Source organism: Microbacterium phyllosphaerae (assembly GCF_017876435.1).
GTDB classification, from domain to species: Bacteria; Actinomycetota; Actinomycetes; order Actinomycetales; family Microbacteriaceae; genus Microbacterium; species Microbacterium phyllosphaerae.
Genome location: NZ_JAGIOA010000001.1, coordinates 1,766,924 through 1,822,244, shown reverse-complemented (window position 1 = coordinate 1,822,244; position 55,321 = coordinate 1,766,924). Strand labels below are relative to the sequence as shown.

General features: G+C 68.1%; 59 protein-coding genes and 1 tRNA gene (2 of these 60 cut by a window edge). 30 read left to right on the top strand and 30 right to left on the bottom strand.

All coding sequences use genetic code 11. The features are described from left to right. The 3 genes in view from JOF42_RS08460 to JOF42_RS08450 are tightly spaced (at most 38 nt apart) and all read right to left on the bottom strand, a layout consistent with a single transcriptional unit that may run on beyond the window. A protein-coding gene (locus JOF42_RS08460; RefSeq protein WP_210097461.1) for an ABC transporter permease crosses the window boundary here: on the bottom strand, positions 1–840 show its 5' portion. Its footprint begins 141 nt before the window's first position; the window shows 840 of its 981 coding nt (coding positions 1–840); its start codon is at positions 838–840; the stop codon falls past the left edge of the window. Then, positions 833–1,828, bottom strand: coding sequence for an ABC transporter permease (locus JOF42_RS08455; protein WP_210097460.1), 996 nt, complete (start codon positions 1,826–1,828; stop codon positions 833–835). The genes JOF42_RS08460 and JOF42_RS08455 overlap by 8 nt, the downstream gene beginning before the upstream one ends. Positions 1,829–1,866: 38 nt before the next feature. Further along, a complete protein-coding gene (locus tag JOF42_RS08450; protein WP_210097459.1) occupies positions 1,867–3,558 on the bottom strand; it encodes an ABC transporter substrate-binding protein in 1,692 nt (563 codons plus the stop codon). A gap of 245 nt (positions 3,559–3,803) precedes the next feature. On the opposite strand from JOF42_RS08450, the gene JOF42_RS08445 reads away from it, so the two are divergent. From JOF42_RS08445 to JOF42_RS08415, 7 genes are read left to right on the top strand one after another with little or no spacing between them, the layout of a single operon-like run. Further along, positions 3,804–4,520, top strand: a complete 717-nt coding sequence (locus tag JOF42_RS08445; protein WP_210097458.1) for an NUDIX hydrolase — start codon at positions 3,804–3,806, stop codon at positions 4,518–4,520. Further along, positions 4,517–5,854: a quinolinate synthase NadA gene (gene nadA, locus JOF42_RS08440; protein WP_210097457.1), complete on the top strand. Its 1,338-nt coding sequence runs from the start codon at positions 4,517–4,519 to the stop codon at positions 5,852–5,854. Before JOF42_RS08445 ends, nadA begins: the two co-directional genes overlap by 4 nt. Further along, positions 5,851–7,353: an L-aspartate oxidase gene (gene nadB / locus JOF42_RS08435; protein WP_210097456.1), complete on the top strand. Its 1,503-nt coding sequence runs from the start codon at positions 5,851–5,853 to the stop codon at positions 7,351–7,353. The genes nadA and nadB overlap by 4 nt, the downstream gene beginning before the upstream one ends. Beyond that, on the top strand, positions 7,353–8,204 hold the full coding sequence (gene nadC, locus JOF42_RS08430) for a carboxylating nicotinate-nucleotide diphosphorylase (RefSeq protein ID WP_210097455.1): 852 nt from the start codon (positions 7,353–7,355) through the stop codon (positions 8,202–8,204). Before nadB ends, nadC begins: the two co-directional genes overlap by 1 nt. Positions 8,205–8,209: 5 nt before the next feature. Further along, positions 8,210–9,349 (top strand): cysteine desulfurase family protein, encoded by a 1,140-nt coding sequence (locus JOF42_RS08425; RefSeq protein ID WP_210097454.1) that lies wholly within the window; start codon positions 8,210–8,212, stop codon positions 9,347–9,349. Positions 9,350–9,385: 36 nt separating this feature from the next. Then, positions 9,386–10,333, top strand: a complete 948-nt coding sequence (locus JOF42_RS08420; protein WP_210097453.1) for a glycosyltransferase family 2 protein — start codon at positions 9,386–9,388, stop codon at positions 10,331–10,333. Positions 10,334–10,353: 20 nt separating this feature from the next. Next, a complete protein-coding gene (locus tag JOF42_RS08415) occupies positions 10,354–11,127 on the top strand; it encodes an SDR family NAD(P)-dependent oxidoreductase (RefSeq protein WP_210097452.1) in 774 nt (257 codons plus the stop codon). Between the two features lie 7 nt (positions 11,128–11,134). On the opposite strand, the gene JOF42_RS08410 is transcribed toward JOF42_RS08415, so the two are convergent. Next, a complete protein-coding gene (locus tag JOF42_RS08410) occupies positions 11,135–13,180 on the bottom strand; it encodes an ABC transporter ATP-binding protein (protein ID WP_372443551.1) in 2,046 nt (681 codons plus the stop codon). A gap of 171 nt (positions 13,181–13,351) precedes the next feature. Between JOF42_RS08410 and JOF42_RS08405 the strand changes: the two genes are divergently transcribed. Then, positions 13,352–14,830, top strand: coding sequence for an MDR family MFS transporter (locus JOF42_RS08405; protein WP_210097451.1), 1,479 nt, complete (start codon positions 13,352–13,354; stop codon positions 14,828–14,830). Positions 14,831–14,855: 25 nt separating this feature from the next. Here the strand turns inward: JOF42_RS08405 and JOF42_RS08400 are convergent, their stop codons facing one another. Then, on the bottom strand, positions 14,856–14,999 hold the full coding sequence (locus tag JOF42_RS08400) for a hypothetical protein (RefSeq protein WP_210099270.1): 144 nt from the start codon (positions 14,997–14,999) through the stop codon (positions 14,856–14,858). A 93-nt stretch (positions 15,000–15,092) separates the two neighbouring features. Between JOF42_RS08400 and JOF42_RS08395 the strand changes: the two genes are divergently transcribed. Beyond that, on the top strand, positions 15,093–15,674 hold the full coding sequence (locus JOF42_RS08395; protein WP_210097450.1) for a 1-acyl-sn-glycerol-3-phosphate acyltransferase: 582 nt from the start codon (positions 15,093–15,095) through the stop codon (positions 15,672–15,674). A gap of 12 nt (positions 15,675–15,686) precedes the next feature. Here the strand turns inward: JOF42_RS08395 and JOF42_RS08390 are convergent, their stop codons facing one another. Continuing rightward, positions 15,687–15,848 (bottom strand): hypothetical protein, encoded by a 162-nt coding sequence (locus JOF42_RS08390; RefSeq protein WP_210097449.1) that lies wholly within the window; start codon positions 15,846–15,848, stop codon positions 15,687–15,689. 129 nt (positions 15,849–15,977) lie between these two features. Here JOF42_RS08390 and JOF42_RS08385 point away from each other — a divergent pair, with 129 nt between their 5' ends. Beyond that, positions 15,978–16,508, top strand: coding sequence for a DUF6328 family protein (locus JOF42_RS08385; protein ID WP_210097448.1), 531 nt, complete (start codon positions 15,978–15,980; stop codon positions 16,506–16,508). Between the two features lie 20 nt (positions 16,509–16,528). Here JOF42_RS08385 and JOF42_RS08380 read toward each other — a convergent pair whose 3' ends face one another. Next, a complete protein-coding gene (locus JOF42_RS08380; protein WP_210097447.1) occupies positions 16,529–17,071 on the bottom strand; it encodes a Dps family protein in 543 nt (180 codons plus the stop codon). 162 nt (positions 17,072–17,233) lie between these two features. Between JOF42_RS08380 and JOF42_RS08375 the strand changes: the two genes are divergently transcribed. The 3 genes from JOF42_RS08375 (at position 17,234) to JOF42_RS08365 (ending at position 18,560) form a co-directional block, all read left to right on the top strand. After that, a complete protein-coding gene (locus JOF42_RS08375) occupies positions 17,234–17,707 on the top strand; it encodes a GNAT family N-acetyltransferase (protein ID WP_210099133.1) in 474 nt (157 codons plus the stop codon). 76 nt (positions 17,708–17,783) lie between these two features. Beyond that, on the top strand, positions 17,784–18,083 hold the full coding sequence (locus tag JOF42_RS08370; protein ID WP_210097446.1) for a Fe-S cluster assembly protein HesB: 300 nt from the start codon (positions 17,784–17,786) through the stop codon (positions 18,081–18,083). A gap of 132 nt (positions 18,084–18,215) precedes the next feature. After that, positions 18,216–18,560: a LysR family transcriptional regulator gene (locus JOF42_RS08365; RefSeq protein ID WP_210097445.1), complete on the top strand. Its 345-nt coding sequence runs from the start codon at positions 18,216–18,218 to the stop codon at positions 18,558–18,560. Positions 18,561–18,563: 3 nt separating this feature from the next. On the opposite strand, the gene JOF42_RS08360 is transcribed toward JOF42_RS08365, so the two are convergent. From JOF42_RS08360 to JOF42_RS08340, 5 genes are read right to left on the bottom strand one after another with little or no spacing between them, the layout of a single operon-like run. Then, positions 18,564–20,228, bottom strand: coding sequence for an ABC-F family ATP-binding cassette domain-containing protein (locus JOF42_RS08360; RefSeq protein WP_210097444.1), 1,665 nt, complete (start codon positions 20,226–20,228; stop codon positions 18,564–18,566). A 41-nt stretch (positions 20,229–20,269) separates the two neighbouring features. Beyond that, positions 20,270–20,806: an isochorismatase family protein gene (locus JOF42_RS08355; RefSeq protein ID WP_210097443.1), complete on the bottom strand. Its 537-nt coding sequence runs from the start codon at positions 20,804–20,806 to the stop codon at positions 20,270–20,272. Between the two features lie 5 nt (positions 20,807–20,811). After that, positions 20,812–21,372, bottom strand: coding sequence for an alpha/beta fold hydrolase (locus JOF42_RS08350; RefSeq protein ID WP_210097442.1), 561 nt, complete (start codon positions 21,370–21,372; stop codon positions 20,812–20,814). A gap of 58 nt (positions 21,373–21,430) precedes the next feature. Then, the gene (locus JOF42_RS08345; protein ID WP_210097441.1) at positions 21,431–21,577 is read right to left on the bottom strand and encodes a hypothetical protein; all 147 of its coding nucleotides are present in this window, start codon (positions 21,575–21,577) and stop codon (positions 21,431–21,433) included. A gap of 39 nt (positions 21,578–21,616) precedes the next feature. Beyond that, a complete protein-coding gene (locus JOF42_RS08340; RefSeq protein WP_210097440.1) occupies positions 21,617–23,383 on the bottom strand; it encodes a GNAT family N-acetyltransferase in 1,767 nt (588 codons plus the stop codon). An 84-nt stretch (positions 23,384–23,467) separates the two neighbouring features. Here JOF42_RS08340 and JOF42_RS08335 point away from each other — a divergent pair, with 84 nt between their 5' ends. Both JOF42_RS08335 and JOF42_RS08330 read left to right on the top strand, forming a co-directional pair. Then, the gene (locus JOF42_RS08335; protein WP_210097439.1) at positions 23,468–24,247 is read left to right on the top strand and encodes an alpha/beta fold hydrolase; all 780 of its coding nucleotides are present in this window, start codon (positions 23,468–23,470) and stop codon (positions 24,245–24,247) included. A 156-nt stretch (positions 24,248–24,403) separates the two neighbouring features. Beyond that, positions 24,404–24,694 (top strand): hypothetical protein, encoded by a 291-nt coding sequence (locus JOF42_RS08330; protein WP_307803567.1) that lies wholly within the window; start codon positions 24,404–24,406, stop codon positions 24,692–24,694. Between the two features lie 64 nt (positions 24,695–24,758). Here JOF42_RS08330 and ychF read toward each other — a convergent pair whose 3' ends face one another. After that, on the bottom strand, positions 24,759–25,832 hold the full coding sequence (ychF, locus tag JOF42_RS08325) for a redox-regulated ATPase YchF (RefSeq protein ID WP_210097438.1): 1,074 nt from the start codon (positions 25,830–25,832) through the stop codon (positions 24,759–24,761). 51 nt (positions 25,833–25,883) lie between these two features. Continuing rightward, positions 25,884–26,633, bottom strand: a complete 750-nt coding sequence (locus JOF42_RS08320) for a class I SAM-dependent methyltransferase (RefSeq protein ID WP_210097437.1) — start codon at positions 26,631–26,633, stop codon at positions 25,884–25,886. Positions 26,634–26,692: 59 nt separating this feature from the next. Between JOF42_RS08320 and JOF42_RS08315 the strand changes: the two genes are divergently transcribed. Then, entirely contained in the window at positions 26,693–27,286 is a 594-nt protein-coding gene (locus tag JOF42_RS08315; RefSeq protein WP_210097436.1) for an exonuclease domain-containing protein, read from the top strand. Positions 27,287–27,330: 44 nt separating this feature from the next. Further along, complete coding sequence (locus JOF42_RS08310; protein ID WP_210099131.1) at positions 27,331–28,629, top strand: DNA recombination protein RmuC; 1,299 nt, start codon at positions 27,331–27,333, stop codon at positions 28,627–28,629. 2 nt (positions 28,630–28,631) lie between these two features. On the opposite strand, the gene JOF42_RS08305 is transcribed toward JOF42_RS08310, so the two are convergent. Together JOF42_RS08305 and glpX are read right to left on the bottom strand one after the other, a co-directional pair. Beyond that, on the bottom strand, positions 28,632–28,931 hold the full coding sequence (locus JOF42_RS08305; protein WP_210097435.1) for a hypothetical protein: 300 nt from the start codon (positions 28,929–28,931) through the stop codon (positions 28,632–28,634). Positions 28,932–29,089: 158 nt separating this feature from the next. Beyond that, positions 29,090–30,076 carry a class II fructose-bisphosphatase gene (glpX, locus tag JOF42_RS08300; RefSeq protein ID WP_210097434.1) on the bottom strand — a complete coding sequence of 329 codons (987 nt, stop codon included), beginning with the start codon at positions 30,074–30,076 and terminating at the stop codon, positions 29,090–29,092. 183 nt (positions 30,077–30,259) lie between these two features. Here glpX and fbaA point away from each other — a divergent pair, with 183 nt between their 5' ends. Next, positions 30,260–31,288 (top strand): class II fructose-bisphosphate aldolase, encoded by a 1,029-nt coding sequence (gene fbaA, locus JOF42_RS08295; protein WP_210097433.1) that lies wholly within the window; start codon positions 30,260–30,262, stop codon positions 31,286–31,288. A 64-nt stretch (positions 31,289–31,352) separates the two neighbouring features. Here fbaA and JOF42_RS08290 read toward each other — a convergent pair whose 3' ends face one another. The 3 genes from JOF42_RS08290 to JOF42_RS08280 all read right to left on the bottom strand — a co-directional run bounded on the left by JOF42_RS08290 (position 31,353) and on the right by JOF42_RS08280 (position 33,974). Then, the gene (locus JOF42_RS08290) at positions 31,353–31,874 is read right to left on the bottom strand and encodes a DUF6264 family protein (protein WP_210097432.1); all 522 of its coding nucleotides are present in this window, start codon (positions 31,872–31,874) and stop codon (positions 31,353–31,355) included. A 262-nt stretch (positions 31,875–32,136) separates the two neighbouring features. Next, positions 32,137–32,928 (bottom strand): IclR family transcriptional regulator, encoded by a 792-nt coding sequence (locus JOF42_RS08285; protein WP_210097431.1) that lies wholly within the window; start codon positions 32,926–32,928, stop codon positions 32,137–32,139. A 2-nt stretch (positions 32,929–32,930) separates the two neighbouring features. After that, on the bottom strand, positions 32,931–33,974 hold the full coding sequence (locus JOF42_RS08280; protein ID WP_210099130.1) for a 4-hydroxy-3-methylbut-2-enyl diphosphate reductase: 1,044 nt from the start codon (positions 33,972–33,974) through the stop codon (positions 32,931–32,933). 89 nt (positions 33,975–34,063) lie between these two features. Here JOF42_RS08280 and xseA point away from each other — a divergent pair, with 89 nt between their 5' ends. From xseA to JOF42_RS08250, 6 genes are all read left to right on the top strand, one after another. Next, positions 34,064–35,356 carry an exodeoxyribonuclease VII large subunit gene (gene xseA / locus JOF42_RS08275; RefSeq protein WP_210097430.1) on the top strand — a complete coding sequence of 431 codons (1,293 nt, stop codon included), beginning with the start codon at positions 34,064–34,066 and terminating at the stop codon, positions 35,354–35,356. Positions 35,357–35,387: 31 nt separating this feature from the next. Next, positions 35,388–35,627, top strand: coding sequence for an exodeoxyribonuclease VII small subunit (locus JOF42_RS08270; RefSeq protein ID WP_210097429.1), 240 nt, complete (start codon positions 35,388–35,390; stop codon positions 35,625–35,627). Beyond that, on the top strand, positions 35,624–36,262 hold the full coding sequence (locus JOF42_RS08265; RefSeq protein ID WP_210097428.1) for a DUF4245 family protein: 639 nt from the start codon (positions 35,624–35,626) through the stop codon (positions 36,260–36,262). Before JOF42_RS08270 ends, JOF42_RS08265 begins: the two co-directional genes overlap by 4 nt. A 5-nt stretch (positions 36,263–36,267) precedes the next feature. Then, complete coding sequence (locus tag JOF42_RS08260; RefSeq protein ID WP_210097427.1) at positions 36,268–36,957, top strand: carbonic anhydrase; 690 nt, start codon at positions 36,268–36,270, stop codon at positions 36,955–36,957. Continuing rightward, positions 36,954–38,348, top strand: a complete 1,395-nt coding sequence (locus JOF42_RS08255; protein WP_210097426.1) for a class II fumarate hydratase — start codon at positions 36,954–36,956, stop codon at positions 38,346–38,348. Before JOF42_RS08260 ends, JOF42_RS08255 begins: the two co-directional genes overlap by 4 nt. 201 nt (positions 38,349–38,549) lie before the next feature. Beyond that, on the top strand, positions 38,550–39,374 hold the full coding sequence (locus JOF42_RS08250; protein WP_210097425.1) for a DUF559 domain-containing protein: 825 nt from the start codon (positions 38,550–38,552) through the stop codon (positions 39,372–39,374). A 150-nt stretch (positions 39,375–39,524) separates the two neighbouring features. Here the strand turns inward: JOF42_RS08250 and phoH2 are convergent, their stop codons facing one another. Further along, on the bottom strand, positions 39,525–40,907 hold the full coding sequence (gene phoH2, locus JOF42_RS08245) for an RNA 5'-3' helicase PhoH2 (RefSeq protein ID WP_210097424.1): 1,383 nt from the start codon (positions 40,905–40,907) through the stop codon (positions 39,525–39,527). 227 nt (positions 40,908–41,134) lie between these two features. Further along, a complete protein-coding gene (locus JOF42_RS08240) occupies positions 41,135–41,914 on the bottom strand; it encodes an isoprenyl transferase (protein ID WP_210099129.1) in 780 nt (259 codons plus the stop codon). A gap of 97 nt (positions 41,915–42,011) precedes the next feature. On the opposite strand from JOF42_RS08240, the gene trhA reads away from it, so the two are divergent. Then, the gene (gene trhA, locus JOF42_RS08235) at positions 42,012–42,740 is read left to right on the top strand and encodes a PAQR family membrane homeostasis protein TrhA (protein ID WP_210097423.1); all 729 of its coding nucleotides are present in this window, start codon (positions 42,012–42,014) and stop codon (positions 42,738–42,740) included. 16 nt (positions 42,741–42,756) lie between these two features. On the opposite strand, the gene JOF42_RS08230 is transcribed toward trhA, so the two are convergent. Further along, positions 42,757–43,083 carry a hypothetical protein gene (locus JOF42_RS08230; RefSeq protein WP_210097422.1) on the bottom strand — a complete coding sequence of 109 codons (327 nt, stop codon included), beginning with the start codon at positions 43,081–43,083 and terminating at the stop codon, positions 42,757–42,759. A 69-nt stretch (positions 43,084–43,152) separates the two neighbouring features. Between JOF42_RS08230 and JOF42_RS18080 the strand changes: the two genes are divergently transcribed. Both JOF42_RS18080 and greA read left to right on the top strand, forming a co-directional pair. Beyond that, a complete protein-coding gene (locus JOF42_RS18080) occupies positions 43,153–43,539 on the top strand; it encodes a DUF4307 domain-containing protein (RefSeq protein WP_210097421.1) in 387 nt (128 codons plus the stop codon). A 96-nt stretch (positions 43,540–43,635) separates the two neighbouring features. Next, the gene (greA, locus tag JOF42_RS08220; RefSeq protein WP_210097420.1) at positions 43,636–44,127 is read left to right on the top strand and encodes a transcription elongation factor GreA; all 492 of its coding nucleotides are present in this window, start codon (positions 43,636–43,638) and stop codon (positions 44,125–44,127) included. Between the two features lie 78 nt (positions 44,128–44,205). Here greA and ilvA read toward each other — a convergent pair whose 3' ends face one another. Both ilvA and JOF42_RS08210 read right to left on the bottom strand, forming a co-directional pair. Further along, positions 44,206–45,435 carry a threonine ammonia-lyase gene (ilvA, locus tag JOF42_RS08215; RefSeq protein ID WP_210097419.1) on the bottom strand — a complete coding sequence of 410 codons (1,230 nt, stop codon included), beginning with the start codon at positions 45,433–45,435 and terminating at the stop codon, positions 44,206–44,208. Next, positions 45,432–46,628 carry an AI-2E family transporter gene (locus JOF42_RS08210; protein WP_210097418.1) on the bottom strand — a complete coding sequence of 399 codons (1,197 nt, stop codon included), beginning with the start codon at positions 46,626–46,628 and terminating at the stop codon, positions 45,432–45,434. The genes ilvA and JOF42_RS08210 overlap by 4 nt, the downstream gene beginning before the upstream one ends. A 77-nt stretch (positions 46,629–46,705) precedes the next feature. On the opposite strand from JOF42_RS08210, the gene JOF42_RS08205 reads away from it, so the two are divergent. Together JOF42_RS08205 and JOF42_RS08200 are read left to right on the top strand one after the other, a co-directional pair. Continuing rightward, a complete protein-coding gene (locus JOF42_RS08205; protein WP_210097417.1) occupies positions 46,706–47,968 on the top strand; it encodes a winged helix-turn-helix domain-containing protein in 1,263 nt (420 codons plus the stop codon). Then, positions 47,965–48,453 (top strand): hypothetical protein, encoded by a 489-nt coding sequence (locus JOF42_RS08200; RefSeq protein ID WP_210097416.1) that lies wholly within the window; start codon positions 47,965–47,967, stop codon positions 48,451–48,453. The genes JOF42_RS08205 and JOF42_RS08200 overlap by 4 nt, the downstream gene beginning before the upstream one ends. Positions 48,454–48,521: 68 nt before the next feature. Here JOF42_RS08200 and JOF42_RS08195 read toward each other — a convergent pair whose 3' ends face one another. The 3 genes from JOF42_RS08195 to JOF42_RS08185 all read right to left on the bottom strand — a co-directional run bounded on the left by JOF42_RS08195 (position 48,522) and on the right by JOF42_RS08185 (position 51,740). Beyond that, positions 48,522–49,088: a LemA family protein gene (locus JOF42_RS08195; protein ID WP_056508667.1), complete on the bottom strand. Its 567-nt coding sequence runs from the start codon at positions 49,086–49,088 to the stop codon at positions 48,522–48,524. Positions 49,089–49,182: 94 nt separating this feature from the next. Continuing rightward, entirely contained in the window at positions 49,183–50,496 is a 1,314-nt protein-coding gene (locus JOF42_RS08190; protein ID WP_210097415.1) for a D-arabinono-1,4-lactone oxidase, read from the bottom strand. Beyond that, positions 50,493–51,740 (bottom strand): alanine racemase, encoded by a 1,248-nt coding sequence (locus JOF42_RS08185; RefSeq protein WP_210097414.1) that lies wholly within the window; start codon positions 51,738–51,740, stop codon positions 50,493–50,495. The genes JOF42_RS08190 and JOF42_RS08185 overlap by 4 nt, the downstream gene beginning before the upstream one ends. Before the next feature lie 511 nt (positions 51,741–52,251). On the opposite strand from JOF42_RS08185, the gene JOF42_RS08180 reads away from it, so the two are divergent. Further along, positions 52,252–52,327 (top strand) — tRNA-Leu (locus tag JOF42_RS08180). A 9-nt stretch (positions 52,328–52,336) separates the two neighbouring features. Here JOF42_RS08180 and JOF42_RS08175 read toward each other — a convergent pair. The 3 genes from JOF42_RS08175 to JOF42_RS08165 form a co-directional block, all read right to left on the bottom strand. Further along, a complete protein-coding gene (locus tag JOF42_RS08175) occupies positions 52,337–53,032 on the bottom strand; it encodes a DedA family protein (protein WP_210097413.1) in 696 nt (231 codons plus the stop codon). Next, positions 53,029–53,859 (bottom strand): cation-transporting ATPase, encoded by an 831-nt coding sequence (locus tag JOF42_RS08170; RefSeq protein WP_210097412.1) that lies wholly within the window; start codon positions 53,857–53,859, stop codon positions 53,029–53,031. Before JOF42_RS08170 ends, JOF42_RS08175 begins: the two co-directional genes overlap by 4 nt. A gap of 285 nt (positions 53,860–54,144) precedes the next feature. Continuing rightward, positions 54,145–55,321, bottom strand: partial view of an NAD(P)/FAD-dependent oxidoreductase gene (locus JOF42_RS08165; protein WP_210097411.1) — the 3' portion only. 308 nt of this gene lie beyond the right edge of the window; 1,177 of the gene's 1,485 nt are visible here — the last part of the coding sequence; its start codon lies beyond the right edge, outside the window; it ends in the stop codon at positions 54,145–54,147.

The following is a 55,321-nucleotide window of genomic DNA, read 5'->3' as shown; positions in this document are numbered from 1 at the left end:
GCCCGGGGGTACGAACCACCACCAGGCTCCTCGACCGAGCGCCTGCCCGGACTGCGCGTCGTTGAGGATGGTGCCCCAGGTGATCGAGGAGTTCGGGCCGAGGCCCAGGTAGGAGAGGCCGGCCTCTCCGAGGATGGCGAAGATGATCGCGAAGAGGAACTGCGCCGTGAGCAGCGGCAGCAGGTTCGGCATGATCTCGACCAGGATGACGCGGAAGGATCGCTCCCCCGCCACCTTCGAGGCGTAGACGTAGTCACGGGTCCGCAGAGAGCGCGTCTGGAGTCGGAGTACGTACGCGGCGCCCGCCCAGGAGGTGATGCCCAGCACGAACGCGACCAGCTGCCAGCTGCGCTGCGGCACGAAGGACGAGATCACCATGACCAACGGCAGGCCCGGGATCACGATCATCACGTTCGTCAGCAGCGCGAGAGTGTCTTCACGCCAGCCGCCGAGGTAGCCGGCGAGGACGCCGAACAGCAGGGACAGGATGATGGCGATGCCGCCCGCGACCACGCCGACCAGGAGCGAGCCCTGGGCGCCGATGGCGAGCTGGGCGAACATGTCGTTGCCGAGCTTGGTGGTGCCGAGCCAGTGTTCCGGCGACGGCGGGAGCAGAGCAGGGTTGTCGGTGCTCCGCGGGTTCTGCGAGAACATCGGCGCGATGATCGCGAACAGGACGATCGCGATCACGATCGCCGCTCCGGTGATGAACTTCGGCGACGTCGTCGGGAGCACCCGGCGGCGCTTGCGCCCGCGTTGCGTGGCCAGCGAGATGGTGGTCGCCGGCTGGGTCGTGGGCTGATCCTTGGTGATCAGCGCTGCGTTGTCGGTGTCAGACATTCTGGCGCGCCCTCGGGTCGATGAAGCCATAGACGAGATCCATGATGAAGTTGGCGGCGAGCACCGTGATCGTGATGACGAGGAAGAGCCCCTGCATCAGCGCGTAGTCGTTGTTCGTGACCGCCTGGAACATCAGCTTGCCGATGCCCGGATAGGTGAACACCTGCTCCATCACGATCGAGCCTGCGACCACGAATCCCAACGTGATCGAGAAGCCGGCGATCGAGGGGATCGCGGCGTTGCGTGCGGCGTACGTCGTCATGATGCGGCGAGGACGCAGCCCCTTGGCCTCGGCCGTGAGCACGTAGTCCTCAGCCATGGTCTGCACCATCATGTTGCGCATCCCGAACATCCAGCCACCGACCGATGAGAGCACGATGGTGAGCGCGGGAAGCACGGCATGAGAGAGCGCGTTCGTGAAGAACGCCCACGTCGGTTCGGGGCCGTCCGGGAAGTCGAAGACGTCGTAGCCTCCGAAGATCGGGAACCAGCCGAGTCCGACCGCGAAGACGGAGACGAGCAGCAGCGCCATCCAGAAGTACGGGATGGACTGCAGGACCGTGGTCGCCGGGATCAGGTGATCGACCCAGGTCCCGCGCTTCCATCCGGCCCAGGCGCCGAGCGCGACGCCGAGGATGAAGGAGATCACTGTCACCGTGCCGACGAGGATGAGCGTCCAGGGCAGTGCCTGGCCGATCAGCTCGCTCACGGGAGCCGGGAACTTCGTCACCGAGATTCCCAGGTCTCCCTGGAACATGCGGCCCCAGTAGGCGATGTACTGCTCCCAGAGGGACGAGTCATCACCGCCGAGAAGCAGCTTGATGTTGCGGATCGTGGTCTCGGAGACCTCGCCGCCCGCTCGCTGCATCTTGGCGATCATGATGTCCGCCGGGTTCCCCGGCATGAGCCGGGGAAGCAGGAAGTTGAGCGAGATCGCGGCCCACAGCGTGAACGCGTAGAACCCGATTCTTCGTGCATAGAACTTCATGTCACAGACCTTGCTTCCTGCTCCCCCGACCCCATTCCTTACTTGACCGGCTGCAGCTGCGTCAGGATGTAGCCTGCCGCGATCGCACCCCAGGACGGCGGGAAGGCGTAGAGGTCGTCCTCCGTCGGCCAGCCCGTGAAGTCCTTCGTGTTGTAGAAGGTCTGCGTCGCGTTGATGACGAGCGGGATGTAGGGCAGATCACGGACGATCTCGGTCTGGATCGTGCCGTACAGCTCCTTCTTCTCGGCCTCGTCGTTCGTGCTGATCGCGGCCTGGACCGCCTCGTCGACGACGGGGTTGCTGTAGCGGCTGAAGTTCCAGCGTCCGGCCGGGACCTCCGAGCCCACGGCTGCGGTGGAGCCGACGGTCGTGCCGCCGAACCAGTCGCGGTAGATCTGGAACGGGTCGGCCACGGACGTGCCGACGACACCGCCGACGATCAGCTGGAAGTCGCCACCCTGACGGGCGTCCGAGAACTCCTGCCACTGCACGGTCGACGCGGTGACCTTGATGCCGGCCGCCTCGGCCTGCTCGGCGATCAGCTTCGCGGCATCGTTGTAGTCGGTCCATCCGTCGACGGAGATCAGGCTGAGCTCGAGCGGCTTTCCGTCCTTGGAGTAGAAGTCGCCGTCCTTCGTGTAGCCGGCCGCTTCGAGGATCTCGCCCGCCTCTGCGGCGTTCGCCTCCTGCGGGCTGACCTCGTTGGCGGAGTCGGCGACCCACTTCTCGTCGCGCGGGAGCAGCGCGAACGTCGGCGAGATGTCGCCGGTGAGCCCGACGAACGCCTTGTCCTTGATCGCTGCGCGATCGATGGCGACGTTGAGCGCCTGACGCACCGCGACGTCGGTCTGCGGACCGGTGCAGCCGAGCTCGGCGTTCGAGCACGTGTACAGGACCGTCGGGTCCTGCGGGGTGTTGATCCAGTCGATCGCGCCGTTGCCCGTGACATCGTCGGGGTTCGGGATGAACATGCCCGTCCAGTCGAGCTTGCCTGCCGCGAGCAGATCCTGGGCGGTCTGGTTGTTGTCGACCGCGATGTACTGGACCTTCTTGACACCGAGGTCGTCGGCGCCGCGGAAGTTCTCATTCGCGACGAGTGTGTACGACTCGCTCGTGGTCTTGTCGACGACGTACGGGCCGGAACCGACAGGTTCCTCGTTCGCGAAGTTCGCGAAGTCGGTGACGTCGGCCCAGATGTGCTCGGGGAGGATGTAGGTCGAGCCGAGACGCTGGAACTCCGTCGTGTACTGGGCGGTCGTGTAGGTCAGGACGACGGTGGTGTCGTCGGTCGCCTCGGCCGAGACGAGGCCGTTGCCCTCGGGGTTGTTGGCCTCGTAGGTGAACGAGAACGCGACGTCGGCGGCGGTGAGGGGCTCGCCGTCACTCCACTTGAGGTCGGGCTTGATGGTGACGGTGATCACCGTGCCGTCCTCGTTGTACTCGTACGAGTCGCCGATCAGGCCGACGGGCTCGGAGTCGGCCGTCTTGTTGAAGAAGAACAGCGGCTCGTAGATGGGTCCGAGCGCGCCATGGAGCACGGTCGGTGCGAACGGGTTGTAGTTCGCGGTGATCGGGGTCTGGCTGCCGGCCCATACCCGAAGAGCCCGGTCGCCATCGCCACCGCTCCCCTCGTTGCCGCCGCCTGCGCCACAGGCGGTCAAACCCAGGGCGAGGACGGATGCCCCCGCCACAGCGGTGAGCGCGATCTTGCGCCTTCCGTTACGGATCATTCTGTATTTCCTCTCGGTGCTGCACTGCAGGAGGGATCTCCGGGATGGAGCCGAGCCCCAGAGCGGAACTCGCGACAGATCCCCGTGAAGGGATTTGTTAGGACAGTAACCTAACAAATAGCCATCCAGGCGACAAGAGTCCGGAACGCTGGTATATAACGTTTCGGCCTCAGCAGCCGATCCGTCATACAGGTGCACTAAGAGTCGAGATGACACTAAGATCGATCTCGGAGGTTAAGGTACCAATGACTCAAACCAGGGGCATCGATGTCGCCGTGTCGACGGTGATCCTCACGCTCCGTCGCACCGACGACGGCGCGGCGGTGCTCGCGCTGCCGCTGGTCCTGCGCACGCGCGAGCCGTTCGCCGACCAGTGGGCGCTTCCCGGAGGCTGGCTGACGCCTGCCGAATCGCCGGTCGATGCCGCCGCACGCACGCTCGCCGAGACGACCGGACTCACACCCAGCTACCTCGAGCAGCTCTACGCCTTCGGCGCCGTCGACCGCTCCCCCACGCGTGTGGTGTCGATCGTCTACTGGGCACTGCTGCGGCAGGACGAGGTCGACGCCCAGAGCGCCGCGCATCGGGCATCAGGGCTTGCTCCCGAGAACGTGCGCTGGTTCGATCTCGGCGACCTGCCCCCACTCGCGTTCGATCACCGCAAGATCATCGACTACGCGCTCTGGCGCCTGCGCAGCAAGGTCGGCTACAGCCGCGTCGCACACGGCTTCCTGCCGGCGGAGTTCACCCTGGCCGATCTTCGAGAGGCCTACGAGGCGATTCTCGGCAAGCACCTCGACCCGGCCAACTTCCGCCGGCAGGTCGAATCCGCCGGCAACCTCCTCCCCACCGACCAGTTCCGCACGGGCAGCCACCGCCCCGCCCGCCTGTACCGCTACAACACCGATGTCGAACTGGCCGATCACGGCCCTCTCGGCCCCGAGGAAACGAGCACCCGATGAGCATCACCTTCGTTCCGACCCCGGCAGTCCAGCCCGTCGACGCCTCCGTCGACCACGCGATCCAGTCGATCGTGTCGGGGGCCTCGACAGACGCGACCTGCACGACCGATCTCGCCGCGGGCCCCTGGGACTTCGACGCGCGCCCCGGATACGGGCCGGGATCGTCGATGGGAGATGTCATCCCGACCGGAGCGCCGCGTCAGGGCGAGCTTCCGGCGGAGTATCGCGAGGCGAGCGAGGACGAGCTCGACGAGCGCATCCGCGTGGCCAAGGCGACGCTCGGCGACCGGGCCGTCGTGCTCGGACACTTCTACCAGCGCGAGGAGGTCGTGCGTCACGCCGACTACGTGGGCGACTCGTTCCAGCTCGCGACAGCGGCGAAGGAGCGACCGGATGCCGAGGCCATCGTCTTCTGCGGCGTGCACTTCATGGCCGAGACCGCCGACCTGCTCTCCGGCCCCGACCAGGCCGTGATCCTGCCGAACCTCGCAGCCGGATGCTCGATGGCCGACATGGCGGACATCGATCAGGTCGAGGAGTGCTGGGAACAGCTCGCCGATGTCCTCGGCGATCTCGACGCTCAGGATGCCGACGGCCGTGTGCCCGTCGTCCCCGTGACGTACATGAACTCGTCGGCCGCGATCAAAGGCTTCGTCGGACGGCACGGCGGAATCGTGTGCACGTCGTCGAATGCGCAGACCGTGCTCGAGTGGGCGTTCGAACGAGGGCAGCGAGTGCTGTTCTTCCCCGACCAGCACCTGGGCCGCAACACCGCGAAGGCGATGGGCGTGCCCCTCGAGCAGATGCCGATGTGGAACCCGCGCAAGGCGCTCGGCGGCTCGACGGCATCCGCTCTCGTCGACTCCCGCGTGATCCTCTGGCACGGCTTCTGCTCGGTGCACCGGCGCTTCTCCGTGGCGCAGATCGACGAGGCTCGCGCCGAGCATCCCGACGTGCGTGTGATCGTGCATCCGGAGTGCCCGATGGAAGTGGTGGACGCCGCGGACGAAGCGGGTTCCACCGACTACATCCGCCGCGCGATCGCCGCCGCGACAGAGCCCACGACCTTCGCGATCGGCACGGAGATCAACCTCGTGCGCCGACTGGCCGCGCAGTTCCCCCAGCACGAGATCTTCTGCCTGGACCCGGTGGTCTGCCCGTGCTCGACGATGTACCGCATCCATCCCGGATACCTCGCGTGGGTGCTCGAAGAGCTCGTGGCCGGCCGCACCCCCAATCGGATCACGGTGACGGCGGACGTGGCCGACCCGGCGCGGGTCGCCCTCGAGCGGATGCTGGCGGCGAAGCCGCCGGTGGTGGCGAGCGCACGATGAACGTCATCGTCGTCGGTTCGGGCATCGCCGGTCTCACCGCCGCGCTGCACGCACAGGAGGCGGGGCACGCGGTCACGGTCGTGACCAAGGGTGCGCTCGGTGACGGGTGCACCGGGTACGCCCAGGGCGGCGTGGCCGGGATGTACGGCCCGGAGGACTCGGCCTCGCGGCACGCATCCGACACGATCAGCGCGGGGGCGGGGCTGTCGGATCCCGCTGCCGTGGCCGTGCTCGTGCAGGATGCGGCCGCGAGGATCGCGGAACTGATCGCTCGCGGCGTCGCCTTCGACCGCTCCCCCGAGGGCGAACTGCTGCTCGGGCGCGAGGCCGCCCACAGCCATGCCCGCATCGTGCACGCGGGCGGCGACGCCACCGGAGCGGCGATCGCCCGTGCGCTGGCCGCGGCCACTCGTCACGCGGCCATCACCGTCGTCGAGCACGCGTTCCTCGCAGACCTCATCGTCACGCAGGGCGAGGCACGCGGCATCCGCGTGCTCGTCGACGGAGCTGTCTCAGACCTCGCAGCAGATGCGGTGATCCTCGCGACGGGCGGGGCCGGTCACCTCTACGCGCACACGACGAATCCTGCCGGCACCACCGGCGACGGCATCGCCGCCGCTCTCCGCGCCGGGGCGGCGGTCGCGGATCTGGAGTTCATGCAGTTCCACCCGACGATCCTCGCCGAAGGCCCGGCATTCCTGGTGTCCGAGGCCGTGCGCGGTGAAGGTGCGACACTCATCGACGTCGACGGTCGGCGCTTCGTGTTCGACACCCACCCCGACGGCGAACTGGCTCCCCGCGACGTCGTGTCGCGCGCGATCGCGCGCCAGGCCGCCGCGCAGGGGTCTCCCGTGCGTCTCGACGCCACGATGCTGGGCGCACGCATGCTGGCGCACCGCTTCCCGACGATCGACCGGGTCACCCGCGAGCGCGGTTTCGACTGGAGTGAGGAGCCGATTCCGGTGACCCCTGCCGCGCACTATCTGATGGGCGGTGTCGTCACCGACCTCGACGGCCGCACGTCGATCCCCGGCCTCTTCGCCGTCGGAGAGGCCGCCCGCACCGGTGTGCACGGCGCCAACCGTCTCGCCTCGAACTCGCTGCTCGAGGGTGCGGTCTTCGGGGCTCGCGCGGCTGCCGCCGTGAGCACGCCCTGGACGACCTCCGCGGCGTCCCCCTCGGCGGAGACCCCGAGCATCGGGCGCGGCGCCTCGCCGCTCCCGCGCGTGGACGGCACGCCGTTCAGCCGCGCCGCGCTGCAGCGGCTGATGTGGGACGACGTCGGGCTCCTCCGCACAGAGGAGGGCCTCGAGCGAGCACTCGACTCCCTCACCCTCTGGCTCTCCGCCGCAGCGGCCCCCGTCACCGTCGCCGAACGCGAGGACGCCAACCTGCTCCTCCTCGCCGTGTCCACGGCCTCCGCCGCACTCGCCCGCACCGAATCGGTCGGTGCCCACTACCGCGACCCCGTCGCCTCGCCGCTCTTGGAGACCGTCTGATGCTCACGCCCGCACTCATCACCCGTGTCGTGGGCGCAGCCCTGGAGGAGGATGCTCCGTGGGGTGACCTCACCAGCACCACGCTGCTCCCCGCCGACGCGACCGCCACCGCCGATCTGGTCGCCAGGGAAGAGGGGATCTTCAGCGGAGGAGACGTGTTCTCGGCCGCCTTCACCCTCACAGATCCATCGATCACGATCGACGTGCACGTCGGCGACGGCGATCGCTTCACTCCCGGTGACGTGCTCGCCTCGGTCTCGGGGTCGGCCCGCGGCATCCTCACCGCCGAGCGCATCGCGCTGAATTTCACGCAGCGGATGAGCGGCATCGCCACGCTGACCGACGCTTATGTGCGAGCGATCGAGGGCACCTCGGCGCGCATCGCGGACACCCGCAAGACCACCCCCGGCCTCCGCGCGTTCGAGCGGCATGCGGTGACCTCGGGCCGCGGCCACAACCATCGGTACTCGCTGTCGGATGCCGTGATGGCCAAGGATAACCATCTCGCGGTGCTCCAGCGCTCGGGTGTCGACCTGGCCACCGCTCTGCGAGAGGCCTTCTCACGGCTGCCCCACACGACCCATGTGGTCGTCGAGGTCGACCGGCTCGATCAGATCCCCGCCGTGCTCGACGGCGGAGCGCACACCGTGCTGCTCGACAACTTCTCCGTGGACGATCTTCGTGCCGGCGTGACGCTGATCGGCGACCGTGCCCAGGTCGAGGCGTCGGGCGGGGTGAACCTCGACACCGTCGGCGAGATCGCGAGGACCGGTGTGGACGTGATCTCGGTCGGGGCTCTGACCCACTCGGCGCGAGCGCTCGATCTCGGCCTGGACGTGCGGATCGATTGACTCCGATGCTCTACCTCGATCACGCGGCGTCTGCCCCGGTCCGGCCGGAGGTGCTCGATGCGATGCGTCCCTACCTCACGGGAGTGTTCGGCAACCCCTCGAGTCATCACACCTATGGCGAGGCTGCGGCGAGCGCGCTCGACGATGCGCGGTCGCGGGTCGCGCGAGCGCTCGGCATGCGCAGCGGCGACGTCGTGTTCACCGGCGGCGGCACCGAGGCCAACAACCTCGCGGTCAAGGGGATCGTGCTCGCCGCTCTCGCCGACGGCCGGCGTCATCTGGTGGTCTCGCCGATCGAGCACGAGTCGATCCTGGAGTCCGCCGACTATCTGCGACGCTTCCATGATGTCGAGGTCACGGCCGCACCCGTCGATCCACAGGGCCGGATCTCCGCGGTCTCGCTTCATGAGGCGATCCGCGACGACACCGCGCTCGTCGCCCTCGGGCACGCCAACAATGAGATCGGAACGATCCAGGACATGGCGGCGCTCACGGAGGTGAGCCGGTCCGCACGGGTTCCGTTGCACGTCGACGCCGTGCAGTCCGCCGGGTGGCTGCCGCTCGCGGAGCTCGGGGCGGACGCGATCGCGATCGCCGGGCACAAGCTCGGAGCCCCCAAGGGGATCGGCGCTCTCGCCGTGCGCGGACGGCTCGCGCTCGAGCCGCTCCTGCACGGGGGCGGGCAGGAGCGCGGCCGCCGCTCGGGGACCGAGAACGTCGCGGGGGCCGTCGGACTCGCCGTGGCATTGGATCTCGCCGAGGCGGAGCGCGAGGCGCTGAGCAGTCGCATCGGCGCGACGACGCAGCGGTTCATCGCCGCTGTCCTCTCCCTCGTGCCGCAGTCGGCGCTCACGGGTGATCCGATCAGGCGGCTTCCCGCCACGGCGAGCTTCACGTTCACCGGTGTGAGCGGTGAAGCCGTGCTGCTCGAACTGGAGCGCCGAGGCGTCGTCTCCTCGAGTGGATCGGCATGCGCAGCGGGAAGCGACGAACCCTCCCACGTGCTCCTCGCCAGCGGCGTGGAGCCGTCCGTCGCGCAGACGTCGGTGCGCTTCACGTTCGGCCGCGACCCGCTCCCCGAGGACCTGCCCGACCGGCTCGGAAACCTCGTGGCGGAGTCGGTGCGCGCCGTCGCAGGCCACTGAGGAAGACACCCTGTTCAGCGGCCGTAGACTCGGCTGGTGACCGCCACCGCCCCGATCGTGACTCTGATCGTCCCCGGCCGCGACATCGCCGCCTTCGCTCCGGCCGCACTCGATTCGCTGCGCGCGCAGACCGAACCCCGATGGCACGCGATCCTGATCGACGACGGATCGACCGATGACACCGCCCGGATCTTCGCCGAGGCCGCAGCATCCGATCCGCGGTTCCGCTTCGTGCGACATGAGGCGTCTCGGGGGCTCGGCGCCGCGCGGAACGCGGGCATCGAGCTCGTCGACACCCCGATGGTCGGGTTTCTCGACGGCGATGACGAGCTGACCTCCACTGCTCTCGAGCGACTCATCGGAACCCTCGCAGAGACCGGGAGCGACTTCGTCGCCGGTGCCTACGTGCGGTCGCGCTTCGACGGCGAGCGCTATGTCCCCGGGCGCGTGCAGCCCTGGGTCGCGGCCGCGACCTCGCCGGTGCGACTCGGCACCACGATCGTCGAGCACCCCCGAGCGAGCGCCAACATCGTCGCCTGGTCGAAGGTCAGCCGCACAGAGCTGTGGAGCGATCTGAGGTTCCCCGAAGGGGTCGCGTACGAGGATCAGGTCGTGGCCCAGCTGATGTACACGCGGGCACGGGCATTCGATGTGATCCCCGACACGGTCGTCCGCTGGCGGCTCCGCGCCGACGGGACCTCGATCACGCAGGGTCGGGCGCAGCTGCCGGTGCTCCGTGATTACCTCACGGCGCTGCGCGGCGGCATCCGCGTGCTCCATGACGCCGGTGCGCACGCCGCCGTGACCGCGCGTCTCGAACTGATCCTGGCGATGGACCTGCCCCCGCTTCTCGACATCGCTGCGACCCACCCCGACCCGGCCTACGCGGCGGAGGTCGAGGCGTTCGTCGCCGAGATCCAGGCGCTGCCGGAGTACTCCGGGGCCACCCCCGATCCCCGTCTCACCGCCGCCCTGGCCTGGTGAGTGTACGTCCAAGGAGACCCATGAACGACTACCTCGCCGACCTGTTCTCGCTCGAGGGCCGCACCGCGGTCGTGACCGGAGGCAGTTCGGGAATCGGTCGTGGGATCGCGACGGCTCTCGCCAAGGCGGGAGCCGCGACGGTGATCGTCGCCCGCGGTTCCGAGCGCATCGACGAGACGGTCCGCGAACTCACGGACGCCGGATGCCGCGCGGCGGGCGTCGTGGGCGACCTCAGCACCCGCGACGGGATCCACGCCGTGGCCGATGCGGCCGCCGCGCCCTTCGGAGAGCCTGACATCCTCGTGAACTCCGCGGGCATCAACATCCGTCCCCCGTTCGCAGAGATCACGGAGGACGATTGGGACGCGACGATGACCGTCAATGCGCTCGCCCCGTTCCTGCTGGGTCAGCGCTTCGCCTCCGGAATGGCGGAGCGGGGTTTCGGGCGCCTCATCCACATCAGCTCGCAGCAGGCGCATCGCGCCTTCGTGGGGAGCGGCGTCTACGGAGCATCGAAGGGGGCCGTGGAGTCGTTGATGCGGTCGGAGGCCGAGGCCTGGGGTGGCACGGGCGTCACGAGCAACTCGCTCGTCCCCGGGTTCGTGCTGACCCCGCTGAACGCGCGACTGCAGGAGGACCCGGCGCAGATCGCCGCCCTCGCCGCCCGCACGATGATCGGGCGGAACGGGCTGCCGGCGGACTTCGCCGCCGCGGCCGTGTTCCTCGCCGGCCGGGGGTCGGGCTACGTCACCGGGCAGTCCCTCTTCATCGACGGTGGACTGTCGGTGCACTGAGCGCGTCTCACCCTTCGGCGGGATAGACCCTCTCGTCCGCGCGCGAGGCATCGAGCAGCGGCACCGGCGCCGTGAGGGCTGCGACCGCATCCGCTCCCGCCGAGTCCTCGGGTGCACGGTCGGCCCTGCGATCCGTGAGCGCGGCGCGCACTCCGCCCGAGACGGTCTCTTCGATCGCCGTCTCGGTGTCGAGCACGCGCGAGGCCGCGACCTGCTGCGCGGCCAGTTCCGCATACAGCCCTCCGTGTGCGAGGAGTTCTGAGTGGGTGCCCGACTCGACGATCTGACCGGCCTCGACGACGTGGATCACGTCTGCACCGATGATCGTCGACAGCCGATGCGCGATCGTGAGCGTCGTTCGTCCCTTCGCCGCCTCGTCGAGGGCCTCCTGCACGACGCGCTCCGAGACGGTGTCGAGCGCCGAGGTGGCTTCGTCGAGCAGCAGCACGGGAGGGTCTTTCAACAGCACGCGGGCGATCGCGATGCGCTGCTTCTCCCCGCCCGAGAGCCGGTACCCGCGCTCTCCCACGACGGTGTCGTAGCCGTCTTCGAAACCGTCGATGATGTGATGGATGTTGGCGGCCCGGCAGGCGGCGATGACCTCGGCCTCGGTCGCCTCCGGCTTCGCATAGAGCAGGTTCTCGCGGATCGTCGCGTGGAACAGGTACGTCTCCTGCGAGACGATGCCCACCTGATCGATGATCGACTCCTGGGTGAGCGTGCGGACATCGGCCCCCGCGAAGAGCACCGCCCCGCCGTGCGCCTCGTACAGGCGCGGTGCGAGGTAGAGCACCGTCGTCTTGCCCGCGCCCGAGGGGCCGACGAACGCGACGTGCTGCCCCGGCTCTGCGACGAACGACACCCCCTGCAGAGTAGGCCGCGCGTCAGGCGCTGCATCGGGATAGCGGAACACGACATCGGCGAACTCGATGCGCCCCCGCGGACCCGGCGCCTCGGAGACGGAGATCGCGTCGGGAGCATCCTGGATCTCGGGGACCAGATCCAGGTACTCGAAGATGCGCGCGAACAGTGCCGACGACGTCTGCAGGTCCAGCGACACCCGCATGAGGCCCATCAACGGCTGGAGCAGTCGCGCCTGCACGGTGGTGAACGCCACGACCGTACCGGCCGTGATCGCGCCCGTGCCGCCGGCGATCAGGTAGCCGGAGACGAGGTAGATCACGGCCGGGACGCTCGCCATGAGCACCTGGACGACAGCGAAGAAGCCCTGACCGCTCATGGCTCGTCGCACCTGGAGCTTCACCTGATTGCGGTTCTCGGCCTGGTACCGCTGGGATTCGGTGCGCTGACGGTTGAACGCCTTCGACAGCAGCATCCCCGACACGCTCAGCGTCTCCTGCGTGATCGAGGTGAGCTCGGACAGCGATTCCTGCGTCTCGCCGGCGATGCGCGCACGCACCTGCCCGACTCGTCGCTGCACGATGATCAGGAACGGCATCAGCACGACCGCGATCAGAGTCAGACGCCAGTCGATCAGGATCATCGCGACGAGCGAGGCGATCACCGTGACGACGTTGCCCAGGATGCTGGTGACCGTGTTCGTCAGCACGCCGGAGACGCCACCGACGTCATTCTGCAGGCGCGACTGGATCACTCCGGTCTTGGTGCGCGTGAAGAATCCGAGTTCCATCGCCTGAAGATGCTCGAAGAGCCGCACTCGCAGATCACCCGTGACGCTGTTGCCCACCGTCGAGGTGAGCCAGGTCTGGGCGACGCCGAGTACGGCCGAGAGGAGGAACAGTCCGACCATCCCCGAGACGAGCCAGATGAGCAGCTGCAGCTGCGGGCCGCCACCGGCGACGGGGAACAGCGCGTCGTCGAAGATGCGCTGGACGATCAGTGGCGGGATCACCGCGATGCCCGCGCCGATGACGACGAGCACGCCCGTCCAGAAGATACGCCACCGGTACGGGCGGAAGAGGGTGACGACTCTGGCTCCCAGTCCGCTGATACTCGGGGCGTCGGCGTTGAGGCGACGCTGCGTGTCTTCGTCCACGCGACGGAACCCGCCGTGCATTCCACCCATGCTCATGTCGCCAGCGTAGTCAGCGTGGCGGACGCCGGGCCGCCCGCGGCATCCGGACGGTCCGCTGAGAGCGGATTCACCCCGATTCGGAATGAAATGTCCGAACCTGTGGTTACGCTGAGTGGTCCCCGCGCACTCGCGCGATCTCTCCCCCCTCTTCAGTGCCTAGGAGGCCGTATGTCTGCCGTCGACACCGGGTCGATCACCACGCCCCCTGCCGCACCCGGAGGCGAGATCGCACGCAGTGACATGCGCGTGATCTGGCTCCTGCTCGTCGCCGCGTTCGTCGCCATCCTCAACGAAACGACGATGGGCATCGCGATCCCCCACCTGAACGTGGATCTCGGCATCCCGCCCGAGCTCGGCCAGTGGCTCACGAGCGCGTTCATGCTGACGATGGCCGTCGTCATCCCGACCACAGGATTCATCCTGCAGCGCTTCACGACGCGCCAGGTCTTCATCGCCGCGATGATCTCGTTCTCGCTGGGAACCCTGGTCGCCCTCGTCGCGCCCGGGTTCGCCGTTCTGCTCGTGGGTCGCGTCATCCAGGCGGCCGGCACCGGAATCATGATGCCCCTGCTGATGACCACCATCATGAACGTCGTCCCGCCGCAGTCGCGTGGTCGCATGATGGGTCGAGTCGGCCTGGTCATCTCGCTCGCTCCCGCGATCGGCCCGACGCTCGCCGGCGCCGTACTCGAGACGCTGCACTGGCGCGCGCTGTTCGCGATCATCCTGCCGATCGCCCTGGTCTCGCTCCTCATCGGAGCCAAGTGGATGACGAACCTCGGCGAGACCCGCAAGGTCCCCCTCGACGTGCTCTCGATCCCGCTCGCTGCGCTCGGCTTCGGCGGCATCGTGTTCGGTCTGAGCCAGTTCGGCGGCGAGGGCGGCTCGGGCGAGACGACCGGAATCGTCGCACTCGTCGTGGGTGCCGTCGCGCTCGCCCTCTTCGTGTGGCGCCAGCTCGTGCTGCAGCGGGTCGATGACGCGCTTCTCGACCTGCGGGTCTTCCGTTCGGCGAACTTCACGTTCTCGGTCATCATCATGACGATCCTCGCGCTGTCGATGTTCGGCACGCTGACCCTGCTTCCCCAGTACCTGCAGAACGTCGCCGGGCTCAACGCCCTCGAGTCCGGCCTCATCCTGCTGCCGGGCTCCGTGCTCATGGGTCTGCTGGGTCCGATCATGGGTCGCGTCTATGACGCACGCGGCACCCGCCCGCTGCTGATCCCCGGAACGATCCTCGTCTCAGCGGCGCTGTTCTATTACTCGACCGTGGGCGAGCACACCGTGTGGTGGGTGCTCATCATCGTGCAGGCCGCGATGTCGGTCGGTCTCGCCATGTCATTCACGCCGCTGTTCTCCGCCTCGCTCGGGTCGCTGCAGCGCTCGCTCTACTCGCACGGTTCCGCGGTGCTCAACACGCTCCAGCAGGTCGGTGGAGCGGCCGGTGTCGCCGTGCTCACCGTGACGTACTCGGCCATCCTGCACGCAGGTGAAGCGGAGGGGCTGGAGACGGCCGCCGCAGGAGCCCCCGGCGCGCGCATGGCGTTCCTGATCGCCGCGATCATCTCTCTTGCGGCTGTCGCGCTCAGTGCGTTCGTCACGAAGCCTGCCGACGACATCGCCGGTGGAGCACACGGCGGACACTGATCGCCGCCGCGGCGGCGTCTGATCGCTACTGCGTCTTGGGCGCAGGGAAGTGGCAGACGCCGCCGCTGCAGTAACCGGCGGAGTCGTTCTCGAGCAGGTTCAGAGCGTCCGGTAGCGGCCGGAGCGCGGGGGTCGCGTCCTGCTCGGCGGAGTCCTGTGTCGTGGCCATCATTAGATGCTACGCCTGCTGCGACCCAGTGGCGCGGAAATCGACACGCCGATCGACAGCAGACGGACAGCAGCGCTCCCCTACGGTTGACGAGTGCTCACACGACTCCTCGCCCGCCTGTATTGGACGTTCAGCCGCTGGACCCTCACCGCTGAGTCGCGGCCGACTCGCCCCACGATCCTGATCGGCGCGCCCCACACGTCCAACTGGGACTTCGTACTGATGCTCGCCATCGCGTGGCGCCTGCGCATCGAGGTCCACTGGCTCGGCAAGAGCAGCCTGTTCCGCGGCTGGCGCGGCCCGATAATGCGCCGCCTCGGCGGCATCCCTGTCGACCGGGCAGACCCTGTCCGCGTCGTCAACGACGTCGTCGCCCAGGTCGAATCCGGAGGCGTGTTCGGCCTTGTGATCACCCCCGACGGTACCCGCGGCGGCAACGAGTACTGGAAGTCCGGCTTCTACAGGATCGCCCGCGAGACCGGGATGCCGGTCACCCTCGGCTTCGTCGACCGCACGACGATGACGACCGGACTCGGGCCGACGCTCGACCTCACCGGCGATGTCGCCGCCGACATGGATCGGATCCGGGCGTTCTACGCCGACAAGGCGGGCCTCCGCCCCGAACGCCGCACCGAGCCGCGCCTGCGGGAAGAGAACCCGACGAGCGACAGCTGAGCGCGGCCCCGATCAGTCGGAGTCCGCCGCATCGACCTCCGCGCGTGCCTCCGAGCGCGCAAAGGCGAGGTCGTCGTCGGACAGCGTCTCGGTCATCCCGACGACTGCTCCCGTGATGGACCGGATCTCCTCGCGCGCCCTTGCGGTCAGATGCGGTGCGGCATCGCCGAGCACGTCGACTCGGGCTTCGAGCGAGAGCTCCGGCCATCACTCACGGATCGAGGGAAGCGTCATCCGAATCTCCTCGTCGATCGTCGCGCAAGAGTCTGGACAGCATCCGGCCTCCCCCGCGAGACTGGCCCCATGGAACCCGAGGTCAGGCCGCCTGCCGCCGAACGCGATGATCTGGTCGACGGACGAGACGAGACGCGCAACGAGCGCGCAGACCGCAACTGGGAAGAACTTCTCCAGGAACTGCGGGTGATGCAGACCGGTACGCAGATCCTCACCGGCTTCCTGCTCGCCGTGGCGTTCACCCCGCGGTTCGAGGACATGGATGAGTTCCAGCGAGACGTGTACGTGGTGCTGGTGGCCCTCGCGGCAGTGGCCACGATTCTGGCCCTCGCCCCCGTGGCTCTGCACAGGGCGCTGTTCGGTCGTCGCCGCAAACCAGAACTCGTGCGGGTCGCTGCGCGGATCGTCGTCATCGACCTTGTCGCGATCTCGGCTCTCACGATCGGTGTCACGACACTCATCGTCGATTTCACGGTGAATCGCACCGCGGGTCTCATCGCTCTCGTCGCCTCAGTGGTCTTCGTCGGCGTGCTCTGGCTCGTCCTCCCCCGCCTCGTTCGGCGCGAGGCCGCGCGAGGCGGGTCGGTCGATCGGATCTGAACCGAAAGGCCGAGGAATCCTCAGCGCCCTGCCGGGGTCCGGTTCTCGGCGCTGACCATCCACGCGAACTGCTCGAGACTCTCGATGACCGCGTGCAGGATGTCCGCCGACGTCGGATCCTCTTCGTCGACGGCGTCATGGACTTCGCGGATCGTGCCGACGACGGCATCCAGTCGCGCGGTGATCAGGTCGATCGTGTCGGTGGTCGACACCTCGCCCGCCGGGAACGCGGGAAGCGACGTCGTCTCGGCGATCGTGTCGGTACGGCCATCGGGAACGGCATGCAGCGCACGCATGCGCTCGGCGACCGTGTCGCTGAAGGTCCGGGCCGCGTCGATGATCTCGTCGAGCTGTCGGTGGGTGTCGCGGAAGTTGCGTCCGACGACGTTCCAGTGCGCCTGCTTGCCCTGGAGCGACAGCTCGATCAGGTCCACGAGCACGACCTGCAGGTTGGCGGCCAGGGTCGGGGAGGCGGTGAACCCCTTCTCGGCGTTCTGCCGCCTGGTGGTCTTCGCGCCACGCTTGGACGTGCTCGCGGTCTTCGACTTCGTGTTCTCAGCCATGGGGTCCTCCTGGTGTCGGATCTGCGACGCTAGCCCTCGATCCTCCGGGATTCGAGGGGGTTGACACTCCTGTGACACAGGCCCGATGGTGGCGCAGTGATCGAACCAGAGACATCCTCAGACCAGACCGGTGACACCGGGCCAGACGTGGCGATCGCGTCGATGACCGAAGCGGATGCCGGCGAGGTGCTCACGCTGCAGCGTGCGGCCTTCGTCTCGGAGGCGCAGATCTACGGCAGTGCCGACATGCCGCCGCTGACGCAGACGCTTGCCGAGGTCGAGGCGGAGCTGCGAGCGGGAAGCGGGCTGACCGCACGCATGAACGGCCGCCTGGTGGGAGCCATCCGTTTCGTGGAGGACGACGACGTGCTGCTCATCGGGCGCATCGCGATCGCCCCAGACATGCAGGGCGAGGGCATCGGTCGCACCCTTCTCGACGAAGCTGAGCGGTCATCGAGGGCCACGGAGGCGGAGCTCTTCACGGGCAGCCTGAGCGAGGCGAACATCCGTCTCTACGAGGCGTGCGGCTACCGAGAGACGGTGCGCGTGCCCGACGGCGACGGCACGGAGCAGGTGTTCCTGAGAAAACCTCTGCATCAGGTGGGAGACCCCTCCGAACCGGGCGCGTCGGGTTGAAACGCGTCGCGGGGTGGGGAATCGTGGCCCGGACACGCCGCACCCGCGTCGTGACCGCAACCGGAAGGAGAGTCTCGTGCTCACCCTCACCGATAACGCCTCCGCAATCGTGAACACCCTCGTCAGCCGTCAGACAGACGCCACCGACGCCGGGCTCCGTATTCACTCCACGCCCGCACCAGGGCCCGACGGCGGTGCGCGCCTCGCCGTCCTCGTCACTCCCGATCCCGAGCCCGAGGACCAGGTGGTCGAGGTCTCGGGCACCCGTCTCTTCCTCGATGAGACCGCAGCCGCCGCGCTCGATGACAAGATCCTCGATGCCGGCGTGGATGACGAAGGCTCGGTGTCGTTCGCTGTGCTCCCGAAGGTCGCCTGACGAAAGAACTTCCCGGATGCCGCGGCTCGTCGAGCCGCGGCATCCGTGCGTCTGAGTCGGGTGCGCATCCGGCTCGCGTAGGTTAGAACCAGAGCCGCGATCGTCGTGGCCCGAGAAGGACCGTTCACGCGCATGAAGTTGGCACTGCTCCGTCGCTACGTCGTCCTCGCCGAGACGCTGCACTTCCCGCGAGCCGCGAAAGAGCTGGGCATCCCCCTGGCCTCGCTCTACACCTCGCTCGACAAGCTCGAAGAAGAGGTGGGCCACACGCTCGTCAACCGCGAGGGCACGCCTCGCCTGACGAACGTCGGCGAGCTGTTCCTCGTCGAGGCTCAGGCCACGGTGGCTGCCGCTCCCCCGCCTGCGCCGAAGACCGTGGCTCCGGCCGGCGGCAAGGCCAAGGCGTCCAAGGGCAAGGGACGCGCGCCCATCGTCAAGGGGCAGCCCAAGCCGTACAAGAAGCGCCAGGGGCGCTGACCCTCAGCGCTCTTCGACCTGCCCGTCCTCGACGCTCCAGCGACGGGTCGTCTGCACCGCCTCGAGCATCCGACGGTCGTGCGTGACGAGCAGAAGCGTGCCTGTATAGGACTCCAGCGCCTGCTCGAGCTGTTCGATCGCCGGAAGGTCGAGGTGGTTGGTCGGCTCGTCGAGCACGAGCAGATTGATGCCGCGCGCCTGCAGAAGAGCGAGCGCCGCCCGGGTGCGCTCGCCGGGCGAGAGCTCATCGACCGGACGCGTCACGTGGTCGGCCCGGAGACCGAACTTCGCCAGCAGCGTGCGGACCTCAGCCGATGACATCTCGGGAACCAGCGCCTCGAAGGCGTCGGCGAGCGCAGCATCGCCGACGAGCAGCGATCGCGCCTGGTCGATCTCGCCGATCTGCACACTGCTGCCGAGGGCCGCAGCCCCCTCGACAGGGGCCTGCCGCCCGAGGAGCGCTCGAAGCAGCGTGGACTTGCCCGCACCGTTGGGACCGGTGATCCCGATGCGGTCGCCCGCGTCGACCTGCAGCGACAGCGGACCGAGCGTGAAATCGCCCTGCCGGAACACCGCGGAGTTCAGCGTCGACACGACGGTGCTCGAGCGAGGCGCGGAGCCGATCGTGAACTCGAGCTGCCACTCCTTGCGAGGCTCCTCCACCTTGTCGAGGCGTGCGATCCGACTCTCCATCTGACGCACCTTCTGCGCCTGCTTCTCGCTGGACTCCATCGACGCCTTGCGCTTGATCTTGTCGTTGTCCGGCGACTTCTTCATCGCGTTCCGCACACCCTGACTCGACCACTCGCGCTGGGTGCGGGCGCGAGCCACGAGATCGGCCTTCTTGTCGGCGAACTCGTCGTACTTCTCGCGCAGGTGCCGGCGCACGACGGCGCGCTCCTCGATGTACGCGTCATATCCGCCGCCGTAGACACGGTGGGAGTTCTGCGCGAGATCCAGCTCGAGAACGCGAGTGACGCTTCGCGCCAGGAACTCTCGGTCGTGACTGACGAGCACCACGCCGCCGCGGAGTCCGCGCACGAAGGCCTCCAGCCGATCGAGGCCGTCGAGGTCGAGGTCGTTGGTCGGCTCGTCGAGGAAGACGATGTCGAAGCGCGAGAGCAGCAGAGCGGCCAATCCGACGCGGGCGGCCTGCCCGCCGGAGAGCCCCGTCATGAGTGCGTCTTCAGCGACACGTCCTCCGCTCGGAAGCCCCAGATCCGCCAGCACCGCAGGGATGCGCTCGTCGAGGTCGGCGGCACCGCTGGCGAGCCACCGGTCGAGTGCCTGCGAGTACGTGTCGGCCGGATCCGTTCCCTCCGGTGCGAGGGACGGGTCGCCCAGCGCGGCAGCAGCGGCATCCATCTCTCGTGTCGCCGCAGCGCAGCCGGTCCGACGCGCGATGTACTCGGCGACGGTCTCACCCTCGACGCGCTCGTGCTCCTGCGGCAGCCATCCGACGAAGGCATCGGTCGGGGCGAGCGAGACGGAGCCGTCTGCGGGCGCGAGGACACCCGCGAGGATCCGGAGAAGCGTGGATTTGCCCGCTCCGTTCGCGCCGACGACGCCGATGACGTCTCCGGGAGCGACGGTGAGGTCGAGGCCCTCGAAGAGGATGCGGTGACCGTAGCCACCTGCGAGATTCTGGGCGACGAGGGTTGCGGTCATCAGACCAGTCTGTCAGGCGAGCGACATGCAGTTGCCTGCCCTCAGAGCGCGACTTGATCGTGCGTGGCGAGCGCGAACCGCTGACCCGGGTACCGCAGACCCGAGAAGTACATGTTCGTATGCGCGACGATCTGCTCACCCGAGATCGGGACGCCGTCCCATTCGGTGTCGACAGTGGTGTGCGCGTCGCTCACGAGCGTGACGTCGTATCCCTCAGCAGCCGCGCGCTGCATCGTCGTACGCACGCAGAAGTCCGACTGCGCCCCCGTGATCACCAGGTGCGTCGCGCCGAGCTCGTCGAGCGTCGTTCGCAGGGTCGTGTCTGCGAAGGAGTCGCGATAGTCCTTGCGGACGAGCCGCTCCCCTTCCGCACGCAGCAAGGGCGCCGCGAGCTCCCACTCGGGCGTGCCCACTCCGACGGGGTCGTGATGGATCCAGACCACGGGGACGTCGGCGGCACGAGCGCGATCGACCAGCGCAGCGGCGCGCCCGAGCACGCCCTTCTCGTCGAAGCATCCGGGCATCACCCCGGCCTGCAGATCGATCGCGAGGACGACGGTGCGCTCCGGCGACACCATCCGGATCAGTCCCAGTCCAGGTATTCCTCGATGATCACACCGGTCTCGATCGGGTGGTGCATCGGGAACAGGTGATCGCCGGCGATCGTCTTGATGCTCGAGCGGTCGGGGATCGTCGACTGCAGCGCCTCGGCGTTCGCCGCCGGGGTGTCGGTGTCTTCAGTCCCCTGGACGATCAGCACCGGGATCGCGGGCGCCACAGGCATGTCGACGTCCTCGACGCCGAGCAGCAGAAGCCCGTTCGCGCGGTCAGTGTGTGCGGCGACCAGAGCGCGAGCGATCGTGCCTCCGAATCCGTGTCCTCCGACCCACGTGTCTTCGATGCCCACGTGGTCGATCACGGCGACGACGTCTGCGACACGCTCGTCCAAGGTCGCCTCCCCGCCGCGGTGGCCGATGCGCAGCACGTGGAAGCCCGCCTCCTCGGCGAGGTAGTGCGCGGCGACGCCGAGCACGTCGGCCGCCAGCCCCTGCTCCTGGACCAGCACGAGCTTGACAGGTCCGTCGCCCTCATCCACGAAGGGGATGGCGCGGCCCTCTGGCTCGAAGATCTGGGTGTCGGTCATGGGCGCGCGGCTCCTCGTTCGGCGTGCAGGGGTCGTGTTCCAGCGTAGTCGAGGGCGTCTAGCCGCTGTGGTCACCGAGGTCGGGCTTAGCCCGCAGAGCGTCGGCGATCTCCTCCTCCGGTCGCGGCGCGATGGTCTCGTCGACTTCGAGTTCGGGGACTGACGGCTCGTCCGGGGCGGGTATGCGCTCTTTGTGGTCAGACATGGCGAGTCCTTCGGTCGGCGGCACCCACAGCGTACGCCGTTAGATCTGGCGCTTCAGTCCGACGTGGGCGGTCTGATATCCGAGGCGGGTGTAGAAGGTGCGAGTCCGGTCCCGTGCTTCATCGGTCGTGACCTGCGACAGTCTCGCGCCCCGTGCACGACCGAACTCGTGCGCCCACTCGAGCATCGCCGCCCCCAAGCCCTGCGACCGTTTCCCTGGCGCGACTCGCAGTCCCTCGATCTGAAGTCGGGTCGAGCCACCGCGCGAGAGACCCGGGATGACGGTCAGTTGCATGGTGGCGACGATGTCGTCGGCACTGTCTCGGACGACCCCGAGGTAGTTGGAAGTGTCGCGAGCGACGGCGCTGAAGCCCGCCTCATATCGCTCGAGCTCGGCGCTTTCACGGTCCGAGCCGAACGGGTCATCCGACAGCAGCGCTGCGATGGCCCCGATGTCATCGCGGCCCGCCCGCTCGAGACGGAAGGTCCGGCCCGCCACCTGCAGCCGTCCACGGACGGACGACCGCGCGTCCGCCTGCAATCGGGCGACGAGCAGGTCGAGCCATCCGCCGACGTTGACGCGCGCCTCAGCCGTGTCTGGGTAACGGCATCTGAGGTGCAGACCCGACTCGTCCAGGATGAACCACAGCATGACGCCGTCGGTGTCGGTCGCGGCGCTGACGTACTGGGCATCCAGGCCGACGGAGTCGATCCGTACGGGCAGCCTGCGCAGGTCCAGCCACGAGATCGCGAACATCCCGGGAGCCACGGGCATGCCGCCCCACGGAGCCAGGACGTCTGCGAGCGGCCAGGCGCCGAGTTGCACAGCTTCCTTGACCGCCGCCGCCGCGTCGTGCGGTTCGGCGAGCTCCGATTCGAGGACGGAATTGGTGATGAACCAGCCCACCGAGTCATGCCAGTTCTCCTCGAAGCGGCTGTGCACCGGAAACACCGCTCGTAGCGCGGTACCCGCCAGCTCGCGGGTCACCGCGGTCATCGCGACCACGGCGCGTGCGAGGGTCGAGACGCCGTCGTCACGCGCTTGAGCAGCGAACGCCGCGGCGTCGTCGACGTCGAACACGTCGCGCACCTCGACCCGCTCTGGCTGTGGCTCGGGCGCACCCAGCGACAGCGGGAACCGCGGCATCACGCCACCGCTGTCGGCGATGATCGCTTCCCATCGCTGACGCACGCTGTCCGGAGCGGCATCCCGATCCAGCAGCGCCTGCGTGTGCTCGACGAATGCCGGAGCCGGCGTCGGCATCGGTTTCGCGCCCGACTTCCCTGCATCGAGCGCGGACAGCAGGTCACGCGCGATCACCAGCATCGACCACATGTCGACGTGCGCGTGATCCGCCGCGATCACGACCGTGAGCCCCGCGGCGGTCTCCAACACGCACAGCCGGTGCGAAGGACTCCGGTAGGGCGAACACGCGGCATCGAGGATGTCCCGCAGCGCGTCATTGACAGCCTGACCAGGGCCCACCTCATGCTCGACCCAGCTTCCGGGGCCGATCTCGATCTCGTGGAGCACCGGGACGCCATCAGCACCGGGCGCGAATGCCGTTCTCAGCGTGCCGTGACGGGCGATGACAGCCAACCAGGCGTCGGCGATCGACTCACGACGAATCTCGGCGGGCAGCCGGAACGACAGTGCCATCCAGGAGCCGGGTCGGTCGCCCGCCCCGACATGGAGTCGCTGATCGAACGAGACGGGAAGGCGCCGCCCCAGCGCAGACGCGCTCACGTCGTACCCCCAGAGCCGTCCGAACGGGAGGCGGAGGTGCGTGACGTTGGTCAGTCGCATGGGCAGTACCTTATCGGCCCCAGATAACCTGAAAACTCCACGACTGCCCGACCCGACGCGGTCAGTCACCGATCGAGGAGCCTGATGCCCACTTTCGAGGTGCCCGGAGCCGAGCTCGCCGTCGCGTTGAGCGATGAAGGCGGACACCCGGTCGTCCAGCTTCACGGCCTCACATCGAGCCGCGCCCGTGACCGGGTGCTCAGTCTCGACCTCGGTCGAGGACTCAGCGGAACTCGACTGCTGCGGTACGACGCACGTGGCCACGGCCGGTCGACCGGTCGGAAGGTCCCCGAGGACTATCGCTGGGAGAACCTCGCCGACGATCTCCTGCGAGTGCTCGACCGCTGGTTCCCTGGCGAACGTGTGCATGGGGTGGGCCCGTCCATGGGAGCCGCGACTCTCCTGCACGCGGCATCGGTCGAGCCTGATCGCTTCACGGGCCTCACGCTCATGGTGCCGCCCACGGCATGGGAGACCAGAACTGATCAGGCCACGATCTACCGAGCCGCGGCCGCGCTCATCGAATCCGACGGTGTGGAGGCATTCCTCGCGGGCACGCGCGGATCCACACCGCCCCCTGCCACCGTCGCCGCGCCGGATTCCTGGCCCGACATCGCCGATGCTCTTCTGCCGTCGATCCTTCGCGGCGCAGGACTCAGCGACCTGCCCTCCGCCAAGGACATCTCACGAATCGGAGTGCCGACGACGATCTTGGCGTGGGTGGATGACCCGGGCCACCCGCTGTCCACCGCGGAACGACTCGCCACGCTGCTCCCGGACGCGACGCTGACGGTCGCCCGTACGCCTCAAGACGTCGAAGCGTGGCCCGAGGTCTTGCGCCGCGACGTCGGACGTCGCGGCTAGGCCCGCTGTTCGCACCGAGTTCGCTCGCGCATCCACGGCATCGCGATCATCGCCGGTCGATGTCACGATCTCGGTGGTGTGCTCGCTCCGGCAGCGCAGTGATATCTTCATGCGGTGAGGCCAGAGTTCGGGGATACCGCAAACGCGACCTTCGCCGTGAGCATCGTCGTGGACATGCCGATCACCAAGCTCCATGCGCTGGACGTCATCGCTTTCGTGGCGGACAGTGCCATCGCAGACGCACGCACCGCGTCTCCTCGGGTACCGCTTTCGCCCGACGCCTGGGCAGAGGTGCAGATACCACGCTTCGCCGATCCGCCGCCGATCGCGGTCGACGTCTGCTCAGACGCAAGCGTCGATGTCGCGCGCGCTGCCGCCGACCGCCTTGCGGAGGCATTGGTGCAGGTCGGCTGGACCGTGCGTACTCGACGCAGCGACGAGATCTGATTCGCGACCCGCGGCGTCACACGAGACGCACCCGATCGCCTAAGCACTCGGGCCAGACCCCCGCTCAGTTGTTGAAGCGGAACTCCACCACGTCGCCGTCCTGCATGACGTAGTCCTTGCCCTCGAGGCGCGCCTTGCCCTTCGAGCGGGCTTCGACGACAGAGCCGGTCTCGACGAGGTCGTCGAACGAGACGATCTCGGCCTTGATGAAGCCCTTCTCGAAGTCGGTGTGGATGACTCCAGCGGCCTGCGGCGCCTTCGAGCCCTTGGGGATCGTCCAGGCGCGTGCTTCCTTGGGACCAGCGGTGAGGTACGTCTGCAGACCGAGGGTGTCGAATCCGATGCGGGCGAGCTGGTCGAGGCCCGACTCGTCCTGCCCGGTCGACGCGAGCAGCTCTGCGGCATCCTCAGGGTCGAGATCGATGAGCTCGGACTCGATCTTCGCGTCGAGGAAGATCGCCTTCGCCGGGGCCACGAGTGCCGCGAGCTCCGCCTTGCGAGCATCGTCCGTGAGAACGGCCTCGTCGACGTTGAACACGAAGATGACGGGCTTCGACGTCAGGAGTCCCAGCTCGCGGATCGGGGTCAGATCGATGCCGGCGACCGACAGCAGGACGCCGCGTTCGAGAGCATCCTTCGCGGCGACAGCCGTCTCGAGCACGACCGGCTCGATCTTCTTGCCGCGAACTTCCTTCTCGTACCGGGTGATCGCCCTGTCCACCGTCTCGAGGTCGGCGAGCATCAGCTCCGCGTTGATGGTCTCCATGTCGGATGCCGGGTTGACGGCACCGTCGACGTGCACGACGTCGTCGTCGGCGAAGCCGCGGACGACCTGCGCGATGGCATCGGCTTCGCGGATGTTCGCGAGGAACTTGTTGCCGAGGCCCTCGCCCTCGCTCGCGCCGCGCACGATGCCGGCGATGTCGACGAACGACACGGCCGCGGGGAGGATGCGCTCACTGCCGAAGATCTCGGCGAGCTTGTCGAGACGCGGATCGGGCAGGTTCACCACCCCGACGTTCGGCTCGATCGTCGCGAACGGATAGTTCGCCGCGAGCACGTCGTTCTTGGTCAGAGCGTTGAAGAGGGTGGACTTGCCGACATTGGGCAGGCCGACGATTCCGATAGTGAGAGCCACGGGGGTCGAGTCTACCTGTCGCAGATGGTTCGCCCCTGCGGATGCCCGGGATCAGCCGCGCACCGCCCGGAACGCGTGCGTGACGTAGGGAAGGTCGATGGTCGATTCCCCGTCGAGCCCGAGCTCATCGAACAGGGCGTCCATCTGGCGCGTGATCTCGGCGCGCTCGTCCGCGGGAGCGGTGATGAGGTAGCTGCGAGAGAGGGCCATCTGGTGCAGCTGAGTCCGCGTCATCGGACGGTTCCACTCCCAGCGTTGGGTCTCGACCTCGCCGAACGGCGCGGCGATCCGAGGGCCCTCGGATTCGGGGCCGTTCACCATGTTCTCGGCCGGGCTGCTGTGCATGACGTCGGTCAAGCGACGCACCCACTCGGTGCTCTCGTCGCGGATGTTCCAGATGAGACCCAGCACTCCCCCGCTGCGGACGACGCGACCCAGCTCCGCGGATGCCGCGATCGGCTCCACCCAGTGCCATGCCTGACCGAGGACGGCCGCGTCGATGCTCGCGTCCGGGAGGGGCATCTGCTCGGCCGTCCCCTGGAATGTGGGCACTCCGGGAACGCTCTGGCGCAGTGCCGCGAGCATCGCCGGATCGGGATCGACGGCGACGACCTCGGCGCCGGGCGCGTGTGAGAGTACGCGGGTGAGCTTGCCGGTCCCCGCGCCGACGTCGACGATGCGGCGCGAGTCGGTCGGCATCCGCTCGAGCATCCATGCGACCGCGTCGAACGGGTACTCGGGCCTTCCTGCCTCGTAGTTCGCGGCTTCCGCGCCGAAGGATGTCGCCCTGTCTGCACTCATATCGCCAGCCTACGGCGAGTCCTCCTCGGGGGTCCTCCTCACCGGGAGAAGGTGGATACGTGCCACTGGACTTCACCGCGATCGACTTCGAAACCGCGAACTCCAGCCCCGCCTCCGCGTGCTCCGTCGGACTCGTCCGCGTGCGTGACGGCCAGATCGTCGCCACGGCAGGATGGCTGATCCGCCCGCCCGCCGGCCACGACGAGTTCCAGGAGTGGAACACCAGGATCCACGGCATCCGCGCGCACGATGTGGTCACCGCGGCGACCTGGGTGGATCAGTTCGATCGCCTGTGCGCCTTCGCGGGTGCCGACGTGCTGGTCGCCCACAATGCAGGCTTCGACCTGAACGTCCTGCGCCGCGCGTCGGAGGCCACCGGCGGCGACTGCCCTCCGTACCGCTCGCTCTGCAGCCTGCAGGTCGCGCGCAAGACCTACGAGCTCGAGTCCTACCGTCTTCCGAAGGCTGCCGAGGCTGCGGGCTTCACCGGTTTCTCTCATCACGACGCGCTCGCAGACGCCCTCGCCTGCGCCCACATCATCATGGATGCGGCGCGGCGACACAGCGCCTCCGACGTGTTCGCCCTGGCTTCGGCGCTCAAGCTGCGGGTGACCGAGGCCGTGATCGCGACTCCGGAGCGCGCGGTCGCCTGAGTCGCAGCGGACGAATGTCCGAGGCCGAGCGCATCATGGAGCACATGGATGCTCTGACGATGATTCTCCTGCTCGCCGCTCTGGTGGCCGGCGGGGCGATCGGCTGGTTCCTCCGCGCCTCGCGCGGCGCGGCCGACCTCGCCCGGGCGCAGGCCGAACTCGCCGCCGCACGAGACGACCGCGACCGCCAGTACGACCTGTATCGGGATGCTGTCGAGCACTCCAGAGTCGAGCAGCGCGCCGAGGCGCAGCGGGTGCAGCAGCAGAACGCGGTCCTCACGGCTCTCGCCCCCGTGCGCGAGAGCCTCCAGCAGATGCAGCAGAAGGTGTCGGCCATCGAGCAGGAGCGCCATGCGCAGTTCGGCTCCCTCGCCGAACAGCTGCGGCGCGCACAGGAGTCCGACGAGGCGCTGCGAGCGACGACGGAGTCTCTCGCCGGAGCCCTCAAGTCGACCGCCACGCGCGGCGTGTGGGGCGAGACGCAGCTTCGCCGCGTGGTCGAGGCGGCAGGACTCACCCGGCACGTGGATTTCGATCTCCAGGCCACCATCTCGTCCGACCACGGTCAGGGCCGCCCCGACATGGTGATCCGTCTGGCGGGAGGCACCTCGATCGCCGTCGACGCGAAAGTGCCGCTCGACGCCTATCTCGAAGCGTCCGCGCTGCCGATCGGCGACACTCACGAAGCACAGCGCCGGGTGCACATGCAGAAGCACGTGAAGGCGGTCCGCGCACACATCGACGCTCTCGCCAAGAAGGCGTACTGGTCGGGCCTCGACGCGAGTCCCGAGTTCGTGATCTGCTTCCTGCCGAGCGAATCGCTGCTGGCCGCAGCCATCGACGAGGATCCGACGCTGCTCGACTACGCCTTCAGCAAGCGGGTCGCCCTGGCCTCCCCCGTGAACCTGTGGGCGGTGCTGAAGACCGTCGCATACACCTGGACGCAACAGGAGGTGTCCACCGAGGCGCGTGCACTGTTGAACCTCGGCACTCAGCTATACGACCGTCTCGGCGTACTCGCCGGTCACGCCGACGACCTGCGCCGAGCACTCGAGCGCACGGTCGACAGCTACAACCGGTTCGCCGGCTCGCTCGAGAGCCGAGTGCTCGTGACGGCACGGCAGTTTCCCGGCATCAGCGCGACGACGCTCGACTCAGCTCCCCCGACGATCACGGCACAGACACGCCGGTTCACGGCCGAGGAACTCGTCGAGAAGACGGCACCGCAGGATTCGGGACTACTGGCCGACGTCGGAGAGATCCGGTCACGCCTGGTCGGTCACGACATGACGCATGTGATGGCCTCGGATTCCGACGGACCCGAGACGACAGCGCGCGGCTGAGCTCAGGCGATGCCGGGCACGCCGCTCAGGAGCAGGATCACCAGGCCGCTCGTCACGACGAACGCTCCGACCATCCACCACGAGCTCAGCTCGTGACCCTCGTCGCGGCGCACGCGGAACAGCACGTCTGCGCGGCGAGCAGGATCCACGACGGCCGACGTCTTGACCACGGCCGGTCCCGGCACGCTCGACGCGATGGGTACCCCCGCCTCGTCGACGTTGACACGCATGATGCGTCCGGTGGGCGTCGTCACGATCTTGGTCGGCGCGGCTGTGGAGCCACTCGTGTGCTGCGTTGTCATCGGTCTGCCCTCCTGTGCCTGCGGTGCCTGGCGGCTCCGTCGACGGCGACAAATCCAGTGACAATTGTGACACGGCTGCTCGCGAATACCGGGCTTCCCGCTCCACGGGGCGGTACCGGGTCGGTAACGATGACCGGGAAAGCCTCAGCCGGCGAGCATCAGAGCCACTTCGACACGAGGTGCTCTGAAGCGATCCTGCGCAGTGTTCCCGATGCCCCGCGAAGCACGACGCTCTCGGTGTAGATGTAGCCGCCCTCGCGACGCACGCCGGCCACGAGCTGACCGTCGGTGACGCCGGTGGCGACGAAGATCGTGTTGTCTCCCCGCACCAGATCGTCGGCCTCGTAGACCTTTTCCATGTCGAGACCCGCGTCGATACCGCGCTGACGCTCATCGTCGTCACGCGGCCAGAGCCGCCCCTGGATGTGACCGCCGAGCGCCTTGATGGCACAGGCCGTGACGATGCCCTCAGGGCTGCCCCCGACGCCGACGCACATGTCGGTGCGGGCAGCGTGACGCGCCGCGTTGATGCCGCCGGCGACGTCACCGTCGCTCATCAGACGGGTTCCTGCGCCGGCATCCCGGATCTCCTGGATCAGCTTCTCGTGTCGAGGACGATTCAGCACCGAGACGACGATCTCATCGACCGGCTTGCCGAGCGCTCCGGCGAGCTTGCGGATGTTCTCGCCGATCGGGAGGCGGATGTCGACCACGCCCACTCCGGCGGGGCCCGTCACGAGCTTGTCCATGTAGAAGACGCTGGAGGCGTCGAGCATCGAGCCGCGGTCGGAGACGGCGATCACAGAGAGCGCGTTCTGGCGCCCCGCCGCGGTGAGCGATGTGCCGTCGATCGGGTCGACCGCGATGTCGCACTGCGGACCGGTGCCGGTGCCGACCTCTTCGCCGTTGAACAGCATCGGCGCGTTGTCCTTCTCGCCCTCGCCGATCACCACTCGCCCCTGGAACGCCACCGTTCCGAGGAACGCACGCATGGCGTCGACGGCAGCGCCGTCAGCGGCTTCCTTCGCACCCCGACCGATGAACGGCACGGCGCGGATCGCGGCAGCCTCCGTTGCTCGCACCAACTCCATCGCGAGGTTGCGGTCGGGACGAAGGGGGCTGAGATCCGCTGTGAGACTAACCATGCGGTCAGCCTAGCCATCGAGACACGGTCAACCGGGGTGTTTTCGGCCTCTCAAGGCCGAAGGAAAAGCGATTCTTAACGTGAGAGCAGGAGCAGGAGCCGCCCCGCGCTTCGCCGCCAGAAACCGAGAGCCAGCCCCGATAGAGTGACTGCTGTCCCGGCTTCCCTAATCGCAGGAGTTCTCATGCCCGTCGCCACCCCGGATCAGTACGCCGAAATGCTCGACCGCGCGAAGGCCGGCGGCTTCGCGTACCCCGCTTTCAACGTCTCCAGCTCGCAGACGATCAACTCGGTCCTTCAGGGCCTGACCGAGGCGGGTTCCGACGGAATCATCCAGGTCACCACGGGTGGCGCGGACTACTTCGCCGGTCACACCGTGAAGGCACGCGCGACCGGTGCACTCGCCTTCGCGCGCTTCGCGACCGAGGTCGCCAAGAACTACCCGATCACCGTCGCGCTGCACACCGACCACTGCCCGAAGGACGCCCTCGCGGGCTTCGTCGAGCCGCTGATCTCCGCCTCCGAAGAAGAGGTCAAGGCCGGGCGCAACCCGATCTTCCAGTCGCACATGTGGGACGGCTCGGCTGTTCCCCTCGCGGAGAACATCGAGATCGCCCAGGACCTGCTCCCCCGCATGAAGAACATCAACGCCATCCTCGAGGTCGAGATCGGCGTCGTCGGCGGCGAAGAGGACGGCGTCGCACACGAGGGCTCGAACGACGCGCTCTACACGACCTTCGCGGATGTCGACCAGGCCGTCCAGGCTCTGGGCCTCGGCGAGCAGGGGCGTTACATCGCCGCACTCACGTTCGGCAACGTGCACGGCGTCTACAAGCCCGGCGGAGTCAAGCTGCGTCCCGAGCTCCTGGGCGAGATCCAGCAGCAGGTCGCCGCGAAGTACAACACGGGCGCGAAGCCGCTCGACCTCGTCTTCCACGGCGGCTCCGGCTCGACCGACGACGAGATCGCCCTCGCGGTCGCCAACGGTGTCATCAAGATGAACATCGACACCGACACGCAGTACGCGTACACCCGTGCGATCGCCGACTACATGTTCAAGAACTACGACGGCGTCCTCAAGGTCGACGGCGAGGTCGGCAACAAGAAGCAGTACGACCCGCGCGCGTGGGGCAAGATCGCTGAGACGGCCATGGCCGCTCGCGTGGTCGAGTCCACGCGCCAGCTCGGCTCGTACGGACAGTCGAAGAGCTGATCACGTTCTGACAGAGAGATGCCCCCGACCGCTTCGGTCGGGGGCATCTCTGCGTTTCGGGCGGCTATTGGCCAGCGGTCTTGGCGACGAAGTCGATGAATGCGGGGTCGTTCATCAGCGGGATCGCGGCGCAGATCGATGCCACGAGCAGTGTCACCGCCGCGCCGGCGATCGGGACCCACCATGACGTCTTGCCCGTGCGGAGCCGACGGATCGAGAGGAACGCGGTGAGCGACCATCCTGCCGCGAGGACGATCGCGGCGGTCGTGCCCCAGAGCTTGCCCTGAGCGACGTTGGTGAACTCCCCGTCGACGCCGAGAACGCTCATCATCTCGTTCATCGTCGTCGAGAAGTCGAGATACGACAGACCGGTCATCACCACGTTGATGAGGCCATAGGCGAGCAGCGCGATCGTCACGAAACGATCGACGGGGCGTGAGCGCACGGCGGGTTCGCGCGCGGCGTCCGGTTCGGATGCCGGCGCGACCTCGACCGGGGCGACATCGGTGATCGGCGGAAGACCCGCCGCCCTCCGCTGCTCTTCGACGGTCGCTATCTCGCCGTACTGCGGCCTCTGATCGGTCATCCCGCCATGGTAGCCGTCTCAGATCGGCGGAGTTCTCAGACCGGACGCGCCCGAACATGATGGCGGCCCCGGAGAAGTGGGGACTCCTCGGGGCCGCGGACTCGGAACGCTGGGGACGTTCGTCATCCAAGTGGGTCGAGGAACGCTGGGGACGTTCCACCACCTGTAGTGCCGTTTGCACATGCGACTACATCTACACATAGTAGGAAAGCGCGTGCCGACCCGCTAGGGGCATTTCTTCAGATAGTGAACCAACAGAGGATCAGAGGGACGACTGGAGCTCCGGCTCGCCGCTCGTCAGAGTGTCCGCCCCCAGCTGAAGCGACAATCGGGTCGCAGTCTGCTTGAGCTTCGTGACCAGCCCCCGGTCCACGTGCGCGCCGTCCGCAGGAAGCGAGATCGCGAGGGACGCCACGATGTTCGGGGCGATCACAGGTACGGCGACGCAGTTGTTGCCGATCGCATATTCCTCGCGGTCCAGGGCGAAGCCGGGTGACCGCTCGAGCTCGGCCAGAAGCGCGCTCCGATCGCTGATCGTGCGCGGCGTGAGCTCCTCGAGACGGTGCCGCGAAAGGTAGTCGAGACGCTCACCGCAGGTGAGATCCGTGAGGATCTGCTTGCCGAGCGCCGTCGCATGCGCACTCGACTCGAGTCCCACCGTCAGGTCGACTCGGGGGCAGCGCACCGCGTCGACGACGTCGACCAGGTGCAGCTCGCCGTCGTGATACCTCGACAGGTACGCGGTCGCTCCCACGACCTCGGTGACCTCGCGCAGCGCGGTGCGCACGCGCGCGAGAAGCACCCCGCTGGCGTCCGGACCCGACTGGAACACCGGGAAGCTCGCGCCCAGCACGAGACCGTCCGGTTCGTTCGTCAGATACCCCTCATGGACCAGCGTGCGCACGAGGTTGTACGTCGTGCCCTGGGTGAGACCGGTGAGCGCCGCGAGCGCCTTGACCGGCACGGGGCGCGCCGAATTCGCCACGATGTCGACCAGACGCAGAGCGCGCTGAACCGAACCGATCAGCGTCGGCGTCGCGTCGATCGTGGGCACCGTCAGGCGTTTCCGCCGGAGGCGCGGCCCCCCAGCGCACGCGCATCGCGCTGACCCGAGGCATCCTGGCGGAGTTCCTTCGGCAGCGAGAACATCAGGTCCTCCTCCGCCGTCTTGACCTCTTCGACGTCGTGGTAGCCGGCACCGTCGAGTGCGTCGAGCACCTCGCGCACGAGCACCTCGGGAACGGATGCCCCACTGGTCACGCCGACCGTGGCGACCCCGTCGAGCCACTCCTGCTTGACCTCTTCCGCGTAGTCCACGCGGTACGCGGCCTTCGCACCGTACTCCAGCGCCACTTCGACGAGCCGCACCGAGTTCGAGGAGTTCGAAGATCCCACCACGATCACGAGGTCTGCGTTCGCCGCGACCTTCTTGATGGCGACCTGGCGGTTCTGCGTCGCGTAGCAGATGTCGTCGGACGGCGGATTGTGCATCTCGGGGAAGCGCGTGCGCAGACGGTTGACCGTCTCCATGGTCTCGTCGACCGAGAGCGTCGTCTGCGAGAGCCAGACGACCTTCGACGGATCCTTCACCTGCACCGTGTCGGCCTCGTCGGGAGAATTCACGATGGTGACGTGATCCGGAGCCTCACCGGCTGTCCCCTCGACCTCCTCGTGGCCCTCGTGACCGATGAGCAGGATCTCGAAGTCATCGCGGGCGAAGCGGACCGCTTCGCGGTGGACCTTGGTGACGAGCGGGCAGGTCGCATCGATCGCGTGCAGACCGCGATCGGATGCCGCTTCGACGACGGCGGGCGAGACTCCGTGCGCACTGAAGACGACGTGAGCGCCCTCGGGCACCTCATCGACCTCTTCGACGAAGACCGCGCCCTTCTCCTCGAGCTCGGTGACGACGTGGATGTTGTGCACGATCTGCTTGCGCACATACACCGGCGCTCCGTACCGCTCGAGTGCCTTCTCGACGGCGACGACCGCACGGTCGACTCCGGCGCAGTATCCGCGCGGCGCCGCGAGCAGAACGCGCTTGTTCCCCGCCACCGGGTTATCCTGAAGCCGCCCGGCCGCCCCACGTACTCGTGGGATGCGCGGAAGAGGCAGATGAACGGCAGTGGAGGTCACACTGGAATTCTACCGCCGACAACCTGAGCAGGAGCGGAAGGTGCACTGAGCGGATGACGGTCTTCGAAGCCTCGACTCGACCTGGCGAGACTCCACCGGCTGATGCGGTCGCTCCGCGCGACTCGTCGGCGGACGCCCCGACCTCGGTCGCACGGCTGAACGGGACGATCCGCGACTTCGTCGCCCGGTGGAACACCGTCTGGGTCGAAGGCGAGATCACCTCGTGGAATGTCCGCGGCGGCAACATCTTCGCCCGGCTGAAGGACACCCGCTCCGACGCTCAGATCTCGATCCGGATCTGGTCGAGCGTCCGACCGAGGATTCCGGGCGATCTCGCCGTCGGCGACCACGTGGTGGCCGCGGTCAAGGCCGACTACTTCGTCAAGGCGGGCGACTTCAGCTTCACCGTCTCGGCCATGAAGCACGTCGGTCTCGGCGATCAGCTCGAGCGCCTCGAGAAGCTCCGCCTCCAGCTGCGCCAGGAGGGCCTGTTCGATCCTTCGCGCAAGAAACGGCTTCCGTTCCTCCCGCATGTGATCGGTCTGATCACGGGTGAGCGATCCGATGCCGAGAAAGACGTGCATCGCAACGCCGAGCTGCGCTGGCCGCAGGTGCGGTTCCGCACCGAGTACGCGGCGGTGCAGGGCGACCGGTGCGTACCCGACACCCTGGCCGCGCTCGCCCGACTCGACGCCGACCCCGATGTCGACGTCATCATCATCGCTCGTGGCGGCGGAGACCCGCAGACGCTCCTCGGATTCAGCGACGAGCGCCTCGTCCGCGCCGTGGCAGCGGCATCCACCCCGGTTGTCAGCGCGATCGGACACGAGAACGACCGTCCACTCCTCGATGACGTCGCGGATCTCCGCGCCTCGACTCCGACGGATGCGGCGAAACGGGTCGTGCCCGACGTCAGCGAGCAGCGAGCACTCATCGCCCAGCTGCGTTCCCGGGCGACCTCCCGGCTCACCCAGCGACTGTCCCACGACATCGCCCAGCTCGAGCAGCTGCGCTCGCGTCCCGCGCTGCGTTCGCCCGGCCCCATCATCGACTCACGGTCCCAGGACGTGTGGCTGCTGCTCTCGCGAGGGCGCGACACGATCACGCGCCTGCACGACGCGGCCGGTCGAGAGACCAGCGAGCTGCGGGCCTCCCTGCGCGCACTCTCGCCCGCGGCCACGCTCGCCCGCGGATACGCGATCGCCCATCTCGACGGCGGCCTGATCCTCCGCGACGCGGCGGACGCGCCCGCGGGCAGCGCCCTCACGATCACCGTCGACCGCGGGTCGATCGCCGCTCGCTCGGAGGGCGAGATCGCCGAAGAGTCGACGCCTCCATCCGGCTGAGCGGCCCGCGCACACCGCGTAGGATGGAGGCGTGAGTGCGCTGAACGACACCCCTGTGAACACGCTGTCGTTCGAGGCCGCTCGCGACGAGCTCGTGAAGGTCGTCTCCGAGCTCGAACAGGGTGCCCCGACGCTCGAGCAGTCGCTCGCCCTCTGGGAACGCGGCGAGGCGCTCGCGGCGCGGTGCGAGGAGTGGCTGCTCGGCGCGAAGCGTCGGCTCGAGGCCGCCCGTGCCGCAGCATCCGATCCGTCCGACGAGGTCGAGTCATGAACAAGCCCGCTCCCATCGTCGCCGAGATCGGCCGCCCCGAGACTCCGGAGGAGACGGCCGCACGCAAGGCCGCCTTCAGCAAGGCGTATCGCTCGAGCCAGACCGTCCGCGGCCTCGTCGCGGCGCTCATCGCGACGCTCGCGATCGTCCTGGTCATCGTGCTGATCGTTCCGCGGGGAGAACCCGCGACGGCAGCGAAGATCGACATGGTCGGCATCGCCGCCGACGTCGAATCGACAGTGGACAGCCCGGTGATCGTGCCCGACCTCGGCGATTTCTGGCGCGTCAACGCGGCCGGTCTCACGAGCGGAGCGACCGCGGTGTGGGATGTGACCCTGGCCCCCTCCGCTGAGGACGAGCGCGGCTTCATCAAGCTCGCTCAGGCGTTCGGCGCGGACTCGTCCTGGGCACCGCAGCGGCTGAACGGAACAGCCCCCACCGACACGGCCTCGATCGGCGGCCTCGAATGGGATGTCTACGAGCTCGGTGATGCCGGAGCGAAGCAGAACATCACCTACGCGATCGGCACGCAGGCGGGTGACGACTACCTCCTGCTCTACGGCTCGCGTTCCGCGGACTCCACCGCCGACCTCGCCGAATCCCTCGTCCCCCAGATCCGCGAACTCTCGGAGTAGCCCTCATGACAGACACGCTCACGCCCGCCGCCGCCTGGAAGCAGATGCAGGAGGGCAACCAGCGATTCGTCGACGACGCTCCGCGACACCCGAACCAGGATGTCGCCCGCCGCAAGCACCTCGCCGCAGCGCAGCATCCGGTCGCGACCCTGTTCGGATGCTCGGACTCGCGTCTCGCCGCTGAGATCATCTTCGACCTCGGCCTCGGCGATCTGTTCGTCGTCCGCAACGCCGGCCAGGTGATCGGCGAGTCGATCGTCGCGAGCCTCGAATACGCGGTCGCCGTGCTGAACGTGCCGCTGATCGTCGTCCTCGCCCACGACTCGTGCGGCGCCGTGCGCGCCGCCATCGACGGGACCGCGATCGACGCCGCGCCCCTCCCCCCGCACATCTGGAAGCTCATCGCGCCGATCGTGCCCGCAGCCCGCAAGGTGCTCGTCGAGAACGGCGGCACGACCGTCGATGAGATCGACGCCGACCTGGTCGGCCAAGAGCACCTGCGCAACACCGTCAGCGATCTGCTGCAGTCGTCCGAGGTGATCTCCCACGCGGTCGCCGAAGGCCGCCTGGGCATCGTCGGCGCCAACTACCGTCTGGCCGAGGGCACCGCGGTGCCCGTCATCACGGTCGGAATCGACTCAGACGGAATCGACACCGAGGGGCACGGCCCCGCAACCAAGGAGGGTTCGGAATGACCGACACCGAGTACCGCATCGAGCACGACACCATGGGCGAGGTGCGGGTTCCCGTGAACGCGCTCTACGGCGCGCAGACGCAGCGCGCCGTCGAGAACTTCCCGATCTCGGGCAAGGGCCTCGAGTCCACGCAGATCGCCGCCCTCGCGCGCATCAAGAAGGCCGCAGCGCTCGCGAACAAGGAGCTCGGCACGCTCGACGGTGCCATCGCGGACGCGATCGCGCAGGCCGCCGACCAGGTCGCTTCGGGTGCGCACGACGCCGAGTTCCCGGTCGACACGTACCAGACCGGCTCCGGCACGTCGTCGAACATGAACATGAACGAGGTCCTCGCGACCCTCGCGACCCGCATCCTCGGTGCGAACGTGCACCCGAACGACCACGTGAATGCCTCGCAGTCGTCGAACGACGTGTTCCCGACCTCCGTGCACATCGCCGTCACGCAGGCGCTCATCGACACCCTGATCCCGGCGCTCGACCACCTCGCCGTCGCCCTCGAGGCGAAGGCCGAGCTGTGGAAGGACGCGGTCAAGTCCGGCCGCACGCACCTCATGGATGCGACCCCGGTCACCCTGGGCCAGGAGTTCGGCGGCTACGCCCGACAGATCCGTCTCGGCATCGAGCGCGTGCAGTCGGCGCTCCCCCGCGTCTCCGAGGTCCCGCTCGGAGGCACGGCCACCGGTACCGGCATCAACACGCCGCTCGGATTCCCGCAGAAGGTCATCGCACTGCTCGCAGCCGAGACCGAGCTGCCGATCACCGAGGCGAAGGACCACTTCGAGGCGCAGGCCAACCGTGACGGTCTCGTCGAGGCATCCGGTGCGCTGCGCACCATCGCCGTCTCACTGACCAAGATCAACAACGACCTCCGCTGGATGGGCTCGGGCCCCAACACGGGACTCGGAGAGCTGCACATCCCCGACCTGCAGCCCGGTTCCTCGATCATGCCCGGCAAGGTCAACCCGGTCGTCCCCGAGGCCGTGCTGATGGTCTGCGCGCGCGTGATCGGCAACGACGCGACCGTCGCCTGGGCCGGAGCATCCGGTTCGTTCGAGCTCAACGTCGCCATCCCGGTGATGGGTACGGCGCTGCTGGAGTCGATCCGTCTGCTCGCGAACGCCTCGCGTGTGCTCGCCGACAAGACCGTCGACGGTCTTCAGGCGAACCTCGAGCGCGCCGCGGCATTCGCCGGCATGAGCCCGTCGATCGTCACTCCGCTGAACAAGCTCATCGGATACGAGGCGGCGGCGAAGATCGCCAAGCACGCTGTCGCCAAGGGCATCACGGTGCGCGACGCAGTGATCGACCTCGGCTACGTGGAGCGCGGCGACCTCACGCTCGAGCAGCTCGACGAGAAGCTCGACCTGCTGTCGATGACTCACCCCGGTTGATCCCGACGCACTGACAGCGCCCCGATTCGCAGACTCGGTCCCGATCTGACGACTGTTCTTGATGGACAGTCAGCAGGTCGGGTCAGGGTCCGCAGATCGGGGCGCTGTCTTTTCCTGCACGGATGCAGGATACGGACCGTCGTCACCCCAGGAGCCGGGAATCGATCACAAGGATGCTCCCCCGCAGGCACTCTGTCAGTCATGCTCTCAGCCTCTGACACCATCATCCGGCTCGGCGGACTCGCCCGCGGTTCACATCTGCAGACGCTCGGTTTCACCAGGCGTGCGCTGTCCCGTGCGGTGCAGCGCGGTGAGATCGAGCGAATCCGAGACGGTGTGTTCGCATGCGGCCCGATCGATCGCGAGGTGCGCGCCGCCACGGCGCACGGAGGCGCACTGACCTGCGCGAGCGTACTTCAGTTACTGGGGGTCTGGGTGCTGATGCAGGTCTCCGCGCCCCACGTCTGGCTCGGTCGCGATCGGCACGCGCACCCTCACGACGGATGCTCGTGCGTGTCCCATTACTACCGCGGCACTGTTCCGCTCGGAATGACCTCGCTCGAGATCGCACTCGTCCACTTCCGACGGTGTGCGGGCGATGAGGCGTTCTTCGCGGCGTACGAATCCGCGCTCCGACTCAGGCTGCTCACGACGGCGGCGCGAGGTCGCATCCGCACCATGATCCCGGCCACGGCACAATGGCTCGTCGATCTCGCGCGCCTCGACTCGGACAGCGGTCTCGAATCCCTGCTGCGGCTGCGGCTGCATGTGCTCGGGATCCGGCTCGACTGTCAGGTCGAGCTCGTGGGGGTGGGACGAGTGGACTTCGTCGTCGGGGGACGCCTTGTCGTCGAGGCGGATGGCAAAGAGAATCACGTCGGCACGACCATGCGCCACAAAGATCTGGTGCGGGATGCCGCGGCGTCTGCCCTCGGATACGAGACGCTGCGCTTCGATTACGCGCAGATCATCCACGATTGGCCGACGGTGCAGGCCGCGATCATCGCCGCTCTCACTCGCGCCTGACTCCATCAGCGGACACGGTCCCGATACGCAGACGTTTCATGCAGTTGTGCCCGCAGATCGGGACGGCGTCCGCAGATCGGAACCGAGGCGGGTCCCGGGCAGACGGAAGCGGATGCCGTGAACCCCCGCGGCATCCGCTTCCGGGCGAACTCAGCTGAGCTCGCCGCCCTCCAGGAGCTCGGTGACGAGAGCAGCGATCGCGGAACGCTCCGACCGCATCAGCGTCACGTGGGCGAACAGCTCGTGGCCCTTGAGCGTCTCGATCACGCTGGCGATGCCGTCGTGACGGCCGACGCGCAGGTTGTCGCGCTGACCCACGTCGTGGGTGAGGATGACCCGGGAGTTCTGCCCCATACGGCTGAGCACGGTGAGCAGCACGTTGCGCTCGAGCGACTGCGCCTCATCGACGATCACGAACGCGTCGTGCAGCGAGCGTCCGCGGATGTGCGTGAGCGGCAGCACCTCGAGGATGCCTCGCTCGACGACCTCCTCCATGACGTTGCCCGAGACCACGGAGCCGAGGGTGTCGAAGACCGCCTGCCCCCAGGGCCCCATCTTCTCGCCCTGGTCGCCGGGAAGGTAGCCGAGCTCCTGACCGCCGACGGCGAACAGCGGGCGGAAGACGATGATCTTCTTCTGCTGCTGGCGTTCGAGCACCGCCTCGAGTCCGGCGCACAGCGCGAGCGCCGATTTGCCCGTGCCCGCTCGTCCGCCGAGAGAGACGATGCCCACATCGGGGTCTGTCAGCAGGTCGATCGCGATCCGCTGCTCTGCCGAACGGCCGTGCATGCCGAAGATGTCGCGATCGCCGCGCACGAGCTTGTACTCGCCGTCTCCCGTCATCCGTCCGAGGGCGGAACCGCGCTCCGAGTGGATGATGAGCCCCGTGTTGACCGGGAGCCCCCTGGCGTCCTCGCTGATGCCGACCTCGCTCTCATAGAGGTCGCTGATCTCGTCGCCCGAGAGGTCGAGGGTCGTGATGCCCGTCCAGCCGGAGTCGACCGCCTGCTCTGCCAGGTACTCCTCGGCACGGAGACCGAGAGATGCGGCCTTGACGCGCATCGGGAGGTCCTTCGAGACGATCGTGACATCCTGTCCGTCCTGCGCGAGGTGCATGGCCACCGAGAGGATGCGGGTGTCGTTGTCGCTGAGTCGGATGCCGGCCGGAAGCACGGATGCGTCGGTGTTGGCGAGCTCGACGCGAAGAGTGCCGCCCTCTCCGACCTCGACCGGGAAGTCGAGACGTCCGTGCTCGACGCGAAGATCGTCGAGGTGGCGCAGGGCCTGCCGGGCGAAGTAGCCGATCTCGGGGTCGTGGCGCTTGCCCTCGAGCTCGGTGATGACGACCACCGGAAGAACGACCGAGTGCTCGGCGAACCGGAAGAACGCCTGTGGATCGCTCAGCAGGACGGACGTGTCGAGCACGTAGGTCCGGAGATCCTGATCGGGATCAGCGGACGCTGCTCGCGTCGTCGTCTTACGGGTGGACTGCTGCGCGGTGCTTGCGGACTGCTGCGCTGTACGTGAGGTCACGACCCACTCCCGACCCGGGGAGAATCCCGGTTGTTCGAACGAGTCGACCAGGGGGTCACGAGTCGTCAACCTGAGGCCGACCCGACGGGCACCTTGCCCGATGACTAGAAGCTACGACCAGGTGCCGACATTGACGTGGCTCGACACGCCATCACTTCGTTACGTGTTGATTAACGGCTCGTGGCCATGCTGCCGCGAGAGTCGCCGGCTGTGCAGACCACGTCGGATCAGCGCCCGAAGCGCCGATCGCGGTCGGCGAAGTCGCGGATCGCTCGCAGGAAGTCGACCTGCCGGAGATCCGGACCGAGCGCCTCCACGAAGTAGAACTCGCTGTGCGCGCTCTGCCAGAGCAGGAAGTCGCTCAGCCGCTGTTCCCCACTCGTGCGGATCACGAGGTCGGGATCCGGCTGCCCACCGGTGTACAGGTGCTCACCGATCATCTCGGGCGTGAGGTGTGCGGCGAGATCCTCGATCGTTCCACCCGATGCCTGGTGCGCGGTCACGATGCTGCGCACCGCGTCGACGATCTCGTTGCGTCCGCCGTATCCGACCGCGAGGTTCACATGGAGTCCGGTGTGATCGCGCGTACGCTCCTGCGCGTCGTCGAGGACCCTGGCGAGTTCCGGGGGCAGGATGTCGGATCGCCCCACGTGCTTGACGCGCCAGTTCGGCTCCTGCGACAGGGCCTCGGCGAGCTCGGCGATGATCTCGATGAGATCGGCCAGCTCGGCCGAGTCGCGCTTGAGCAGATTGTCACTCGACAGCAGGTACAGAGACACGACGCGGATGCCGAGCTCATCACACCATCCGAGGAACTCCCGCATCTTGGCGGCACCGGCCCGATGCCCCTCGGCCGGAGTCGCGTACCCGAGCTGGCGCGCCCACCGCCTGTTGCCGTCGATCATCATCGCGACGTGGTGCGGCACGGACGCCGGATCGAGGTGGCGGCGGAGCCTGTTGGTGTAGAGACGGTACAGCGGCCCCCGCCCCTGACCTTCACGTGACATCACCTCCCTACGCTATCGTGCCCGGGCCCGGGCGACAGGGGGCTGACGCTCAGGATATGTACGCCGGGCGGCATGGCCCGCCGCCTAGAGTGAGGGCGTGAGCACACCCGACTCCACCGCACCCGACGTCCCCCAGCTCCCTCTCCTCGAGGAGGCGGCGCACGACGCGGCTGTCGAGATCAGACCCACCTGGCGGGGCTGGATCCACGCCGCGACCTTCCCGATCGCGATCATCGCCGGAGTCGTCCTCATCATCGTCGCGCAGGGCGGAGCGGCCAAGTGGGCCGCCGCCGTCTTCATGGCGACGTCGCTTCTGCTGTTCGGCAACTCGGCGCTCTACCACCGCTTCGACTGGAGCCCGAAGGTCAAGGTCGTCCTCAAGCGGATCGACCACGCGAACATCCTGCTACTCATCGCCGGCACGTACACGCCTCTGGCCGTGCTCGCACTGCCACCAGGCAAGGGAGCACTGCTCCTCGTACTGGTCTGGAGCGGCGCGCTGCTCGGCATCCTGTTCCGCGTCTTCTGGATCAACGCTCCGCGCTGGCTCTACGTCGCGCTGTACCTGGTGCTCGGCTGGGCGGCCGTGATGTACATGGCCGACCTGCTCGTCGCGAACGCGGCGATGATGGTCCTGGTGATCGTCGGCGGCCTGCTGTACACGGGCGGAGCCGTCGTCTATGCGATCAAGAAGCCCAACCCGTGGCCCGGGCACTTCGGCTTCCACGAGATCTTCCACGTGTGCACGGTGCTGGCATTCCTGTGCCACTGGACGGCGTGCCTGCTGATCGCTCTGGCACCCCTGTCACCGTCGCTCGGAGCCTGATCGGCTCAGCGTGTGATCAGCGCTTGTCCGGGTCGTCGTCGCCCTCGCGGACGACAGGCAGATCGGCGTCGGTCTCCGTCGCCTCGTCCGCGGCGCGGGCGGCCTCTTCCGCGGCGCGGGCGGCCTCTTCCGCGGCGCGGGCGGCCTCTTCCGCGTCGAGCTCTTCTCTGACCTCTTCGCGATAGCGGACACGACGGATCCGCCGGTTCATGTCGAGGATCAGCAGGATCACGGCGACGAGGATGATCACCACGGCGGCGAAGCCGACGAAGCCGGGCGTGACCAGCTGAGGGTCCACCGTCATCGTGGGAGTCGGCATCGGGGTCTCGGTCAGAGCAAGCACGGAGTCGGCCTTTCATGCGCAGGTCGCATAACCTGGAGTTACCAGCCTAACGACCGGAAGACCCACCCCGTGACAACCGCAGAACAGCTCGACGACCGCTACGGCCGCACCCGCAGACGACGGGGGCCCTGGATCGTCCTGATCGCGATCGCGGTGCTGATCGTCGGTGCCTTCGGCTGGATGACCGTGACCACGCAGATGAACGCGGTCGATGCCGACGATCTCGGTTTCGATCTGGTCGACGAGCACACCGTGAACGTGAGGTTCCAGATCACCGGAGTGCAGGGCAAGGACGTGGCGTGCATCGTCGAAGCCCTCGATGAGGAGTTCGGCGTGGTCGGATGGAAGGTCGTCGAGATCCCCGGCGGAGAGACGCATTCCCAGGCCCTGTCGGCGACCGTCCCCACGGTCTCGGCAGCGACCACAGGTTTGGTGAACAGCTGCTGGGTCGCCTAGACTCGTCGCAGCAAGACGACGCCCTGGCAACCTGCCGGGGCGTCTTGGCATATCCCCCGCGGATCGTCAGCGGGTACCTACCGAAGGAGCTTCGTCATGTCTACTGACGCTCAGGTTCCCTTCCTCACGCAGGAAGCATACGACCGGCTCGTCGCCGAGCTGGAACACCTGTCCACGACAGGACGCGACGAGATCGCCAAGCGCATCGAAGCGGCCCGCGAAGAGGGTGACCTCAAGGAGAACGGCGGCTACCACGCCGCCAAGGACGAGCAGGGCAAGCAGGAGGCCCGCATCCGCACCCTGGAAGGCCTTCTCAAGACGGCCAAGGTCGGCGAAGCCCCCGCGAGCCGCGGGATCGTCGAACCCGGCACCGTCGTCACCGCTGTGGTCGCCGGCGGCGAAGAGGTCTTCCTCCTCGGCAGCCGGGAGATCGCCTCCGGTGGCAGCGACCTCGATGTCTACAGCGAAGCCAGCCCGCTCGGCCAGGCGATCCTCGGTCTCAAGGTCGGCGAGAAGTCGTCGTACGAGGCCCCGAACGGTCGCTCCATCGCCGTCGAGATCGTCAACGTCGAGACCTACACCGGCTGAACCCGGTCCGGGCGATCGCGCCCGCCAGACGAAGAAGCCCCGTCCGGACGGACGGGGCTTCTTCGTCTGCTCATGCCGTCAATCCGGGACCACGATCGGGGCGAACCCGGCTCGGCGCAGAGTGTCGAGGGTGTGCTCGGAGTGCTCGGCACCGCGCGTCTCGACGCTGAGCTCGAGGAATACCTCGCTGATCTGCAGTCCGTGGCCGTGGCGGGTGTGCATCGCCTCGATCACGTTGGCGCCCGCCTCGGCGATGAGCTCGGACACACGCGCGAGCTGACCGGGGCGGTCGGGCAGCGGGATACGGATCGTGAGATATCTGCCGGAGGCTGCGAGGCCGTGCGAGACGACGCGCTGCAGCAGCAGCGGATCGATGTTCCCGCCGGAGACCACCGCCATCGTCGTGCCGCTCGCCTTCACCTTGCCCGCGAGGATCGCCGCGACTCCCACCGCGCCGGCGGGCTCCGCGATCACCTTGGACTGCTCGAGCAGCACGAGGATGGCGCGAGCCAGGTCGTCATCCGTGACCGTGACGACCTCGTCGACGAGGTCCTTGATGATCTCGAACGGGATGGCGCCCGGTCGCGCGACCAGGATGCCGTCGGCGATCGTCGGCTTCGTCTCGATGTCGACGGGATGGCCGGCTTCGAGGGACGGCGGCATCGCCGCGGCGTTCTCGGCCTGGACGCCGATGATGCGGACGGTGCGTCCGAGCTCTGCGGCCTTGGCCTTCACCGCCGCTGCGACGCCGGCGATGAGGCCTCCGCCACCGATCCCGATCACGATCGTGTCGACGTCCGGCGCGTCCTCGAGCAGCTCGAGACCGAGCGTGCCCTGACCGATGACGACATCACGGTGGTCGAACGGATGGATGATCACGGCTCCCGTGCGCTCGGCGAACTCGGCGGCCAACCGCAGCGAAGTGGCCACGGTCTCGCCCTCGAGCACGACCTCGGCGCCGTAGCTCCTCGTCGCCAGCAGCTTGGGCACCGGGATCCCCAGCGGCACGAAGATGGTCGCCGGGATGCCGAGGGCCTGCGCCGCGAGGGCGACGCCCTGGGCGTGGTTCCCGGCAGAGGCGGCGACCACGCCGCGCGCGCGTTCTTCGGTGCTCAGCTGCGAGAGGCGATACGCCGCGCCTCGGATCTTGAACGAGCCTGTGCGCTGCAGGTTCTCCATCTTGAGCAGCACCGGTGCGCCGAGGATGTCGGACAGGGCCCGAGACGGAAGGGTCGGCGTGTGCGTGATCACCTCAGCCAGACTCTGAGCAGCGCTCTCGAATTCGGTCAGGCTGGGGACTGCGCTCATCGATTCCTCCGTGTCCGCTCGCGCGGAACTGTACTCCAGATAAGGTCTGCGTCGGGTTGATCGCCGGTGCGCCAGGAGCCGGTGCTGACGGTGACCGCCGCGACGTTCACGAATGCCGCGAGCGGCACGGCGAACAGCGCACCCGGGATCCCGCCGACCATCGAGCCGCCGGCGACGACGAGGACGACGGCGAGCGGATGCACCTTCACGGCCGAGCCCATCAGGATCGGCTGCAGGATGTGGCCCTCGAGCTGCTGCACACCGAGCACCACCGCCAGCATCGCGAGCGCGATCCAGGGGCCGTTGTAGACGAGGGCGAGCAGCACCGCGATCGCACCGGTGACGACGGCACCGACGATCGGGATGAAAGAGCCGAGGAACACGAGCACCGCGACGGGGATGGCCAACGGGACGCCGAGCAGGGCGGCGCCGACTCCGATGCCGACGGCGTCGATCGCCGCGACGAGCAGCTGTGTGCGGGCGTAGTTGACGATGGTGGCGAAGCCGTTGCTGGCGGCCGCGTCAGCGGCAGGGCGAGCGGCCCGCGGGAAGAGACGCAGGGTCCACTTCCAGATGCCCCGGCCGTCGGCCAACAGGCAGATGAGGATGAAGAGCGAGAGCACTGCCCCCGTCACCACGTGCGCGGCGGTGGTGCCGACCGCGAGGGCGCCGTTCAGCAGCGCCTGCGTCTGCTCGTTGATGATCTGGAGGCCCTGGTCGATGTAACCCTGGATCTGCGACTCGCTGAGGTGCAGCGGTCCGTCGAGGAGGAACGTGCGGAACTCCGCGATGGCCTGAGAGCTTCGCTCCTGCACATCGGGCAGCTGTGCGCGGACCTGCCAGATCACGAGCCACATGAGCAGGGAGACGATCGCGAGCGTGCCGATGATCGAGAGGGCGACGGCCAGCCATCGCGGGAACCGATGCCGCAGCATCCATTGGAAGCCCGGCCAGAGCAGTGCGGTGATGAGGATGCCGACCATCAGCGGGATCACGAGCAGCTTGAGTTCGATGACGAGCCAGATGAAGCCGGCCACGACCGCGGCGATCAGCAGCACGCGCCAGGCGTAGGCCGCGGTGACACGCAACCCGACGGGCACTGCCTGGTCGGCCTCCGTGGTCACGGTGCGATCCGTCACCTCCGGGCGCGGACGGAAGAGATCCCTCAGCCTCGGACGCTGCTCTTCGCTCATCGCCCAAGTCTACGGCGCTGCCGTCGGACGCCATGACGGCGGGCGTCGATGTCCGTCACCGGCGATACGCTGACGACGTGACCGACACCCTCAGCTCCGCCCAGGCGCGTCGAATCGCGCTGGCCGCACAGGGCTTCACTCGCGCCCGCCCGAGCTCCGTGACCGCACGGCACGTGCATCGTGTGATGGACAGGCTCGGTGTGCTGCAGATCGACTCGGTCAACGTGTTCGCCCGCTCGCACTACCTGCCGCTGTTCTCCCGCCTGGGGTCATACGATCCCGCGCTGCTCGATCGGGTCTTCCACTCGCGCACGACCCATTACGTCGAGTACATGGCTCACGAGGCGACGTTCATACCGATCGAGGACTGGCCCCTCTGGCGGTTCCGTATGGACGACTTCCGTGCCCGGTGGGCGGGGCCGGACTCCTGGATGAGCAGCAACGCCCGCACGCTGCGGTGGGTGAAGGACGAGCTTCGGGAACGCGGACCGCTGCGCCCCGCGGACCTCCGAGCCGATGCTCCGCGGGAACGCGGCACCTGGTGGGACTGGGATGACGTGAAGCTCGCGCTCGAGCACCTGTGGCGCACCGGCGACGTGGCCATCAGCGGCCGCAAGGGGTTCGAGCGCAGCTACGCCCTCGCCGAGCAGGTCATCCCGGAGGCCGTGCTCTCGCAGCAGGTCCCCCGCGATGAGGCGATCCGTGAGCTCACTCGCCGTGCCGCACGGTCTTCCGGCGTCGCGACGCAGTCCGACCTCGCCGACTACCATCGCATCCGCGACCGCGCGGCGGTGTCGCAGTCCATCTCAGACCTCGTCGATACCGGCGAACTCCTCCCGGTCGCCGTGCAAGGGTGGGAACGCGGCGGTCGCCCGCTCCCCGTGTGGCGTCACCGCGAGGCCGTGCTCCCCCGCAGGGTCGACGCGGCTGCGCTGCTCACTCCCTTCGACCCGGTCGTCTGGTTCCGCGACAGGGCGCTGCGCGCGTTCGATCTCGACTACCGCATCGAGATCTACGTCCCCGCCGAGAAGCGGCGATACGGCTACTACTCGCTTCCGGTGCTCGTCGGTGATCGGATCGTCGCGCGGGTCGACCTGAAGGCGGACCGATCGACCTCGACGCTGCAGGTGCAGTCGGCCTGGTGGGAGCCTCAGGCCCGGCCCTTCGACGACGTCGAGCGGATCGCACAGGAGCTGGTGCTCGCGGCTTCCTGGCAAGGGCTCGAGCATGTGTCGGTGTCGGGCTGGGGCACGGCATCCGACGAGCTCCACTCCGCGCTCTCGGGACTCGCGGGCGCGTCGGTGAGCCGCCACGTCCACGCCCGAGAGCCCGTCGCATGAATCGGCGCCTCGGGTGGTCGATCGCCGTGACCGCGGCGATCCTTGTCGTACTCGCGGTGGCGACCTGGCTGTGGCTGTCCGCGAGCGCGACGGCTCCCACCGAGACGGACCCTCGGCCCGACGCCACGCAGTCCCCGACGCCGCTGGCGACGACGGAGGTGCGAGACCGCGCGCAGCAGCAGCTCGACGAGCACCTCGAGGACTGCACGGTCGATGCGGACGCCGTTCCCGAAGGCTGCGGCATCCGGATCCCCTGGGGTACGGAGTTCGCCGCGGTCGACGGCATCCGCTTCCGGATCGACCGTCTGCCTGTGCTCGAGATCACCGATGACGGTTTCGTCGCCGACGGCGGCATCCTCATCGCGACGGTATCGGGCACGGGACAGGACGGAGCTGCGAGAACCGAGACCTACCGCACCGAGTCGTGGAGCCTTCGCGGTGATGTGACCGTCGACGGCACCGAGGTCGATGTCGACGTGTGGTGACCTTCTCGTCGGCCGAGTGCACACAAGAAGAAGGCCCGATGCGCTGCTGCGCATCGGGCCTTCTCACGTCAGAACTGCACGCGTGGTGGTTCTGAGATCGCACCGCTGTCTGCGACCTCGAAGAACTCGCGCTCGGTGAATCCGAGGCCCTTGGCGAAGAGATTGTTCGGGAAGACCTTGATCTTGGTGTTCAGCTCACGGACGCCGCCGTTGTAGAACCGTCGCGCCGCCTGGATCTTGTCTTCGGTGTCGACGAGAGCCTGCTGCACCTGCAGGAAGTTCTGGCTCGCCTGCAGCTGCGGATACGCCTCCGCCACCGCGAAGAGGCTGCGAAGTGCCTGCTGCAGGTGTCCCTCTGCGATTCCCGCCTCACCGGGGCCACCGGCCGACAGCGTCTCCGCACGCGCGCGGGTGACGTTCTCGAAGACCGCCTTCTCATGCGAGGCGTACCCCTTCACCGTCTCGATGAGATTCGGTATCAGGTCCGCTCGACGCTTCAGCTGCACGGTGATGCCGCTCCACGCCTCGTCGACGCGCACGTTCAGCTGCACCAGCGAGTTGTAGGTCGCCCAGAGGTAGATTCCGATGAGCAGAATCACACCGACGACGATCAGTACCGGCACGAGCCATTCCATCAGAGGCCCACCCTTCCTCGTGTTTGTCTCATCCTATCGGCGCAGTCTGCGCGTCGACTGGGTGCGACGCCCTCGCGACGGTCGGCGATCGGGATCACTCTCCGAGGACTCGGTCGAGGTATCGGTTCGTGAACCGACGATCGGGGTCGAGCCGGTCGCGGAGAGCGACGAAATCGTCGAAGCGCGGGTAACTCTCGCGAAGCCGGTCGGCGCCGAGCGTGTGCAGCTTGCCCCAGTGCGGGCGGCCACCGTGCTCGAGCATGATCTGCTCCACGGCCTCGAAATACGCCGTCGGATCCGCGCGCCAGTAGCGGTGGACCGCGATGTACCCACTGGCTCGTCCGTATGCCGTCGACAGCCACCTGTCGTCCTCCGCGGCGAACCTCACCTCGATGGGGAACTCGATGCGCCAGCCGCGTCGCTCGATCAGCGCCCGCACGGCACGGAAGGCCGGGACGACGTTCTCGGCGGGGAGCGCGTACTCCATCTCTCGGAACCGAACCGTGCGGCTCTGCGTCAGCACGCGATGCGACAGGTCCGTGTACTGCCGATCACCCGTCAGCTTCACCGCGAGCCTGTTGAACGGCGGCGTGATCACGGGGGCGATCTGTCCGGCGGCGCACACCGCGCGATAGACCCCGTTCGAGAGCAGCGTCTCGTCGATCCATCGGCCCACCGTCGGCAGCGGCTGACGTCTCGTGGACTCCGGAACGCGCGTCTGTCTTTTCGTCAGCGCGACGTCGGTGTGCGGGAACCAGTAGAACTCGAAGTGATCTGACGCGGCGACACGGTGCGCCAGCGTCGCCAGCACGTCGTCGAGCGGAGCGGGCTCATCGATCGCCTTCAGGATGAAAGCCGGAACACACTGCAGCGTGACCTCGACGAGGATCCCGAGAGCACCCAGACCGAGCGCCACAGCCGGCAGCAGGTCGGTGTTCTGCTCGGCGTCCACGCGGAGGAACTCGCCGGTGGCGGTCACCAGGGTGGCACCCACCACCTGAGCGGCGAGGCCCCCGAACGACGCTCCCGTCCCGTGGGTTCCGGTCGAGATCGCGCCGGAGATCGACTGCCGATCGATGTCGCCCAGGTTCTCCATCGCGAGACCGTACGGAGCGAGGAGTCCCGGGATGCGGTGCAGCCGAGTGCCCGCGAGGAGAGTGACCTGCCCGGTGGCCTCGTCAGCCGAGACCAGCCCCTGCATGTCATCGAGTTCGAGCAGCACCCCCGGCGCCACGGCGATGCCGGTGAAGCTGTGCCCTGCACCGACCGCCTTGATCGTGAGCCGCTGCGCGACCGCCGCCTTCACGGCGCGCTGCACCCCCTCGGGTGTGCGTGGTCGCTCGACCCGGAGTGGCTTGACCTGCGCCGATCGCCCCCAGTTCTGCCAGGTGCCACCGATTCTCGTCACAGGAACGCCTTGCCTTCGCCGCGATAGGTCGGCAGCTCGTCGATGATCTCGTCACCGGAGACCAGGTGATACCGTTCGATCCGCTCGGCGGGCTCGCCGCTCTTCGCGTGGCGGAACCAGACGCGATCACCGACGCCCAGTCGTTCCGCCGACCGGCCCTGCAACGGCGTCTGCACCTCACCCGCGGCCTCACGGGAAAGCGTGCGCAACCCCTCCGGCCAGACGGGAAGCGGCTGACGCGAGCCGACCGCGGGACCGGAAGCGATCCACCCGCCGCCGAGCACCGTGGCGATGTCCGCTGCAGGCCGCCGCACCACGTCGAACGCGAAGGCCGACGCCGGAGCCGGCCGGAACGAGCGATACCCGTCGAAGAGATGCCCTCCGAGCAGCCCGCTGCCTGCGCTCGCCTCCGTCAACGACTCGTCACTGCCGGTGAACTCGAGAGACCCCGTGCCACCGCCGTTGAGGAACTCCAGCGGAGCGATCCCGGACAACGCGGCGACGATCGCCGCCCTGCGCTCACGGAGCTCGGCGCGCGACCGTGCCTGCATGAGCCGGATGACCGGCGCATCCGGTCCGGCGTTGTCTCCCTGTCCTGCGATCTGTGCCTCATACATCTGGAGGCCGACGAGCGAGAACCCTGGACGACGCACGATCTTCCGCGCGAAGGCGGCGACCTCGCCCGCGGTGAACAGCGCCGACCGTCGCACTCCGATGTGCCCGAGTGCGGCGGAGCGAAGCGACGCATCGGCGTCGATCGCCACGCGGACGTCCGGTCGACTCCCAGCCGGTGCGACGCTGTCGATGATGTCGAGGTGTGCGGGGTCGTCGACCATCAGCGTGATCCTGCGCGCGGCATCCTCCGAGGCGAAGAGCTGCGCGAGCCCGGCTCTGTCGACGGTCGGATATCCGAGGACGATGTCGTCATGCGTCTCGGCGAGCCACAGCGCCTCGGCGAGGGTGAAGGCGAGGATCCCGCGGTACCCCGGCAGCTGCAGCACCGCGTCGAGCACCGACCGCACGCGAACCGACTTCGAGGCGACGCGGATCGGCAACCCGCCCGCGCGCACGAGCAGATCCATCGCGTTGTGCCGCAGCGCCTCGCGATCGATCACCGCCACAGGAGCAGGCAGGTGGCCGGTCGCGGCGGACAGCCGCGGCCAATATCGTGACGGGTCCTGCCACTCGGGGGAGACGGTGGAGCGTCTCTTCTCGGGGCTCAGATCGGCGGTGAGGTCGAGCACTCCCCCACCTTATGGCTTGCGCGTACTCAGATTCACTCTTTGCGGGATCGAGTCGCAGGGGCCGCTCACGTGCCCACCTCGAATCCCCGCGCGACGTCCGCCCTGAATCCCAATACATTAGCTGGATATCGCGTCATGAACCGCGCAGATCCCCGTCTCTCTCACTGAAGCGGTCGCGAGACCGCCTCACCGGCCGTGTCAGGCCGGTTGCCGGGGGGTAGCGATGCTGTCTCAGCAGCATCAAGAGAGAGACGGGCGCTGAGAAGCCCGTCTCTCTCGTCACGTCGGGGAGAATCCTGGAATCACAAGAACTTGGACGGTCTGCGTCATGAACCGAGTGCGCACGGGTCTTGCATGATGGACCGTTCCGGAGCGGTCCCCAGCACCTGCCGTCGACCCGCCTCCCCGTGGTCGTGTGCCGTTCAGATCGGGTGCTGAGGTGTCGGGTGCCCCCTACGGGCGCCCGACACCGACTCCCGCGTGTACTCTGAGCGCACGGTCAGCGCTGAACGCCCCCGTAGCCCAATGGCAGAGGCAGGCGACTTAAAATCGCTTCAGTCTGGGTTCGAGTCCCAGCGGGGGCACCAGCGGCACCGTCATTCGCGTGATCCGTCGGCGCGCATCGCGGCAGACCGCGAGCCACGGGCGTCGCGCACCCGGCGCAGGATCAGGACCGCGAGTGCGACGGCGATCGCGGTGTACACCGCGTAGTCGAGGTATCCGAGGACATGCTCGAGCTGCTCGTGCTGAGTGCCGAGAGCTGCCCCGACCCCGATGAGCAGTGAGTTCCACAGGCCGCTGCCCACGATCGTGTACGCACTGAAGCGGAGCAGATTCATGCGCGTCGCGCCGGCCGGGATCGAGATCAGGCTGCGCACCCCGGGAACCAGTCGGCCGACGAGGATGGTCCACGCTCCGCTGCGCTCGAACCAGCGCACGCCACGCTTGAGGTCGGCGCGGCTCACCAGCTTGGTTGCCGAGAGCAGCCGCACCGCTCGATCCACCCCGATGGCGGACCCGAGCCAGTAGAGCAGGAGCGCACCGATCCACGACGCGAGGGTGCTCCAGACGATCAACCAGCCGAGGGTGAGGTCGCCGCTCTGGCTCAGATAGCCCGCGAACGGGAGGATCACCTCGCTGGGGATCGGCGGGACCAGCACCTCGACGAAGACGAGCACGCCGACTCCGATGTCGCCGAGCCCGGTGAGGACGTCGGCGGCGAAGCCTGTGAGCCCCGAGAAGCCGTGGTCGGAGGCCGAGGCGTCGACAGCCGCCGAACTGAGAGGCGTCATCGGCCGAACAGATCGCCGATTCCGGGGATGCCGAGGTCGCCGAGGCGCTGCCCCCACTCGCTCGCCGTGTCACCGAGACCCGACACCGTCTCGCCCGCCGACCCGAGGACCCCCTCGGCCGCGCCCGCGAGCTCCTCCCCTCCGAGCCCGCTCGCGATCGCTTCGACGTCGATGCCCTGCGCCAATGCGTCGAAGTCCACTCCGAGACCGGCCGCCTGCTCGAGAAGGGGAGCTGCGACCGCGCTGCCGACCGCTCCGATCGCGACGACGCCCAACGCTCCCGCCGCGGCTCCTCCGACAGCGCCGGCCGCACCGAATCCGCGCACGCGCGAGAGCAGCCCCCGCATGCGACCGGGCCGCGATGCCTCGGAGCGCCCTGCAGCGCGAGCCAGATCGTCGGGAGACGAGGATGCCGGTCGCTCCCCCGGCGCGAGTTCCGCCGTCATCCGCTCCTGCACCTGCACTCGTTGCGCGGGCGTGAGCCGGGCGAACGCCTCCCGGTGGATCTGCTCGACTCGATGGGGGTCGGCCGTCTCGAGCAGATAGTCGTACCGCGCGATGGCCGCGCGATCGGCATCAGACCCCGCCCTCGTGCCCCCGGCTCCGGGGCGATCGGCGTACGCGCGTCCGGCGGCCGGCGGCGCGTAGGGATCACGACTCGCGTGGTGCGCGGGCGGCGGCGCGTATCGATCGCGCTCGGAGGGACGCCGACCCGGCACCTGCGGCGTTGCGCCTGCCTGCGAGCCGGACCGGTCGTTGCGGGATCCGCTCTCGTCGAGATCGAGAGCGCGAGCGGCCATCCCGAGCAGTCGGTTGAGTTTTCCCATGGTGTCGATTCCTTCGTGGAGTGTGGACGGCCACGGGACTCGACAGTGGTGCGAAGAGGGTCCTCGGCCGTCCGCGAATACGGACGCCAGGTCTCCTCCACCCTCACGGGCCGGTGGGCCGGGACGAGATGTCCGTAATGACGACTCCACCGCAGACGGGAGTACTCCCCTTGCTCCACCGACGGTAGCAAGCGTCCCTATGAGCTCGGTGCGAGCCGCGCCGATCGTCCGTCGCAGACGACGAACGCCCCGACTCCAGGGAATCGGGGCGTTCGGCGACACGGACTACTTGGTGGCGGCCGTCTCGGCAGGCTTCTTCGCTGCCGGCTTCTTGGCTGCAGGCTTCTTGACTGCGGCCTTCTCGCCGGCGGGCTTCTCATCGGCGGCCTTGTCGACGGCCTTCGCCTGCTCCGCAGGCGCCGTGACCGCGGGGGCCGGAGCAGCGGCGGCAGGACGCGGACGTGCGGCGAACTCCTCGAAGACGTAGCGCGGGTTCTGCACGGTCTCGAGGTTCACGAGGTCGCGGCCGAGCCACAGGTTGTTCCACCAGCCCCAGACCACACGGAACTTGCGCTCCCACGTGGGCATCGCGAGGCCGTGGTAGCCACGGTGCGCGACCCAGGCGACGAAGCCCTTGAGCGCGATCTTGCCGGACTGGAAGACACCGTTGTAGAGCCCGAGGCCTGCGACGGCGCCGAGGTTCTTGTGGAAGTACTCCTTCGGGTCCTCACCACGCAGCACGGCGACGAGGTTCTTCGCGAGCAGCTTGGCCTGACGCACCGCGTGCTGGGCGTTCGGCACGCAGAAGCCGCCGACGCCACCACCGGAGAGGTCGGGAACCGCCGAGACGTCACCGGCTGCCCATGCACCCTCGACGAACGCCTCGGGCGTGCCAACGCGCAGGTCTGCGCGGGTCTGGATGCGACCACGCTCTTCGATCGGGAGGTCGCCGCCGCGCACGACGGTCGGGTTGGCCATGACACCGGCGGTCCAGACGATGAGGTCGGTCGGGATGACCTCACCCGTCGAGAGCTCGACGTTGCCGTCGACCGCGCTGGTGAGCTGCGTGTCGAGGTGCACGTTGGCACCGCGCTTCGCGAGGTCCTTGAGCACCCACTCGCTGGTCGGCAGCGACACCTCGGGCATGATGCGGCCCATCGCCTCGATCAGGTGGAAGTGCGTGTCTTCGAAGCTCAGCTGCGGGTACTTGCCCACGAGCGAGGATGCCAGCGAACGCAGCTCGGCGAAGACCTCGATGCCGGCGAAGCCACCACCGACGACCACCACCGACAGCAGACGGTCGCGCTCGGGGCCCGCAGGCAGGGACGCGGCCTTGTCGAAGTTCGACATCAGGCGGTCACGGATCGCGACGGCCTCTTCGATCGTCTTCAGACCGATCGCGTTGTCCGCGATGCCCGGGATCGGGAACGTGCGCGAGACCGCGCCCGCGGTGACCACGATC

Bases quoted from the DNA above. Each gene is read 5' to 3' on its own strand.
- JOF42_RS08455 (WP_210097460.1), bottom strand. From the start codon at position 1,828: ATGAAGTTCTATGCACGAAGAATCGGGTTCTACGCGTTCACGCTGTGG.
- JOF42_RS08450 (WP_210097459.1), bottom strand. From the start codon at position 3,558: ATGATCCGTAACGGAAGGCGCAAGATCGCGCTCACCGCTGTGGCGGGG.
- JOF42_RS08445 (WP_210097458.1), top strand. From the start codon at position 3,804: ATGACTCAAACCAGGGGCATCGATGTCGCCGTGTCGACGGTGATCCTC.
- nadA (WP_210097457.1), top strand. From the start codon at position 4,517: ATGAGCATCACCTTCGTTCCGACCCCGGCAGTCCAGCCCGTCGACGCC.
- nadB (WP_210097456.1), top strand. From the start codon at position 5,851: ATGAACGTCATCGTCGTCGGTTCGGGCATCGCCGGTCTCACCGCCGCG.
- nadC (WP_210097455.1), top strand. From the start codon at position 7,353: ATGCTCACGCCCGCACTCATCACCCGTGTCGTGGGCGCAGCCCTGGAG.
- JOF42_RS08425 (WP_210097454.1), top strand. From the start codon at position 8,210: ATGCTCTACCTCGATCACGCGGCGTCTGCCCCGGTCCGGCCGGAGGTG.
- JOF42_RS08415 (WP_210097452.1), top strand. From the start codon at position 10,354: ATGAACGACTACCTCGCCGACCTGTTCTCGCTCGAGGGCCGCACCGCG.
- JOF42_RS08410 (WP_372443551.1), bottom strand. From the start codon at position 13,180: ATGAGCATGGGTGGAATGCACGGCGGGTTCCGTCGCGTGGACGAAGAC.
- JOF42_RS08405 (WP_210097451.1), top strand. From the start codon at position 13,352: ATGTCTGCCGTCGACACCGGGTCGATCACCACGCCCCCTGCCGCACCC.
- JOF42_RS08400 (WP_210099270.1), bottom strand. From the start codon at position 14,999: ATGGCCACGACACAGGACTCCGCCGAGCAGGACGCGACCCCCGCGCTC.
- JOF42_RS08385 (WP_210097448.1), top strand. From the start codon at position 15,978: ATGGAACCCGAGGTCAGGCCGCCTGCCGCCGAACGCGATGATCTGGTC.
- JOF42_RS08380 (WP_210097447.1), bottom strand. From the start codon at position 17,071: ATGGCTGAGAACACGAAGTCGAAGACCGCGAGCACGTCCAAGCGTGGC.
- JOF42_RS08375 (WP_210099133.1), top strand. From the start codon at position 17,234: ATGACCGAAGCGGATGCCGGCGAGGTGCTCACGCTGCAGCGTGCGGCC.
- JOF42_RS08365 (WP_210097445.1), top strand. From the start codon at position 18,216: ATGAAGTTGGCACTGCTCCGTCGCTACGTCGTCCTCGCCGAGACGCTG.
- JOF42_RS08360 (WP_210097444.1), bottom strand. From the start codon at position 20,228: ATGACCGCAACCCTCGTCGCCCAGAATCTCGCAGGTGGCTACGGTCAC.
- JOF42_RS08355 (WP_210097443.1), bottom strand. From the start codon at position 20,806: ATGGTGTCGCCGGAGCGCACCGTCGTCCTCGCGATCGATCTGCAGGCC.
- JOF42_RS08350 (WP_210097442.1), bottom strand. From the start codon at position 21,372: ATGACCGACACCCAGATCTTCGAGCCAGAGGGCCGCGCCATCCCCTTC.
- JOF42_RS08345 (WP_210097441.1), bottom strand. From the start codon at position 21,577: ATGTCTGACCACAAAGAGCGCATACCCGCCCCGGACGAGCCGTCAGTC.
- JOF42_RS08340 (WP_210097440.1), bottom strand. From the start codon at position 23,383: ATGCGACTGACCAACGTCACGCACCTCCGCCTCCCGTTCGGACGGCTC.
- JOF42_RS08335 (WP_210097439.1), top strand. From the start codon at position 23,468: ATGCCCACTTTCGAGGTGCCCGGAGCCGAGCTCGCCGTCGCGTTGAGC.
- JOF42_RS08320 (WP_210097437.1), bottom strand. From the start codon at position 26,633: ATGAGTGCAGACAGGGCGACATCCTTCGGCGCGGAAGCCGCGAACTAC.
- JOF42_RS08310 (WP_210099131.1), top strand. From the start codon at position 27,331: ATGGATGCTCTGACGATGATTCTCCTGCTCGCCGCTCTGGTGGCCGGC.
- JOF42_RS08305 (WP_210097435.1), bottom strand. From the start codon at position 28,931: ATGACAACGCAGCACACGAGTGGCTCCACAGCCGCGCCGACCAAGATC.
- glpX (WP_210097434.1), bottom strand. From the start codon at position 30,076: ATGGTTAGTCTCACAGCGGATCTCAGCCCCCTTCGTCCCGACCGCAAC.
- fbaA (WP_210097433.1), top strand. From the start codon at position 30,260: ATGCCCGTCGCCACCCCGGATCAGTACGCCGAAATGCTCGACCGCGCG.
- JOF42_RS08290 (WP_210097432.1), bottom strand. From the start codon at position 31,874: ATGACCGATCAGAGGCCGCAGTACGGCGAGATAGCGACCGTCGAAGAG.
- xseA (WP_210097430.1), top strand. From the start codon at position 34,064: ATGACGGTCTTCGAAGCCTCGACTCGACCTGGCGAGACTCCACCGGCT.
- JOF42_RS08265 (WP_210097428.1), top strand. From the start codon at position 35,624: ATGAACAAGCCCGCTCCCATCGTCGCCGAGATCGGCCGCCCCGAGACT.
- JOF42_RS08260 (WP_210097427.1), top strand. From the start codon at position 36,268: ATGACAGACACGCTCACGCCCGCCGCCGCCTGGAAGCAGATGCAGGAG.
- JOF42_RS08255 (WP_210097426.1), top strand. From the start codon at position 36,954: ATGACCGACACCGAGTACCGCATCGAGCACGACACCATGGGCGAGGTG.
- JOF42_RS08250 (WP_210097425.1), top strand. From the start codon at position 38,550: ATGCTCTCAGCCTCTGACACCATCATCCGGCTCGGCGGACTCGCCCGC.
- JOF42_RS08240 (WP_210099129.1), bottom strand. From the start codon at position 41,914: ATGTCACGTGAAGGTCAGGGGCGGGGGCCGCTGTACCGTCTCTACACC.
- greA (WP_210097420.1), top strand. From the start codon at position 43,636: ATGTCTACTGACGCTCAGGTTCCCTTCCTCACGCAGGAAGCATACGAC.
- ilvA (WP_210097419.1), bottom strand. From the start codon at position 45,435: ATGAGCGCAGTCCCCAGCCTGACCGAATTCGAGAGCGCTGCTCAGAGT.
- JOF42_RS08210 (WP_210097418.1), bottom strand. From the start codon at position 46,628: ATGAGCGAAGAGCAGCGTCCGAGGCTGAGGGATCTCTTCCGTCCGCGC.
- JOF42_RS08200 (WP_210097416.1), top strand. From the start codon at position 47,965: ATGAATCGGCGCCTCGGGTGGTCGATCGCCGTGACCGCGGCGATCCTT.
- JOF42_RS08195 (WP_056508667.1), bottom strand. From the start codon at position 49,088: ATGGAATGGCTCGTGCCGGTACTGATCGTCGTCGGTGTGATTCTGCTC.
- JOF42_RS08175 (WP_210097413.1), bottom strand. From the start codon at position 53,032: ATGACGCCTCTCAGTTCGGCGGCTGTCGACGCCTCGGCCTCCGACCAC.
- JOF42_RS08170 (WP_210097412.1), bottom strand. From the start codon at position 53,859: ATGGGAAAACTCAACCGACTGCTCGGGATGGCCGCTCGCGCTCTCGAT.